The organism is Allgaiera indica (assembly GCF_900106675.1).
Classification (GTDB): Bacteria; Pseudomonadota; Alphaproteobacteria; order Rhodobacterales; family Rhodobacteraceae; genus Acidimangrovimonas; species Acidimangrovimonas indica.
On the sequence record NZ_FNOB01000023.1, the window covers coordinates 1 to 54,859 of the forward strand.

The 54,859-nt window shown below is 66.7% G+C and carries 53 protein-coding genes, 1 tRNA gene, 4 pseudogenes and 2 riboswitches (1 of these 60 cut by a window edge); of the genes and pseudogenes, 21 read left to right on the forward strand and 37 right to left on the reverse strand.

What is annotated here, in order from left to right; genetic code table 11:
* The coding region (locus tag BLV97_RS16675; RefSeq protein WP_280138208.1) for a glycerol-3-phosphate dehydrogenase C-terminal domain-containing protein at positions 1-165 on the forward strand (165 nt) is incomplete at its 5' end.
* On the forward strand, positions 162-1,646 hold the full coding sequence (glpK, locus tag BLV97_RS16680; protein ID WP_035840440.1) for a glycerol kinase GlpK: 1,485 nt from the start codon (positions 162-164) through the stop codon (positions 1,644-1,646). The genes BLV97_RS16675 and glpK, both read left to right, overlap by 4 nt.
* A 187-nt stretch (positions 1,647-1,833) precedes the next feature.
* Here glpK and dapB read toward each other — a convergent pair whose 3' ends face one another.
* Positions 1,834-2,643, reverse strand: a complete 810-nt coding sequence (gene dapB, locus BLV97_RS16685; RefSeq protein WP_035840443.1) for a 4-hydroxy-tetrahydrodipicolinate reductase — start codon at positions 2,641-2,643, stop codon at positions 1,834-1,836.
* Positions 2,644-2,770: 127 nt separating this feature from the next.
* On the opposite strand from dapB, the gene rbfA reads away from it, so the two are divergent.
* The 4 genes from rbfA (at position 2,771) to BLV97_RS16705 (ending at position 5,594) form a co-directional block, all read left to right on the forward strand.
* Positions 2,771-3,199, forward strand: coding sequence for a 30S ribosome-binding factor RbfA (rbfA, locus tag BLV97_RS16690; protein ID WP_176992665.1), 429 nt, complete (start codon positions 2,771-2,773; stop codon positions 3,197-3,199).
* A 3-nt stretch (positions 3,200-3,202) separates the two neighbouring features.
* Positions 3,203-3,955 (forward strand): phosphodiester glycosidase family protein, encoded by a 753-nt coding sequence (locus BLV97_RS16695; RefSeq protein WP_035840468.1) that lies wholly within the window; start codon positions 3,203-3,205, stop codon positions 3,953-3,955.
* Positions 3,956-4,090: 135 nt separating this feature from the next.
* A complete protein-coding gene (gene truB / locus BLV97_RS16700; RefSeq protein ID WP_035840446.1) occupies positions 4,091-4,996 on the forward strand; it encodes a tRNA pseudouridine(55) synthase TruB in 906 nt (301 codons plus the stop codon).
* 91 nt (positions 4,997-5,087) lie between these two features.
* Complete coding sequence (locus BLV97_RS16705) at positions 5,088-5,594, forward strand: DUF1643 domain-containing protein (RefSeq protein ID WP_035840449.1); 507 nt, start codon at positions 5,088-5,090, stop codon at positions 5,592-5,594.
* 111 nt (positions 5,595-5,705) lie between these two features.
* On the opposite strand, the gene BLV97_RS16710 is transcribed toward BLV97_RS16705, so the two are convergent.
* Positions 5,706-6,623, reverse strand: coding sequence for a calcium-binding protein (locus BLV97_RS16710; protein ID WP_160169164.1), 918 nt, complete (start codon positions 6,621-6,623; stop codon positions 5,706-5,708).
* Between the two features lie 453 nt (positions 6,624-7,076).
* Here BLV97_RS16710 and rpsO point away from each other — a divergent pair, with 453 nt between their 5' ends.
* A complete protein-coding gene (gene rpsO / locus BLV97_RS16715) occupies positions 7,077-7,346 on the forward strand; it encodes a 30S ribosomal protein S15 (RefSeq protein WP_035840478.1) in 270 nt (89 codons plus the stop codon).
* A gap of 234 nt (positions 7,347-7,580) precedes the next feature.
* Here rpsO and BLV97_RS16720 read toward each other — a convergent pair whose 3' ends face one another.
* Positions 7,581-7,808 carry a hypothetical protein gene (locus BLV97_RS16720; protein ID WP_035840453.1) on the reverse strand — a complete coding sequence of 76 codons (228 nt, stop codon included), beginning with the start codon at positions 7,806-7,808 and terminating at the stop codon, positions 7,581-7,583.
* Between the two features lie 218 nt (positions 7,809-8,026).
* On the opposite strand from BLV97_RS16720, the gene pnp reads away from it, so the two are divergent.
* Together pnp and BLV97_RS16730 are read left to right on the forward strand one after the other, a co-directional pair.
* Positions 8,027-10,171 carry a polyribonucleotide nucleotidyltransferase gene (gene pnp, locus BLV97_RS16725; protein ID WP_035840455.1) on the forward strand — a complete coding sequence of 715 codons (2,145 nt, stop codon included), beginning with the start codon at positions 8,027-8,029 and terminating at the stop codon, positions 10,169-10,171.
* A 92-nt stretch (positions 10,172-10,263) separates the two neighbouring features.
* Positions 10,264-11,424, forward strand: coding sequence for a TIGR03862 family flavoprotein (locus tag BLV97_RS16730; RefSeq protein ID WP_035840480.1), 1,161 nt, complete (start codon positions 10,264-10,266; stop codon positions 11,422-11,424).
* A 4-nt stretch (positions 11,425-11,428) separates the two neighbouring features.
* Here BLV97_RS16730 and BLV97_RS16735 read toward each other — a convergent pair whose 3' ends face one another.
* Together BLV97_RS16735 and BLV97_RS16740 are read right to left on the reverse strand one after the other, a co-directional pair.
* Positions 11,429-11,809 carry an HIT domain-containing protein gene (locus BLV97_RS16735; RefSeq protein ID WP_035840456.1) on the reverse strand — a complete coding sequence of 127 codons (381 nt, stop codon included), beginning with the start codon at positions 11,807-11,809 and terminating at the stop codon, positions 11,429-11,431.
* Between the two features lie 7 nt (positions 11,810-11,816).
* Positions 11,817-13,394, reverse strand: coding sequence for a DUF5928 domain-containing protein (locus BLV97_RS16740; RefSeq protein WP_035840458.1), 1,578 nt, complete (start codon positions 13,392-13,394; stop codon positions 11,817-11,819).
* Positions 13,395-13,611: 217 nt separating this feature from the next.
* On the opposite strand from BLV97_RS16740, the gene BLV97_RS16745 reads away from it, so the two are divergent.
* Positions 13,612-14,430, forward strand: a complete 819-nt coding sequence (locus BLV97_RS16745) for a sulfotransferase family protein (protein WP_035840460.1) — start codon at positions 13,612-13,614, stop codon at positions 14,428-14,430.
* A gap of 23 nt (positions 14,431-14,453) precedes the next feature.
* Here the strand turns inward: BLV97_RS16745 and BLV97_RS16750 are convergent, their stop codons facing one another.
* Positions 14,454-15,698 carry an ATP-grasp domain-containing protein gene (locus BLV97_RS16750; protein WP_210184803.1) on the reverse strand — a complete coding sequence of 415 codons (1,245 nt, stop codon included), beginning with the start codon at positions 15,696-15,698 and terminating at the stop codon, positions 14,454-14,456.
* Positions 15,699-16,325: 627 nt separating this feature from the next.
* Between BLV97_RS16750 and BLV97_RS16755 the strand changes: the two genes are divergently transcribed.
* Together BLV97_RS16755 and BLV97_RS16760 are read left to right on the forward strand one after the other, a co-directional pair.
* On the forward strand, positions 16,326-17,186 hold the full coding sequence (locus BLV97_RS16755; protein ID WP_051645947.1) for an FkbM family methyltransferase: 861 nt from the start codon (positions 16,326-16,328) through the stop codon (positions 17,184-17,186).
* Positions 17,171-18,019, forward strand: coding sequence for a glycosyltransferase family 25 protein (locus tag BLV97_RS16760; RefSeq protein WP_081824969.1), 849 nt, complete (start codon positions 17,171-17,173; stop codon positions 18,017-18,019). Before BLV97_RS16755 ends, BLV97_RS16760 begins: the two co-directional genes overlap by 16 nt.
* A 105-nt stretch (positions 18,020-18,124) precedes the next feature.
* Here the strand turns inward: BLV97_RS16760 and BLV97_RS20895 are convergent.
* Together BLV97_RS20895 and BLV97_RS16765 are read right to left on the reverse strand one after the other, a co-directional pair.
* Positions 18,125-18,226 (reverse strand): annotated as a pseudogene (locus BLV97_RS20895) (IS5/IS1182 family transposase); the annotation flags it as partial.
* A 19-nt stretch (positions 18,227-18,245) separates the two neighbouring features.
* Positions 18,246-19,556: pseudogene (locus tag BLV97_RS16765) on the reverse strand (IS3 family transposase).
* Positions 19,557-19,689: 133 nt separating this feature from the next.
* On the opposite strand from BLV97_RS16765, the pseudogene BLV97_RS16770 reads away from it, so the two are divergent.
* A pseudogene (locus tag BLV97_RS16770) lies at positions 19,690-19,824 on the forward strand (IS256 family transposase); the annotation flags it as partial.
* Positions 19,825-19,857: 33 nt separating this feature from the next.
* Here the strand turns inward: BLV97_RS16770 and BLV97_RS16775 are convergent.
* The 3 genes and pseudogenes from BLV97_RS16775 to BLV97_RS16785 form a co-directional block, all read right to left on the reverse strand.
* Positions 19,858-20,019: pseudogene (locus BLV97_RS16775) on the reverse strand (transposase); the annotation flags it as partial.
* A gap of 414 nt (positions 20,020-20,433) precedes the next feature.
* Positions 20,434-20,509 (reverse strand) — tRNA-Ala (locus BLV97_RS16780).
* A 91-nt stretch (positions 20,510-20,600) separates the two neighbouring features.
* Positions 20,601-21,251: a hypothetical protein gene (locus BLV97_RS16785; protein WP_143037568.1), complete on the reverse strand. Its 651-nt coding sequence runs from the start codon at positions 21,249-21,251 to the stop codon at positions 20,601-20,603.
* Between the two features lie 275 nt (positions 21,252-21,526).
* Here BLV97_RS16785 and BLV97_RS16790 point away from each other — a divergent pair, with 275 nt between their 5' ends.
* On the forward strand, positions 21,527-22,963 hold the full coding sequence (locus BLV97_RS16790; RefSeq protein ID WP_035839391.1) for an MFS transporter: 1,437 nt from the start codon (positions 21,527-21,529) through the stop codon (positions 22,961-22,963).
* 42 nt (positions 22,964-23,005) lie between these two features.
* Here BLV97_RS16790 and trxC read toward each other — a convergent pair whose 3' ends face one another.
* Positions 23,006-23,452, reverse strand: coding sequence for a thioredoxin TrxC (gene trxC / locus BLV97_RS16795; RefSeq protein ID WP_035839394.1), 447 nt, complete (start codon positions 23,450-23,452; stop codon positions 23,006-23,008).
* Between the two features lie 143 nt (positions 23,453-23,595).
* Between trxC and BLV97_RS16800 the strand changes: the two genes are divergently transcribed.
* The gene (locus BLV97_RS16800; protein ID WP_081824929.1) at positions 23,596-24,870 is read left to right on the forward strand and encodes a DUF2254 domain-containing protein; all 1,275 of its coding nucleotides are present in this window, start codon (positions 23,596-23,598) and stop codon (positions 24,868-24,870) included.
* Positions 24,871-24,883: 13 nt separating this feature from the next.
* Here the strand turns inward: BLV97_RS16800 and gcvP are convergent, their stop codons facing one another.
* The 4 genes from gcvP to gcvT are packed head-to-tail and all read right to left on the reverse strand — an operon-like array spanning position 24,884 to position 29,588.
* A complete protein-coding gene (gcvP, locus tag BLV97_RS16805) occupies positions 24,884-27,730 on the reverse strand; it encodes an aminomethyl-transferring glycine dehydrogenase (protein WP_035839396.1) in 2,847 nt (948 codons plus the stop codon).
* Between the two features lie 8 nt (positions 27,731-27,738).
* A complete protein-coding gene (locus BLV97_RS16810) occupies positions 27,739-28,089 on the reverse strand; it encodes a VOC family protein (RefSeq protein ID WP_035839398.1) in 351 nt (116 codons plus the stop codon).
* On the reverse strand, positions 28,089-28,448 hold the full coding sequence (gene gcvH, locus BLV97_RS16815; RefSeq protein ID WP_035839400.1) for a glycine cleavage system protein GcvH: 360 nt from the start codon (positions 28,446-28,448) through the stop codon (positions 28,089-28,091). Before gcvH ends, BLV97_RS16810 begins: the two co-directional genes overlap by 1 nt.
* Before the next feature lie 9 nt (positions 28,449-28,457).
* Entirely contained in the window at positions 28,458-29,588 is a 1,131-nt protein-coding gene (gene gcvT / locus BLV97_RS16820; RefSeq protein WP_035839403.1) for a glycine cleavage system aminomethyltransferase GcvT, read from the reverse strand.
* A gap of 135 nt (positions 29,589-29,723) precedes the next feature.
* A riboswitch (glycine riboswitch) is annotated at positions 29,724-29,816 on the reverse strand.
* Positions 29,817-30,004: 188 nt separating this feature from the next.
* Here gcvT and BLV97_RS16825 point away from each other — a divergent pair.
* Complete coding sequence (locus tag BLV97_RS16825; protein ID WP_092164158.1) at positions 30,005-30,574, forward strand: gamma-glutamylcyclotransferase family protein; 570 nt, start codon at positions 30,005-30,007, stop codon at positions 30,572-30,574.
* An 8-nt stretch (positions 30,575-30,582) separates the two neighbouring features.
* Here BLV97_RS16825 and BLV97_RS16830 read toward each other — a convergent pair whose 3' ends face one another.
* The 10 genes from BLV97_RS16830 to BLV97_RS21260 form a co-directional block, all read right to left on the reverse strand.
* Positions 30,583-31,923, reverse strand: a complete 1,341-nt coding sequence (locus tag BLV97_RS16830; RefSeq protein ID WP_035839409.1) for an MATE family efflux transporter — start codon at positions 31,921-31,923, stop codon at positions 30,583-30,585.
* An 85-nt stretch (positions 31,924-32,008) separates the two neighbouring features.
* A complete protein-coding gene (gltX, locus tag BLV97_RS16835) occupies positions 32,009-33,331 on the reverse strand; it encodes a glutamate--tRNA ligase (RefSeq protein WP_035839412.1) in 1,323 nt (440 codons plus the stop codon).
* 70 nt (positions 33,332-33,401) lie between these two features.
* The gene (locus BLV97_RS16840) at positions 33,402-34,961 is read right to left on the reverse strand and encodes a DHA2 family efflux MFS transporter permease subunit (protein WP_035839415.1); all 1,560 of its coding nucleotides are present in this window, start codon (positions 34,959-34,961) and stop codon (positions 33,402-33,404) included.
* A complete protein-coding gene (locus BLV97_RS21660) occupies positions 34,958-35,401 on the reverse strand; it encodes an HlyD family secretion protein (RefSeq protein ID WP_244521054.1) in 444 nt (147 codons plus the stop codon). The genes BLV97_RS16840 and BLV97_RS21660 overlap by 4 nt, the downstream gene beginning before the upstream one ends.
* A 97-nt stretch (positions 35,402-35,498) precedes the next feature.
* A complete protein-coding gene (locus tag BLV97_RS21665) occupies positions 35,499-35,948 on the reverse strand; it encodes an HlyD family secretion protein (RefSeq protein WP_035839418.1) in 450 nt (149 codons plus the stop codon).
* A gap of 255 nt (positions 35,949-36,203) precedes the next feature.
* Complete coding sequence (locus BLV97_RS16850; protein ID WP_035839421.1) at positions 36,204-36,986, reverse strand: 3-hydroxybutyrate dehydrogenase; 783 nt, start codon at positions 36,984-36,986, stop codon at positions 36,204-36,206.
* A 31-nt stretch (positions 36,987-37,017) separates the two neighbouring features.
* A complete protein-coding gene (locus tag BLV97_RS16855; protein ID WP_035839424.1) occupies positions 37,018-37,764 on the reverse strand; it encodes an acetoacetate decarboxylase in 747 nt (248 codons plus the stop codon).
* Entirely contained in the window at positions 37,761-38,987 is a 1,227-nt protein-coding gene (locus BLV97_RS16860; protein WP_092164159.1) for a DUF3734 domain-containing protein, read from the reverse strand. The genes BLV97_RS16855 and BLV97_RS16860 overlap by 4 nt, the downstream gene beginning before the upstream one ends.
* 199 nt (positions 38,988-39,186) lie before the next feature.
* Positions 39,187-40,116: a sugar kinase gene (locus BLV97_RS16865; RefSeq protein WP_035839427.1), complete on the reverse strand. Its 930-nt coding sequence runs from the start codon at positions 40,114-40,116 to the stop codon at positions 39,187-39,189.
* Positions 40,113-40,433, reverse strand: coding sequence for a hypothetical protein (locus BLV97_RS21260; RefSeq protein WP_160169150.1), 321 nt, complete (start codon positions 40,431-40,433; stop codon positions 40,113-40,115). The genes BLV97_RS16865 and BLV97_RS21260 overlap by 4 nt, the downstream gene beginning before the upstream one ends.
* Positions 40,434-40,854: 421 nt before the next feature.
* Between BLV97_RS21260 and BLV97_RS16875 the strand changes: the two genes are divergently transcribed.
* From BLV97_RS16875 to denD, 5 genes are all read left to right on the forward strand, one after another.
* A complete protein-coding gene (locus BLV97_RS16875) occupies positions 40,855-42,636 on the forward strand; it encodes an IlvD/Edd family dehydratase (RefSeq protein WP_035839433.1) in 1,782 nt (593 codons plus the stop codon).
* Positions 42,637-42,708: 72 nt separating this feature from the next.
* Positions 42,709-43,446 carry an SDR family oxidoreductase gene (locus tag BLV97_RS16880; protein ID WP_035839436.1) on the forward strand — a complete coding sequence of 246 codons (738 nt, stop codon included), beginning with the start codon at positions 42,709-42,711 and terminating at the stop codon, positions 43,444-43,446.
* A gap of 182 nt (positions 43,447-43,628) precedes the next feature.
* On the forward strand, positions 43,629-44,312 hold the full coding sequence (locus BLV97_RS16885) for a GntR family transcriptional regulator (protein WP_035839439.1): 684 nt from the start codon (positions 43,629-43,631) through the stop codon (positions 44,310-44,312).
* Between the two features lie 170 nt (positions 44,313-44,482).
* The gene (locus BLV97_RS16890) at positions 44,483-45,256 is read left to right on the forward strand and encodes a FadR/GntR family transcriptional regulator (RefSeq protein WP_035839441.1); all 774 of its coding nucleotides are present in this window, start codon (positions 44,483-44,485) and stop codon (positions 45,254-45,256) included.
* A gap of 25 nt (positions 45,257-45,281) precedes the next feature.
* Positions 45,282-46,253, forward strand: a complete 972-nt coding sequence (denD, locus tag BLV97_RS16895) for a D-erythronate dehydrogenase (protein ID WP_035839444.1) — start codon at positions 45,282-45,284, stop codon at positions 46,251-46,253.
* Positions 46,254-46,581: 328 nt separating this feature from the next.
* Here denD and thiD read toward each other — a convergent pair whose 3' ends face one another.
* The 11 genes from thiD to infA all read right to left on the reverse strand — a co-directional run.
* On the reverse strand, positions 46,582-47,349 hold the full coding sequence (thiD, locus tag BLV97_RS16900) for a bifunctional hydroxymethylpyrimidine kinase/phosphomethylpyrimidine kinase (RefSeq protein ID WP_035839447.1): 768 nt from the start codon (positions 47,347-47,349) through the stop codon (positions 46,582-46,584).
* On the reverse strand, positions 47,346-48,329 hold the full coding sequence (locus BLV97_RS16905; protein ID WP_035839450.1) for a HesA/MoeB/ThiF family protein: 984 nt from the start codon (positions 48,327-48,329) through the stop codon (positions 47,346-47,348). The genes thiD and BLV97_RS16905 overlap by 4 nt, the downstream gene beginning before the upstream one ends.
* A complete protein-coding gene (locus BLV97_RS16910) occupies positions 48,329-48,934 on the reverse strand; it encodes a thiamine phosphate synthase (RefSeq protein WP_035839453.1) in 606 nt (201 codons plus the stop codon). Before BLV97_RS16910 ends, BLV97_RS16905 begins: the two co-directional genes overlap by 1 nt.
* The gene (locus BLV97_RS16915; protein WP_035839456.1) at positions 48,934-49,692 is read right to left on the reverse strand and encodes a thiazole synthase; all 759 of its coding nucleotides are present in this window, start codon (positions 49,690-49,692) and stop codon (positions 48,934-48,936) included. The genes BLV97_RS16910 and BLV97_RS16915 overlap by 1 nt, the downstream gene beginning before the upstream one ends.
* Positions 49,693-49,695: 3 nt before the next feature.
* Complete coding sequence (thiS, locus tag BLV97_RS16920) at positions 49,696-49,893, reverse strand: sulfur carrier protein ThiS (RefSeq protein WP_035839459.1); 198 nt, start codon at positions 49,891-49,893, stop codon at positions 49,696-49,698.
* Entirely contained in the window at positions 49,883-50,818 is a 936-nt protein-coding gene (locus BLV97_RS16925; RefSeq protein ID WP_035839462.1) for an FAD-dependent oxidoreductase, read from the reverse strand. Before BLV97_RS16925 ends, thiS begins: the two co-directional genes overlap by 11 nt.
* Positions 50,815-52,611 carry a phosphomethylpyrimidine synthase ThiC gene (gene thiC / locus BLV97_RS16930; RefSeq protein WP_035839464.1) on the reverse strand — a complete coding sequence of 599 codons (1,797 nt, stop codon included), beginning with the start codon at positions 52,609-52,611 and terminating at the stop codon, positions 50,815-50,817. Before thiC ends, BLV97_RS16925 begins: the two co-directional genes overlap by 4 nt.
* Positions 52,612-52,726: 115 nt before the next feature.
* Positions 52,727-52,847: riboswitch (TPP riboswitch) on the reverse strand.
* 81 nt (positions 52,848-52,928) lie between these two features.
* A complete protein-coding gene (locus BLV97_RS16935; RefSeq protein WP_035839467.1) occupies positions 52,929-53,126 on the reverse strand; it encodes a DNA gyrase inhibitor YacG in 198 nt (65 codons plus the stop codon).
* Positions 53,123-54,181, reverse strand: coding sequence for a ribonuclease E/G (locus BLV97_RS16940; protein ID WP_035839470.1), 1,059 nt, complete (start codon positions 54,179-54,181; stop codon positions 53,123-53,125). The genes BLV97_RS16935 and BLV97_RS16940 overlap by 4 nt, the downstream gene beginning before the upstream one ends.
* The gene (locus BLV97_RS16945) at positions 54,178-54,756 is read right to left on the reverse strand and encodes a Maf family protein (RefSeq protein ID WP_035839473.1); all 579 of its coding nucleotides are present in this window, start codon (positions 54,754-54,756) and stop codon (positions 54,178-54,180) included. The genes BLV97_RS16940 and BLV97_RS16945 overlap by 4 nt, the downstream gene beginning before the upstream one ends.
* Positions 54,757-54,760: 4 nt before the next feature.
* On the reverse strand, positions 54,761-54,859 hold the end of the coding sequence (gene infA / locus BLV97_RS16950; RefSeq protein ID WP_035839476.1) for a translation initiation factor IF-1. 120 nt of this gene lie beyond the right edge of the window; only the last 99 of its 219 coding nucleotides appear in the window; the start codon falls outside the window, past its right edge — the gene reads right to left on this strand; it ends in the stop codon at positions 54,761-54,763.

Sequence of the window (54,859 nt, forward strand, 5' to 3'; positions counted from 1 at the left end):
GGCGCCTCCCTGACCGAGGCCGAGGTCCGCTGGCTCATCGACCACGAATTCGCCCGCGCCGCAGACGATATCCTCTGGCGAAGAACAAAGCTGGGGCTCAGAATGAACCACGAGGAGGTTGCCGCACTCGACACCTGGATGCGGCTAAAAGCGGAGGCGGCATGAGTCATATTCTGGCGATCGACCAGGGCACCACGTCCAGCCGGGCGATCCTGTTCGACACGGCGCTGAACGTCATCGACACGGCGCAAGAGGAGTTTCCCCAGCATTTCCCCCATTCCGGCTGGGTCGAGCACGACCCTGCGGATATCTGGGACACCACGCTGCGCAGTTGCCGGGCGATGGCGCGCAAGGTGGGCGACGGGGGGATCGCCGCGATCGGGATAACCAATCAGCGCGAAACCACGCTGCTGTGGGACCGCGCCACCGGCAAGCCGCTGCACCGCGCGATCGTCTGGCAGGACCGGCGCACAGCGGACACCTGCGCCCGGCTGCGCGACGCGGGGCACGAGGATATCGTGCGCGCGCGCACCGGGCTTTTGCTCGATCCCTATTTCTCGGCCACCAAGCTTGCCTGGCTCCTGGACAACATCGAAGGCGCGCGGGCCCGGGCCGAGGCCGGCGAGCTGGCCTTCGGCACCGTCGACAGCTACCTGATCTGGCAGCTGACCGAAGGTCGCGTCCATGCCACCGACGCGACCAACGCGGCGCGCACCATGCTGTGCGACATCACCACCGGCGACTGGGACAGCGAGATCTGCGCGCTGCTTGAAATCCCGATGTCGGTGCTGCCCGAGATCCGCGACTGCGCGGCCGATTTCGGCACGACCACGCTGCTGGGCGGGAAGATCCCGATCCTCGGGGTGGCGGGTGACCAGCAGGCCGCGACCATGGGCCAGGCCTGCTTTCGCCCCGGCATGGTGAAATCGACCTATGGCACCGGCTGCTTCGCCCTGGTCAACACCGGTGACCGGATGGTGCATAGCGAAAACCGCCTGCTGTCCACGGTTGCCTACCGGCTGAACGGCCGCACGACCTATGCGCTGGAAGGATCGATCTTCATCGCGGGCGCCGTGGTGCAATGGCTGCGCGACGGGCTGGGACTGATCGAGACCGCCGCCCAGACCCAGCCGATGGCCGAGAAGGCCGACCCCGAACAGGCGGTGTATCTGGTGCCCGCCTTCACCGGTCTTGGCGCGCCCTATTGGGATCCGGACGCGCGCGGCGCGATCTTCGGCCTGACCCGCGGCACCGGCCCGAACGAGGTGGCGCGCGCGGCGCTGGAAAGCGTGGGCTACCAGACCCGCGACCTGATGGAGGCGATGGCCGCAGACATGGGGCGGGACGGCAACAGTGGCAGTGGCGAGGTGCTGCGCGTCGACGGCGGCATGACGGCAAGCGACTGGACCATGCAGTTCCTGGCCGACATCCTGGGCGCCGAGGTCGACCGCCCCCGCGTTCTGGAAACCACGGCGCTGGGCGCAGCCTGGCTGGCGGGAATGCAGGCGGGCCTGTGCCCCGGGCCGGACGGCTTCGCCGAAACCTGGGCGCTCGATCAGCGGTTCAAGCCGCAAATGGCGGAGGAACGGCGCGACGTGCTCTATGCCGGCTGGAAGGACGCGGTGCGCCGTACCCTCTCTGGCTGACCCCGCATCATTCCGGCCAGGCGGAGCGCCTGCTGTCGTGCGGATGTCAGCGGCGGGGGCGCTGCCCCCTGCACCCCCGGCGTTTTTGGGAACAATGAAAGAAGGGGCTCCTTGCCTTCACTATGGCACAGGTATCGCTTGGGGGGCCGGGGATGTGAAAGCCCCGGCGCCGAAACCCGCAAGCCCCCTATAGGCCCAGCACGTCCATCATGTCGTATTCGCCGGGCGCCTGGTCCTGCGCCCAAAGCGCCGCCTTCAGCGCGCCGCGGGCGAACAGCGCCCGGTCGGTCGCCATGTGGCGCAGCGCGATGCGTTCGCCGGCGCCGTAGAAGATCACCTCATGCTCGCCCACCACATCGCCGCCCCGCACCGCGGAGAAACCGATATGACCGCGCTCGCGCGCGCCGGTGATGCCGTCGCGGCCGCGGTCGGAAACCGTGTCCAGATCCACGCCGCGGCCTTCCGCCGCCGCCGCGCCCAGCATCAGTGCCGTGCCCGAGGGCGCATCGACCTTGTGGCGATGATGGGCCTCGACGATCTCGATGTCGAAATCGGCATCCAGCGCCGTCGCGACCTGGCGGGTCAGGCGCACCAGCAGGTTGACGCCCAGGCTCATGTTGCCGGCGCGCACGATCGGCGCATGATGGGCGGCCTTGCCGATCTTCTCGATATCCTCGGGCGCCAGGCCGGTGGTGCCGATCACATGCACCGCGCGGGCCTGCGCGGCCAGCTTGGCAAATTCCACCGTCGCCGCCGGAGCGGTGAAGTCGAGCACCGCTTGCGCCCTGGCGAAGGCCTCGAGCGCGTCGTCGGTCACCGTGACGCCGACCTCGGCACCGCCCATCGCCGTGCCCACGTCGCGGCCGATCCAATCATGGCCCGGGCGCTCCAGGCAGCCGACAAGCCGCGCCTTGTCGCTTTCCAGGACGGTGCGGATCAACATCTGCCCCATCCGTCCCGACGCCCCGGTCACAACGATCCCCGGCAATTCGCCCATGACATGCTCCCTCATCCGAACGGCCCAGCGCCGCGCGCACCCAGCCCTTGCGGCGAGGCTTAGCCGTTTCCGCGCGCCATGGCAAAGCCCGGTTGCCGCGGCGATCGAAACGGCCTAGATGGACGCCATGGCAAGCAACCGCTTCAATACCGGCCCGGGCCCCTCGCAACGCCAGCTTCGCGTGGGCGAGCTGATCCGGCGCACCCTGTCCGACGTGCTGTTGCGCGGCGACGTGCACGACCCCGAACTCAACCGCCTGTCGATCACCGTGGGCGAGGTCCGCTGCACCCCCGATCTGAAGGTCGCGACCGCCTATGTCATGCCGCTGGGCGGCGAGGGCGTGGACGAGGCGCTGGCCGCGCTGCGCCGCAACCGCAAGGAATTGCGCCATCTGGTATCGCGCGAGATGACGCTGAAATACGCGCCCGAACTGCGCTTTGAGATCGACAAGACCTTCGATCAGATGGACGAGACCCGCCGTCTTTTCGCCGACGAGACCGTCCGCCGCGACATCGCCGCACGAGACGACGAAGGCGGCGCGGAAGGGACGGACTGAATGCTGCGGGCCGCCGCGATCGCCCTGCTGCCGGCATTGCTGTCGCCGGCTGCGAAGGCGGCGTCACCGGCCGGGCCTTGCCGCGACACCTCGTTCCAGGGGCGGGCCTACACGATTTGCACCGTGCATGCGGGCGACGATCTTCGGATCTGGCAGAACACCCCCGACGGCACGCCCTATGGCTCATTCGAGCGGGTGGGCGCGAAGTTGGGCGCCGACGGCAAGCAACTGGCCTTCGCCATGAACGCGGGCATGTTCCATGCCGATCGCCAGCCGGTGGGCCTGACGGTGATCGACGGCCAACAGGTCCACGGCATCGTCACCTCGGCCGGGCCGGGCAATTTCGGGATGCTGCCGAACGGGGTGTTCTGCATCAAGGGTCGTGGCCAGGGCTTTGCGGTGATCGAAAGCCGCGCATTCGCCAAATCGCCACCGTCCTGCCGCTACGCCACCCAATCGGGGCCGATGCTGGTTATCAATGGGGCGCTGCACGCCCGCTTCATGCAGGATTCGCCCTCGCTTCACCTCCGCAATGGCGTGGGCGTCAGCGCCGACGGCAAGACCGCCTATTTCGCGATCTCGAACCAGCCGGTCAGCTTCCACGATTTCGCGTCCCTCTTTCGCGACGATCTGCACACGCCCGACGCGCTCTATCTCGACGGATCCATCTCGCGTCTCTATGCGCCGGGGCTGGGGCGCGAGGACGCGGGCCTGCCGATCGGTCCGATCGTGGGCATGGTGATCGGGCGGGGCTGAGGGCGGCGAAGGCCACGGCGCCCCGGGCGCCCCCGCGGCGCCCCCGCGCCCGAGCCTTCGCGTGCCCCCACCTGGCTGCGGTTGACCCACGCCGCCTGCCGCGCTAGCAGGCACATCGCCGCGACGGAGGGTATCATGGGACGCAAACGCAAGGGGCGCGACATTTCGGGCTGGCTGGTGGTCGACAAGCCGGCAGGCGTGACCTCGACCGCTGTCGTGAACAAGGTCCGCTGGGCATTCGACGCCCGGAAGGCGGGCCATGCGGGCACGCTTGACCCGGCGGCGACGGGGGTGCTGGCAGTGGCCCTGGGCGAGGCGACGAAGACCGTGCCCTATATCACCGACGCGCTGAAATGCTACCGCTTCCAGGTGCGTTTCGGCGCGGCCACCACCACCGACGATGCCGAGGGCGAGGTGATCGAAGCCGCCGACAGCCGCCCCTCGGACGACGAGATCCGCGCCGCTCTGGCCGCCTTCCGGGGCGAGATCGAGCAGGTCCCGCCGCAATTCTCGGCCGTGAAGGTTGATGGTGCGCGGGCCTATGATCTTGCCCGCGACGGCGAAGAAATGGAACTGGCCGCGCGCGCGCTATGGGTTGAAAGCCTGGAACTGATCGCCCGCCCCGACGCCGATCACGCAGAGCTGGAGATGGTCTGCGGCAAGGGCGGCTATGTGCGCGCGATCGCCCGCGACCTGGGCCGGGCGCTGGGCTGCCTGGGCCATGTCGCCTGGCTGCGGCGCACCTGGTCGGGCCCGTTCGACGCGGACGACGGGCTAGGCCTGGACGAGATCGACGCAAAGGCGCGCAGCGAGGCGCTGGACGCCCGCCTTCTGCCACTGGAAACCGGCCTGGCCGACCTGCCGGAGCTGAAGGCCACGCCCGAGGGCGCGGCGCGGCTGCGCAACGGCAACCCCGGCATGGTATTTGCCTCGGACCTGGAATACGGCGACGAGGCCTGGGCCAGCTTCAAGGGCCGCGCGATCGCCGTGGGCAGCTACCGGGCCGGCGAGTTGCACCCAAGCCGGGTGTTCAACCGCTAATCTCCTTTCCGGCCCGAATTTACCGGGGGTCCGGTGGCAAGGCCCCGGCCAGCCCCTTGCACCCTGCCCGGCGCCGCGCGAAACATCACGCATGATCACCCGCACCCATACCAAGGGCGACGCGCCCTCGACCGCCGTCTATTCCGATTGCGAAAGCTACCGCTACCTGCTGACCCGTACCTGGGATCCGGCGGGGCGGAAGGCGCTGTTCATCATGCTCAACCCGTCGACCGCGACCGAAATGCAGAACGACCCCACGGTCGAGCGCTGCGAACGCCGCGCCCGGACATTGGGGTTCGGCGCCTTCCGCGTGTGCAACATCTTCGCGTGGCGCGACACCGACCCTCGCAAGATGCGCGCGGCCCCCGATCCGGTCGGGCCGGGAAACGATACCGCGATCCTCGAAAGTACCGGCTGGGCCGACCGGATCGTCTGCGCCTGGGGCAGCCATGGCGCGCATCTCGACCGCGGCGCCCGGGTCGAGGCGCTGCTGCGCGCCACCAGGCTGCCGCTTTATCATCTGGGTCTGACGAAGGCGGGGCAGCCGAAGCATCCGCTTTACATCGGCTACGACAGGCAGCCCGAACTTTGGACCTGACCGGCGCCCTGGGGCCGGGGCCCGCACGTCGGAAGGAAACGCTGGGCCGGCGTCGCGCCCGCCCGGTGGAACCGCACCGCCCCGACCGTTACCCCGGGCGGCTGCGGCGCGTCAGGCGGCCTGGGGATTGTTCAGCGCCCGCAGCGTGACGTCGTGTGGGCTAAGCCCTTCTCCGTTGGCCACCTCGGCCACCCGCATCCCGTCGAGCGAAAGAAAGACCGAGCCATCCTCATGGGCGGCGTCTATGCTCAGACGCGGGTCAGGATGCGCTGCGGGATCATAGACCAGCACGAGTTGGTCCTCGGCGGGATCGTAATCATGGATCATCGCGGGGCCCGCCGTTCCCCATTCGCCAAACGCGAAGATGTCGGCGCCTTCTCCGCCTGTCGCGTGGTCAAGCGCGCCCAGAACCAGCAGGTCATCGCCCGTACCGCCGTTGAGGTAATCCACCCCGTCGTGTTCGCCCGCGACCGCGAAGGGATCGGCGCTGCCGCCGCTCAGGATCAGGTCGTTCCCATCGCCCCCGTCGATGGTGTCGGCACCGAAGCCGCCGATCAGGTGATCGTCGCCGCCGTTGCCCTGAAGCGCATCGTCGCCGGCCCCGGCCAGCAGGCTGTCGGCCCCCGCGCCACCGATCAGCGCGTCGTGCCCGGCGCCGCCGATCAGCAGATCATCCCCGTTCTGGCCCGCCAGCATGTCGTTTTCTGCGCCGCCCCGCAATTGATCGTCGCCGTCGCCGCCAACCAGCGTGTCACGGCCGGATTCGCCGGCCAAGCTGTCAGCCCCATCTTCGCCCACCAGCCAATCATTTCCCGCGCCGCCCGACAGGCTGTCGTCGCCCGCGCGCCCGTTTATCTGATCGTCCGCACCCAGCCCCTCGATCGTGTCGTTGCCTTCCTGGCCCGACAGGATATCCTGGCCCTCGGTGCCTTCCAGCGCGATGCCAGCCGCTGCCGTTACCTCCATGTCCTGCGTCGAAGCCGTTTCATTGGCTGGAAGATCCGCTTCGCCAAGCACGTAGTCGAGCATGCTGCTAGCCGCGGACTCCTCGCCTTGCCCGAGGTCGCCGCCCCCGTCGCCGGATTCGTCCGACTCGGGCGATGGTTCTTCCTGCTCCGCCCCTGCAAGATCGGCGAAGATCCCCATCGCCAACATTCCCAGCAAACCTGCCAGCCCCAACATACCCACACCTCCGCTTCCGCCACCCCGGCGGGTTTCGTTAACCAAGAATTTTGTTAACTATTTGACATCATACATATTTTGTCGCATTCGAAGGTGGCCCAAACATGGCAGGCGAAGCATGAAATAGCTAAAATTCTATCGATCCGCCGTTCCGAGGCCGGGGCATGCGCGCCGGGGGCTTTTCTTTTCCGGCCAGAGCGCTTATACGCCCCCGATCCGCCATTCGGGCGGCTTACTCCAAGGGCCCTGCTGGACGACATCCCGGCTTGTGCCATGACCCTTTCGAAGAAGGAGACCCCGATGTCGATCACGGCAGAAGAGAAGACCCGCCTCATCAAGGAATTCGGCACCAAGGAAGGCGACACCGGCTCACCCGAAGTGCAGGTGGCGATCCTGACCTCGCGCATCTCCACGCTGACCGAGCATTTTAAGAGCCACAAGAAGGACAACCATTCGCGCCGTGGCCTTTTGATGATGGTCGCGCAGCGCCGCAAGCTGCTGGACTATCTGCGTGGCAAGGACGAGGCGCGCTACAAGGACCTGATCAGCAAGCTCGGCATTCGCCGTTAAGCTGTTCGACAGTCAATAGAGAACGCCCGTTCCCGCAGGAGCGGGCGTTGTGCTTTGTATTGGCCCGTCACCGTTCGCCGCATTCGGGCGCGCGACTACGGTGCCCTTCTGGGCAAAGATGCGCATCCGGTTCTGCCCCTCTCGGCACGGGATGGAGTGTGGTGGCGCCCCTGTCATGTACAATGAATCTCATGCCATGAATTTTCGCCGAAAATTCAATGCCCTCTCGGCAAATCATACCAGCCTTCGGATCGCGCCACGCTGGCAGATGACCACGAACTGCCCACCACATTCGAGCAGGCAAAATCCCCGGGCGCGCACTTCCGCGATTAGCCGCTCGCGCCCGATCTCATGCTCCACCCAGGCGACCGATCTGCGGATCACGCCGCCCCGGGTAACCGCCTTCGCGGCGAACATGTGCTCGATCCAGCACTCGGACTGGTGATGTACACCGATTTCCATAGCCGCAAGAGCATCGCAAAAGGGCTAACGCGCGGTTAACGACCGCCGAGACGGCTTTCCAAAGGCCGGGATTTCCTGTATGGCCCGCCCATCTGAGACGTGACGCCTTTGGGCCCCCGGGCGCGTGCAAGAAGGATTGGGGGCGGCGGCAATGGGGCCGCCAGCAAGAACGGGAGACCCGGCAGGGGCCGGGAGCGCTCCCTTACAGGATACGCTAGATGTTCAACGAAGTGAAAAAATCCATCCAGTGGGGCGAAGAGACGCTTACGCTGGAGACCGGCAAGGTTGCCCGCCAGGCCGACGGCTCGGTCATCGCCACGCTGGGCGAGACCTCCGTCATGGCCAACGTGACCTTTGCCAAGGAACCGAAGCCGGGGCAGGACTTCTTCCCGCTGACGGTTCACTACCAGGAAAAATACTACGCGGCCGGCAAGGTGCCCGGCGGCTTCTTCAAGCGCGAAGCCCGGCCCTCGGAAAAGGAAACCCTGACCGCGCGGCTGATCGACCGTCCCTGCCGCCCTCTGTTCGTCCCCGGCTTCAAGAACGAAGTGCTGGTGATGTGCACGGTGCTGTCGCATGACCTGGTGAACGAGCCCGATATCGTGGCGATGATCGCGGCCTCGGCCGCGCTGACGATCTCGGGCGTTCCCTTCATGGGCCCGATCGCCGGCGCCCGCGTGGGCTACGCCAACGGCGAATATGTCCTGAACCCCGAAGTCGACGACATGCAGAAGCTGCGCGACAATCCCGAGCAGCGCCTGGACCTGGTCGTCGCGGGGACCAAGGATGCCGTGATGATGGTGGAATCCGAGGCCTACGAGCTGTCGGAAGCCGAAATGCTGGGCGCGGTGAAATTCGGCCACGAGCAGATGCAGCCGGTCATCGACCTGATCGTCGACCTCGCGGAAGCCGCGGCGAAAGAGCCGTTCGACTTCCAGCCGCCCGACTACAGCGCGCTCTACGCCAAGGTGAAGGCCGCGGGCGAAACCCAGATGCGCGCCGCCTTCGCGATCCGCGACAAGCAGGAACGGACCGAGGCGATCTCGGCTGCGCGGGCCGCGATCAAGGAAGCGCTGAACGAGGAAGAGCAGGCGGATCCGAACCTCGGTTCGGCCTTCAAGAAGCTCGAATCCTCGATCCTGCGCGGCGACATCATCTCGGGCGGCGCACGGATCGACGGTCGCGACCGCACCACGGTGCGGCCGATCGTGTCGGAAGTGGGCCTGCTGCCGCGCACCCATGGCTCGGCGCTGTTCACCCGCGGCGAAACCCAGGCGCTGGTGGTCACCACGCTGGGCACCGGCGAGGACGAGCAGATCATCGACGCCCTGCACGGCAACTCCCGCTCGAACTTCCTGCTGCACTACAACTTCCCGCCCTACTCGGTCGGCGAAGCCGGTCGCGTGGGCCCTCCGGGCCGTCGTGAAATCGGGCATGGCAAGCTGGCGTGGCGCGCGCTGCAGGCGGTTCTTCCGGCGGCGACCGACTTCCCCTACACCATTCGCCTGGTGTCGGAGATCACGGAATCGAACGGCTCTTCGTCGATGGCCACGGTCTGTGGCGCAAGCCTTGCGATGATGGATGCGGCGGTGCCGCTGAAGGCACCAGTCGCCGGTGTGGCCATGGGCCTGATCCTTGAGGACGACGGCCAGTACGCCGTGCTGACCGACATCCTTGGCGACGAGGATCACCTCGGCGACATGGACTTCAAGGTCGCGGGAACCGAGGACGGCATCACCAGCCTGCAGATGGACATCAAGGTCGCGGGTATCACGCCCCAGATCATGGAACAGGCGCTTGCGCAGGCGAAAGACGGCCGGATGCACATCCTGGGCGAGATGTCGAAGGCGCTGAGCGAAGGCCGGAGCGAATTCTCGGCCCACGCGCCGCGCATCGAGACCATGCAGATCCCGACCGACAAGATCCGCGAAGTGATCGGTTCGGGCGGCAAGGTGATCCGCGAGATCGTCGAGGTCTCGGGCGCCAAGGTCGACATCAACGACGACGGCGTGATCAAGATCGCCTCGGCCAATGGCGAAGCGATCCAGAAGGCCTATGACATGATCCATTCGATCGTGGCCGAGCCGGAAGAAGGCAAGATCTATACCGGCAAGGTCGTGAAGCTGGTCGATTTCGGTGCCTTCGTGAACTTCTTCGGAAAGCGCGACGGCCTGGTCCATGTCAGCCAGATCGCCAACAAGCGCCTCAACCACCCGTCCGACCTGCTCAAGGAAGGCCAGGAGGTGAAGGTCAAGCTGCTTGGCTTCGACGATCGGGGCAAGGTGCGCCTTGGCATGAAGATGGTCGATCAGGAAACCGGCGAGGAAATCGCGCCGGAGCGCAACAAGGAAGACGCCGAGTAATCGGCCAGAGCTTGGACTGAACCAGGCCCCGGCGGTTGCGCCGGGGCCTTTTTCGCTGGCAGATGGGCGGCATGGGCGAAACGGCGGAACAGATCGACGCGCTGGTGGTCGGCGCGGGACCGGCGGGGCTGATGGCGGCCGAACAGATGGCCCGCGCCGGGCGCCGCGTCGTGGTGGCCGAAGCGATGCCCAGCCCCGGACGCAAGCTGTTGATGGCCGGCAAGTCGGGGCTGAACCTGACAAAGGACGAAGATTTCGCCGCGTTCCTGTCGGCCTATGCCGACGCCGGGGATTGGCTGGCGCCGATGCTGAAGGGCTTCGGCCCCGACCAGGTGGCGCCCTGGGCCGAGGGGCTGGGGCAGACCCTGTTCGTGGGCTCGTCAGGCCGGGTGTTTCCCAAGGCGATGAAGGCCTCGCCGCTGCTGCGCGCCTGGCTTGCACGGCTGGGGGATGCCGGGGTCACGCTGCGCCGCCTCTGGCGCTGGACCGGATTTCGTGAAGAGCGCCTGGCCTTCACCACGCCCGAGGGGCCGCGCCTGATCGCCCCGCGCGTCACGGTGCTGGCGCTTGGGGGCGCCAGCTGGTCGCGGCTGGGGTCCGATGGGGCTTGGGCGCCCTGGCTGGCGGATCGGGGGGTGGAAATCGCCCCCTTCGCCCCTGCCAACATGGGCTTTCGCGTGGCCTGGTCCGACCATATGGCGCGCCATTTCGGCCAGCCGGTGAAGGGCGTGGCGCTGAACGCCGGGGGCCAGCACCTGCGCGCCGAATTCGTGATCTCGGCCCGGGGCATCGAGGGCGGCGGGATCTATGCCCTGTCGCGCGCGCTGCGCGAAGGCGCGACGCTGGTGCTGGATCTCGCCCCCGACCGCGACCACGACGCACTGGCGGCAAAGCTTGCCGGGCGGGGCAAGGAAAGCCTGTCGAACCGGCTGCGCAAGGCGGGGCTTTCGCCGCTGCAGATCGCGCTGGCGCAGGAGGTCGCGCGCCCCCTGCCCCGCGATCCCGCCGCCTTGGCCGGCCTGTTGAAGGCGCTGCCCCTGCCGCTGGCCGGCCCCCGCCCGCTGGACGAGGCAATATCGGTCGCCGGCGGGATCACCCGCGCCGCCCTGACCGATGGGCTGCAACTGCGCGTCCTGCCCGGCGTCTTCGCCGCCGGCGAGATGCTGGATTGGGAGGCCCCGACCGGCGGTTACCTGCTGACCGCCTGCCTGGCGACCGGCCGCTGGGCCGGGCGCGCGGCGGCGGAATACTGAGCGCCTATTCGGGTTGCGGAAGCATCCGCCCCAGCCGCCGCCCGCCCAGGATATGGACATGCAGATGCGGCACCTCCTGCACGCCATGCGCGCCCGCGTTCGATATCGCCCGGAAGCCCTGGCCCTGATCCAGCGTCACACCCGTCATCTCGCAGACGCGGCCGATGGTGCGGGTGAAGTCGACGATCTCGGCATCCGTCGCTTCGCGCGCGAAATGGTCATAGCTGACATAGGCGCCCTTGGGGATCACCAGGACGTGCACAGGCGCCTGCGGGCCGATATCGTGAAAGGCCAGGCTGTGTTCGGTTTCCAGCACGGTCTTGATGGGGATCTCGCCGCGCAGGATCTTGGCGAAAACATTCTGGTCGTCGTAGCTGTAGGGCATTCTGTCCTCAATCGGCAAAGAGGTTCGGGGTCGCCGCGATCTGATGCGCCTGATCCTCGGACACACCGAGGAAGGCGGCAAGCGACACGGAATTCTCGGCCACCGAAGCACGTTCGCGCAGCCGATGGAAGCCCGTGAAACCGGCATCGCGGATGCGGTCGCTTTCGAAGGACACGTCTTGCCGGATCGTCGGCAGCAGCCGCTCCAGCACGTCCGGAGGCGTATTGTCCCCCGCCAGCCCGATCCGCCGGGCGTGGCCGACAAGATAGGCTTCGGACAGCTCGCACTGGATCTCCAGCACGCGGGTGGTGGCTTGGTCCGCGTAGAAATCCTGCATCAGATCCAGGTTCGCCGTATCCATGCAGATGATCAGCTTGTCCGTCTGATAATAGTCGAACAGCATCCGCACCAATGCCCGCCGGTGGCGGGTGCGTTTTTCCAATGTGATCTCCAGCCCGCCCAGATCGGGCAGCGGCGTTTTCTCTTCGTTGAAGAGATAGTCGACCGCGGGCAGCCCGGTGACCTGGCGCATCCGTTCGACCACGCCCTTGGCGACATGCCATTTCTTGCTGGTCACGATCATCAGTTCGCGTTCGCGGCCCAGGCTGGTCTCGGTCTCCCAGAAACGCGGGGCGAAGCGGCGCCCGACACGGCCGCGCCCCGTCAGGAACTCGAACAGTTGCCGCCCCTCGTTCGAGATCGGGAAGGTCACGCCCTTGGCCGTGTATAACTGTCCCAGCCGCGCCTTCAGCTCTGTCGCGTCGGGAGATATCTTGCGCGCGAACAGGTAATCCTGCCCCAGAAGCAGATCGAAATGGTCGTTGTAGAAGGTCACCGGCATTCCGTAATCGGTGAACAGCAGGAAGGTCAGGCTGCGGCTCTGGATCTGATCCGTGGGGATCAGATGGCGCACAAGGGTCTGAAAGAATGTCTCGTCCGGGATCCAGGTGGTACGAAAGAAGCGCAGCACATCGGGGCGCTCGCGCAGGAATTGCAGGATCTCCTCGATGGTGCGGCGGCGCAGGCACCACCATTGGCTGCCGATCTGCACCTGCAGGTCTTCCGGGATCTTGCGTTTCAGCCGTAGCCAGCGCTGCATCTTCAATGCCCAGTAGAACAGTCGCTTGTGCTTGCGCTCGTTTAGATAGTGGCGATAGTTCAGCCGGTCTTCCTTCAGCCCGGTCTTGATCCAGCCAGAGGTGAAGAAATCGCAGCTTTCGATATAGTCGGCGTCCACGCGGCCCAGGAAATCATGCGCGTATTCGGCCGTCTTGATGACCATGCAATCGCCCGACAGCAGGTAGAAATGGGTCGCGTCGGGGAAGCTTTCCAGCGCCGCCTCGATCGCGTTCAGCGTCGCCTGCACCAGGCTCCATTCGCCCCAGCCGCAGCGCACCCGCTGGCGCGCGAAAGTGACGGCGGGTTTGTCCTTCAGCGCGGCGCGGATCTTGGCGTACTCCTGATCCGAGGCGCGGGCGTCGAAATGGATCGCCATGCAATCCCCGGCCGCGGTCAGGCGTTCGGCCTGGGCGATGATCCGGTCGGGATCCCTGTGACACAGCAATATGAAGGCGATCTTCGTCATCGCAGTGAACCTATCCCCGTCCTTGCCCCGTCCTAGGCCCGTCCCTGGCTGGTCGCGGACACGTCCTGGGCCGGTGCCTTGCCGGCCTCCTGCCCCATTCTTTCCCCAAAATAGCTGCATCAATTGTTGAAATGACAGGACTTGTTTGATTTTTTGTCGGGAATTGTGCGGGCGCTTGCCCGGGCGGCCCGGCCTGGGCCAGAGGAGGCACAAGAGCATGGGATTTCCGGGAACCTGGATGACCGAAAGCGAAAGCGTCGTCTACCGGGTGGTGCCGAAATGCGCCTGCTCGTCGATCGGGCAGATCCTGTATTATTCGGATCACGGGCGGTTCTTCGACGGTGACATCCACGATTCCACCGAAGGCCTGCACAAATGGGCGCAAGAGCACAGCCAGCCGCTGATCGAGGCCAATGCGCGCGCCCACAAATCCTATGCCTTCACCTGCGTGCGCAATCCCTACACCCGTATCCTGTCGTCCTTCTTCGACAAGATCTGCGGCATCCAGCGCAACGGCAAGCGCTACCGCGGCAAGCTGGTGCCGATGCTGGTGCAGAAATACGGCATCGAGGTCGGAGACCCCGAGACCGGTTTCGAATTCGACCAGATCGCCAGCTTCCGCCGTTTCCTGCTGTTCGCGCGCGACACGATCCGCTGGCGCAAGCCGATGGAGCCCGACATCCACTGGTCCGCGATGTCTGGCCATATCTCGACCTTCATCGCCAATGGCGGACATTACGACCACATCTTCTTCACCGAGAAATTCGACGAAGGGATGCAGGTCGTGCTCGACCATATCGAGACGCCCGTGAAGGTGGATCTGAAACAGGTGCCGCGGTTCAATGAAAGCGAAGGCCACGGGCCGAAACGTGCCCAACCGGTCGAGGCCTATTTCGACGATCTCTCGATGCATCTGGTACGCGAGATCTACAAGCGCGACTTCGAGCTGTTCAAATACGATTTCGACAACCCGGGCAACAAGATGCCGCTGGCCGAGGTCGACCTGGACGAGGTTCACGCCAAGCTGGGCAACTAGCGCCCGGGTCCCGGCCTCGGCGGTCAGGCCCCGAAAGCCAGATCGCGGAACGCCCGGAACAACCGGTGCACTGCGGGGCGCTTGTAGGGAAAGGTTTCCGCGTCGTCCATGTCATGGACGATCAGGGCGGTGTCGATCTCGAACACCAGCAGCCGGCCATCGGCGGTTTCGGCGCAGTCGAGGCCCCAGTAATCCAGGCCCACCCGCGCCTGCATCGCCGCGAAGGCGGCGGCGTGGCGATGGGCAAAACCACCCTCGTCGTCGAAGGTTTCGAACCATTCTCGCTCGGCGTCGCGACGGTCGGTGTTGCCGGACATTGCGGCCGACAGGTAATGCACGATCCAGTGGTCCGACAGTGCCAGATGCACCGGATAGGGCCGTCCGCCGATCAGCACGACGCGGGCCTTGGCGTAAAGGCCCTGCTTGCCGATGTATTCGACGAACGGGGCCAGATAGAAGGTGTGGGCCTCATTCACCATGAGGATCGCGCCCAGATGGTGATGATCGAGAACCCGTTCCATCCCCTCGCCGGCATGGGTGCCCACAGGGCGCAGCACCAACGGCCAGCACAACCCCGGATGCAGCCCTTCAAGCGGCGCGCCCGCCGCCACCGCCGCCAGCGCGGCACGTTCGGCGCGCAGGGTCGCTGGGCAGAGAACGCCGGGGATATCGGCCAGAAGCCGCGAGACGCCGTCGCGGGTAAGCCCGGCGATCCGCGCGGGATTTCCGTTCAGCATCCGTCCGCGATAGCTTTCCCTGATCGCGTCCAGCCGCGCCAGCGTGGCACGGTGGGCCGGCGCCTCGGCCACCCCCATCAGCAGCGCGTCATGGGGCGGAAGATCGGTCAGGCTTTCGATGGTCTCATCCACATGGTGCGTCAGCAGCGTCACGTCCGACCCCGACAGCAGGAAATCGACCGGCGTGTTGGACATGAAATCCCCCGGCGTGACCAGCGCCAATAGGCGCGGGCCGGAGCCGTCACCATGCGGGGTGGCAAAGGTCGGGGACAGCGCCACCGCCTCGGCCCGCAGGGCGGCGGCCTCATCGGTGCGGCCGTGGCTTTGCAAGATGGTTGCCAGATCCATCAGCGCGGCGGCATCGGTCGGATCGGCATCGAGCCGGGCGATCATCGCATCGAACAGCGGCTGCAGATCCCGGCCCTCGAAGACCCGGCGCGCAACCGCGGCCATTCCCAGGGTGACCGGCTCGGTCCCGCGCGCCCCTGCACCCGCCCCGGTGACCGCCAAATCGTCCCTGTCGCCCCGCATCACGCCACATCCCCCTGTCCCGATGTCATTCGGGGGCAGTTTAGAAGCCCGCGCGCGGAACGTCTTGCCCAAAAGCACGATCGGCCCGCGAAGGGCAACCGGAGACCAAGATGATGTTCCAAGAAGCGCACGGACGGGCATTGAGTTCGCCATGCGCGACCTCCGGGCACCACATCGCTTTCGCGTTCCCTATCGTGCCGATCTGCTGCTATCTGGTAGAGGCGATGTCCGCCCGTCTGAACCGCGCCGGGTTTGCCGGAGGCTCCAACTCCTGCGCAGGATGGAGCATCATGAGCAAGGCGAGCGCGTATTTTGCGCGTCCGGTCACACCTTGTGATCCGCGTTCTGTATCTTCCTCCAGTTTTGGGCAGAGACCGCTCCAACAAGGAGACGGACAATGAAGCGGTCGAGGGTCAGCGAGGAGCAGACCATCAGATGAACAGCGCTTACGCTTTTACCGGGAGGTCCCTTGATGTTCCCGCTCTGAATGTGCTTCTTCACTCCTTGGAGTATGAAGTGAACAGCACTGGATCATCCCACGGAAGGGTCGAGCTCGCTCCGCGCAAGGAACTCTACTTCGGATGGGCGTCAACATCATGTGCGCCGGACAACAACGGGAGACCGACAATGCGTGCTGTACTTGCGCGCCTCAACAAGAAGAGGCTGTATCGACGCCATGCGCGCAAGGCGAATGCCGAGGCTTGGCAGAAGTACGCTGCGCTTTCTGCACAGGAGCGCGCGCTGATAGCCGCGACGCTTTCACATTTCCGTCCAGTTGAGACCGGGCACCCGCTTGTCAGGTGCGGTCCCAACCAGGACGGCGGGTACTTATTGCCCGACGATCTCGCAGGACTGACCGCGCTCTATTCCCCCGGAGTATCTGACACGACCGGTTTCGATTTGGAGATGGCAGAGAGCGGACTGGCATGCTTCCTGGCAGACGGTTCCGTCGACAGGCCTTCGCACCTCCATCCCAACATGCGGTTCGAGAAGATGATGATCGGGCCGGCAATGGCCGATGGCTACATGACCCTCGACTCCTGGGTGTCACGCACCGCGCCCTCGTCTGGCGACTTGCTGATGCAGATGGATATCGAAGGTTCAGAATATGACGTGCTACTCTGCGCGTCGGAGAAATTGCTGTCGCGATTCCGCATTATCGTTCTCGAGATGCATTTCATCGATCGCATGTTGTTCGGCCCCGATCGAGACAGGCTGGATAGGTTATTCCGGCATTTGGCCCGTACCCATGTCCTTTGCCACACGCACGTCAACAACGTTGCAGCGCCTGTCCGGATCGGCAAGGCACTCGTTCCGCCTTTCGTCGAGCTGACCTTTTTGCGTCTCGACCGAGTTTCGTTGGATGCCTGCCGGGAGGCGGAATATCCACATCCTCTGGACGTGGACAACATGCCGGATCTTCCCCCGGCATCGGCCATTCCATTTTGGCGATCTGAAGTGGATGATGACCGATGCAAGCATTCCTGATCAATCTCGACCGAGCGACAGAGCGCCGTGCATACATGCTGGGGGAACTGAAGCGTCTCTGGCCGGAATTGGTGGTGAACCGTGCGCTGGCTGTCGATATCAAGGCACCAGATTGGCAACCTCCAGCGCGATACCGACCGGGGAAGTGGCGCAGCGATCGCTGGGCCCTTGGCCCAAGCGACATTGAGATCTTTCGAAGTCACCTTGATTGCTGGGAGAAGATTGCGCGCTCAGATCAGCCAGGTCTTGTGTTAGAGGACGATCTTTTGTTCTCGGAACAGTTTCGTACATCGGTCGAGAAGATGGTGCAGCATCCCCACCCTGGCGTGATCCGGCTTGATGGATTGTCGCGTTCGTTGCTTCTGGAAGCCCCGATCGCTATCTGCCAAGATGTTGGGATCAGTAGATTGCGGAGTCTGGCACCAAGTAGCGCGGCCTATCTGCTATGGCCCCAGGCGGCTCAGGCACTGGTATCTACGGCATGGATCGCGCGTACGGTCGACGACTTTCTGTTCGACCCTTACCCTGCTGACCGCGGCACCCGAGGACATGGTCTGCCTGTGTGGCAGTTTGAGCCAGCACCATGCACTCAGGCGCAATTTGGCGGTTATGAGGGTGCGGAAAGGTCGATTCCCGAGTGCCTCAGGATTACCGAACGCAAGGATACCGTGATACGGAAGAACCGAAGGCTCAAGGGACCGCTTCTCTATCGGCTCCGAAAGGAGTTCCTGCGTATTCGCCAACGTAGACTTGAGGCTGCGCGGGTGCGACGCATTGTTGCAGACGGAGGCCGACATTGCCCAGCCCAACCGGCGCCCGGCTTATCTTGGTAATTGCGCTTCGCTTCCAAAGCTGTGGGGACTCTGATCGATTTTCCAAGACGAGGCATGTTTATTTCGGCTCACCCTAATCTGTGTGAATAGCCCTAGGGTCAGGCCTCATAGCCAATAGATGACGGTTGCAGCGAGTGCGATTGCTGAGAAGAAGACCTTCGGACAGCGGTCATATCTTGTTGCCACACGCCGCCAATCCTTGAGCCTGTGACCTGCCACGGGTCTTTCATCCAGCCGTGACCGGAACCCGGTTGGTGTTTACGCCGATCGGCGCAGGTTGAGCAATCGCCCGACGCGCGGAGCTATCATCTCGCGCAGCGGGGCGGGCGATTGCGGTGGTCAGGCTCCGCGCGTAGTCAGCCGGTGTCTGATAGTCCAAGGCCGAGTGCGGGCGTTCGGTGTTATAGTCGGCGGCCCAAGTGGCGATCACGATCCGCGCGTGGGCCAGGTTGCGGAACATGGTCTCGTTGAGCAACTCATCGCGCATCCGCCCGTTGAAGCTCTCCACGAAGCCGTGTCTCGCATCGGCCTGCCCGGCGCGATGTAGTGCCACTCGATCCGGTGGGTGGCTGCGAAGGTTAAGATCGCGTTACTGGTCAGTTCGGTGCCCCTCGCCATTGTCTCTCGGACCAATGGCGTTCCAATGGCTCGATCGCTGACGATCATTCCGGGTTTGCCGCGGCGTTCGATCAGGGCCGTCAGTTCACGCGCCACACGGCGCCCCGAGATCGAGGGTGAGCCATCGAGCCGCCATCGGTTCGAGGCCGATGGCGAACGGGATCGCAGCGAGGCACTCCCGGGTGACGTCGTCGACCACATTGAGCACCCGGAAGCGCTGGCCGTTGGCGAACTGGTCATGGACGAAATCCAGCCACCAGCGCGCATTGGGCCGCGCCTCGACCAGGATCGGGGCTCGCGTTCCGACAGCCTTGCGCCGCGCCTTCCGTTTGCGCACCGCCAGTGTCGTCGGGAAAACAGTCCCCCGGACTGTTTTCTGATCCTCCTCCATCCTCGCGGTAGAGCCGATAGATCCGGTTGATACCGGAAGGCTCGCCCTCGCGGCGCAACAGCACGTAGAGGCGCCGATAGCCGAACCGCCGACGCTCGTTGGCCAGCTCCCGCAACCGCCCGCGCAGCGCCGTGTCCGGCGCACGCTGCGTCTGGTAGCGGACCATCTTGCGATCCGCCCCGGCAATCCGGCACGCCCGCCGTTCCGAGAGCCTGAACTGGGCCCTCAGATGCGCGACCGCCTCGCGCTTCACGGCAGGCGTCACCGCTTTTTTGAAACCAGCTCCTTCATCGCCGCCAGATCCAACATCTGCTCGGCCAACAGCTTCTTCAGCTTCGCGTTCTCATCCTCGAGCGCCTTCAGCCGCTTCGCCTCCGACACCGTCGTGCCGCCGAACTTGGCCTTCCAGTTGTAGAAGGTGCCTTCCGACATGCCGTGCTTGCGGCACAGGTCCGCGCACTTCGCACCTGCCTCGTGCTCGGTCAGGATGCCGATGATCCGCTCGTCCGTAAATCGCGTTCGCTTCATTGTCCGTCCTCAAGTTGGCGCGGACTCTAATCGACGGTGGAGGAAAAATCCCGTGGCAGGTCACCTGCCGAACATGATCCCGATCCGGTTGCGTCGTTTGTTTGTATCGGCGCTTGTCATACTTCACAGTTTTCTTGCGCTGTTTCCGAGGCTGATGATGGCGACGCAGAAAAAATGGCGCAAACTCGATGGCCAAAACCGACTGTCGGAGATCATCCAGGGGGTCGAGTTCCGCGACGGTCTCTGCCACCTTCAAACCGCCGCCTGATCAAGCGTCACCAACTTTCGCGCATATCTCGTCGTAAGCGCTTGGAGCGTCACGCCATCGTAAGCCATTGAGATTGAAGAAGATAATTCCGATCAACACAGGTCGGCCATCGACCCCTGGTTTACCGTGTGACTTTGGGAAGAAAGGCTCAAGACGCGCCATCTGCGCGTCGCTCAGCCAGAAGAGATCAGACATGTTCACCGCTCGGTCTTCTAACCGTGAATCACGCCCCTACGCGGAAATCAATGGGTCCAGAGCCTAGAAAAATAGCAGACGCACGCGGAGATCAACGAAAAGAAGGAAACGAGGCGCCGGTCCTATGAGATTCGGCTCGCTAAGACACTAAAGGAAATGGCCGATCTTCAAGCGCTCCTGGGAGCTGAGCTTCGTGAGATAGATACCGACCGCCAATCTCTCGAAACAGACAGGGCGCACGGGGGCGTCGGAGAAGTTCGGGAAAAGCCTTGATGGAGTGACGGGATGACACAAGCGATCCAAGCTATCGCGGGCAGAACCGAAGCTGCCTACGCACAAAACAGGGTTTGAGTGGTGGACGCAAATTCCCGACCATTCCACCTCGTTGATTTTTCTGATCTTCTAAGGAGAACTTGGTGGAGTCGAGGGGGATCGAACCCCTGACCTCGTCATTGCGAACGACGCGCTCTCCCAACTGAGCTACGACCCCAACGGCGCGCTGTTTGGCGCATGAGACCGGCCTTGTCAAGCGCGTCGAATCCCTGATCCGCGCGCCATGCCCGTGACACCCGGGCATGGCCCTAGAAGGTGTTGATCGAAAAGCCGATGTAGGTCTCGCGCGCCTGCAGCTTGCGCCCCAGACGCAGGCTGTAGGGGGTATTTGGGAAACGGTAATCCAGCGTCACCGTCCTGTCGGCATAATGGGCGTTGTTGCCCACCGCCGCCAGTTCCAGGCTGACGCCGGATTTGTGGTTGAACTGGGCCAGGAAGAAATAGCCCGCGTCGATCGTGCTCAGATCGCTCAGCAGATAGAGGCTGCCCCAGGAGGTGGGATTGTAGCTTTCCGCCGCAACGGAAAGCCCGCCGCGCCAGGCGGAGGGGTGGCTATATTGCACCGCCGGCCCGAGGCTGAGCGTCACCGGAACCGACCCGAACTGGATCGGAAAACGCCACGATACGCGCCCGACCCAGTGAAATCCGCCGTTCCAATCCGAACGGCTCAGCGCGAATTGCACCCGCCCCCGCTGTACGGCCAGCACCCCACCGGTTGCGGTTCTTGAGCGGTCGAGCTGAAAGAACGTGCCGTCCGCCCGCGCAGGCATCGCGACCGCGACCGCCCCGGCAATGCTCAGCGCGGCCAGCGGCGCCCCCCAGGTTCCCATGCCACGGGTCAAGCGGCGTTCCTGCGCGCCGGCGCCGTTCCCCATGCCGCAATCCGTCCTCCTGGTCATCGCCGCGTTCCGCCCCTTGAAATTCACCCTGTCGCGGTCTTGGCCGCCGTTGGGGGCAATCTGCCCCACTCGCGGCGCCGAAAACCAGAGAAATCCTGCCTTGCGCGCGAAGTTCCGCCCGCGACGTGACATTCCGCGCCTTCACCAAGCCGGGCCGAGGGCCACGGGCCAAGAGACCATCGCCCCCGGACAGCAGCCCCGGCACGAAGCCGCCTTACCCGGTTGACAGGATCTATGCCCCTCCTACCTTTCCCGGCACTCAACAGGACCGATTGATGACTGAACTCAGCTCTGCCGACGCCCCCGCGACGGTCAACAAGTGGGCGGCGGTGGCCGTGCTTCTGTTGGCCAACTTCATGAACCTGATCGACATCACCATCGTCAACGTCGCGATGCCGTCGATGCAATCCGAACTCTCCGCCGCCCCCAACCTGATCGAATGGATCGTGGCCGGTTACACGTTTTCCTTCGCGCTGCTTCTTCTGCCGGCGGGGCGGATGGGGGACCTGTTCGGCCGCAGACGGTTGTTCATGGCGGGGATCGTGATCTTCACCCTGGCCTCGCTGGTCTGCGGACTGTCGCCGGGGATCGGCACGTTGGTCGGCGCGCGCGTCGTCCAGGGCATGGGGGCCGCGATCATGACGCCGCAGACCCTGGCGCTGGTACCGGCGCTGTTTGCACCCGCGCAGCGGGGCGCGGCCTTCGGGTTGTTCGCGCTGACCGCCGGGCTGGCCTCGGTAACCGGCCCGATCCTGGGGGGCCTGCTGATCAATGCCGACATCCTGGGCCTGACCTGGCGGCCGATCTTCCTGGTCAACATCCCGGTGGGCATCCTGGCATTCATCGGCGCCCTGGCGCTGGTGCCGCGCGGCGAGGGCAACCGCAAGCTGGGGATCGACACGGTCGGGATCGTTCTGGCGGGGCTGGCGATGCTGGCGGTCCTGGTGCCGCTGGTCGAGGCGCCGTCGATCGGCTGGCGGTCGTGGATGTGGCCGATGGTGGTGGCGGCGCCCTTCCTGGGGTGGGGCTTCGTGCGTTGGCAGGCGTTCCAGGAGAAGCGCAAATTGCCGCAGCTTCTGCCGCTTCGGCTGGCCCGGTCGGACCGGTTCCTGAAAGGCGGGGCGCTGAACGCGGCGCTGTTCTCGGCCGTGCCCAGCTATTTCTTCACCATCGCGCTTTACCTGCAATCGGGCTTTGGGCTGTCGCCGCTGCAATCCGGGCTGACGACGACGCCCTTCCCCGTGGGGGTGCTGGTCGCCTCTTTCGTGACCGGCTGGTTCGGGTCGCGCTGGGTACGCTGGCGCGTCCTGGGCGGCGGGCTGCTGCTGGGTGCGGGCTTTGCCGGGCAGGCCTGGGCGGTCTGGCATATGGGGGCGCAGATCTCATGGTTGCAGATGGCGCCGTGGTTCCTGATCGGCGGCTTTGGCATGGGCAATACCGTGTCGCCGCTATACCAGCTGGCGCTGTCGGCGGCAGAAGCCGACGATACCGGATCGGCAGCCGGCGCGGTCCAGGCGATCCGCCAGATCGGCATCGCCTTCGGGGTGGCGATCATGGGTGGGATCTTCTTCGCGGCACTCGGCGGCGCCCAGCACGGCGACCACGCCGCCTATCGCATCGCCATGCTGTCGGCGATCGGCTACGCCTGCGCGGTGGCGGCGGTACTGGTCATCACCGCGCTTCTGACACGCATGACGCTGCCCGACGACTGATCCGGTGCGCCGGATCGGACCAGACGGATCAGGCCAGACGGATCAGGCCGAAACGCCGGCGGACTTACGCACGAAGGCCTCGATCTCGGCCGCGGGGCGGGCGCCGGCCAGATGGCCCAGGGTGCGGCCGCGCTGAAACAGGATCAGCGCCGGGATGCCGCGAATATCGTGGCGCTGCGCCACCTGCGGGTGATCTTGCGTGTCGATCTTGGCCAGCCGTGCCTTGGGCGCCAGCGCCTGCGCGGCCTTCTGAAATTCCGGCGCCATCATCCGGCACGGGCCGCACCAGGGCGCCCAGAAATCCACCAGCAGCGGAATATCGTCCGTCTTGGTGGCCTTCTGCAAGATCGCAGGGTCCAACGCACGCACCTTGCCGTCGTTCAGCCGCGCCCCACAGGTGCCGCATTTCGGACCCGCGCCCAGCTTCGCCTCGGGGACGCGGTTCACGGTGCCGCACTCCAGGCAGGTCAGTTTCAATCCCTCGGCCATGGAACGCCTCCTTCATTATCGGGTTAGGGTGGATATGAGGGCCAAGCCGCGCAGCCGCAAGAGGTGCTCGATTTCGTCGCGGCCTGCCCTATGCTGGCCCCGACGCCGGCTGCACGGTCGGCCTGCCTGCGACCGGGAGAGGCATGATGAACTCGAAGCGGCTTTGGAAATTGCTGCGCCTCACGCGCGAGCTTTGGGTACGCACGGCGATCCTGGCCGTCCTGGCGCTGGTTGCGGCCCTGCTGGCCGAATTTCTGGGCCCCATCATCCCCGCCAGCATCGCCAAGAATTTCGGCCGTGGCGCGGCGCTGCCGTTGCTAAACATCATCGCCAACTCAATGCTGACAGTCACAACCTTCTCTCTGACCATCATGGTCACCGCCTATCAGCAGGCCTCTTTGCAAAGCACGCCGCGCGCGCAGCGCGTGCTGCTGGAGGACACCACCACCCATACCGTGCTGGCCACCTTCCTGGGCGCCTTCATCTTCTCGCTGCTGTCGATCATCCTGATGCGCGCCCATGTCTATGACGATCGCGCGGCGGTGGTGGTCTTCGGCTTCACCGTGGCGGTGGTGGCGATGGTCGTGGTGGCGATCCTGCGCTGGATCGAACATCTGTCGCGGCTGGGCTTCATGGACGACACGCTGGACCAGATCGAGGGCCAGGCCCGCATGGCGTTGGAGATCCGGCGCGAACGGCCAAGCCTTGGCGCGCGGCCGCTGAGCGCGGCGGCCGTGATACCCGGCGGCTGCCGGAAGATACGCGCCGGACGCGGAGGCTATGTCCAGTTCATCGACACCGGTGCGATCTCTAGCTGTGTCGAGGCGGCGGGGACGGAATTCTACCTCGCCGTCCTGCCTGGCGATCACGTCACCCATGACACACCGCTGGGCCACGCGATCGGCGGCGATGCCGAGCACCACGCGAAAATCGCGGACGCGATCCATATCGGTCGCGTTCGAACCGCCGACCAGGACCCGCGCTTCGGCCTGCTGGTGCTGTCCGAGATCGCCTCGCGGGCGCTGTCGCCCGGGGTCAACGACCCCGGCACCGCGATCGACGTGGCCTTTCGGCTGGAACGCCTGCTGCTTGACCATGCCCGCCCCAGCAAGGCCGCGCAGGAGGTGACGTATCCGCGCGTCCACGCCCCCGTGCTGACAGACGCGCATTTGGTCAGCGACGCCTTCAGCGCACTGTCGCGCGACGGCGCGCCGCTGATCGAGGTCGCGATGCGCCTTCAGCACGCCCTCAGGATGCTGCGCGAACGCGGCGCGCCCGAGATGGCCGCCGCCGCCGAGGATGTCGCGCGCACGGCGCTGGCCTATGCCGAAGCCGCCCTGCCGCTAAGTTCGGAATGCGATCGGCTATGGCGTGCCTCGGGGCTGACGCGCCCCGAGGAAGGCCCGAAGAAGGCCTGAGCGCCCCGCCGCCCTATTCAGCCGCGTCGGCGTAGCTTTCAACCGGCGGGCAGATGCACACCAGATTGCGGTCGCCGTAGACATTGTCCACCCTGCCCACCGGCGGCCAGTACTTGTCCACCCGGAAGGCGCCGGGGGGGAAGCAGCCCTGTTCGCGCGGATAGGGGCGATCCCATTCGGCCACCAGGTCCTCGACCGTATGGGGGGCGTGCTTCAACGGGTTCGAGGCTGGGTCGATCTCGCCCGCCTCGATCGCCCGGATCTCGTCGCGGATCGACAGCATCGCGGTGATGAAGCGGTCGAGTTCGGCCTTGGTTTCGCTCTCGGTCGGTTCCACCATCAGGGTTCCGGCCACCGGCCAGGACATTGTGGGCGCGTGAAAGCCGTTGTCTATCAGCCGCTTGGCGATATCGTCCACGGTCACGCCGACATCGGCGAAGGGCCGTGTATCAAGGATGCATTCATGCGCCACGCGGCCCCGGTTGCCCATGAACAGCACCTCATACCCGCCCGACAGCCGCGCGGCGACATAGTTCGCATTCAGGATCGCCACGCGCGTCGCCTGGGTCAGCCCCGGCCCGCCCATCATCAGACAATAGGCCCAGCTGATCAGCAGGATCGAGGCCGACCCCAGCGGCGCCGCGCTGACCGGGCCGGCGTCGGTCGCCGGGCCACCTTCCGGGTGCCCCGGTAGATGCGGCGCCAGATGGGCGCGCACCCCGATCGGGCCCATGCCCGGGCCGCCGCCGCCATGGGGGATGGCAAAGGTCTTGTGCAGGTTCAGGTGGCTCACGTCGCCGCCGATGTCGCCCGGCTTCACCAGCCCCACCAGGGCGTTCATGTTGGCCCCGTCGATATAGACCTGGCCGCCATGGTCGTGGGTGATCTTGCAAACCTCGCGCACGGTTTCCTCGAACACCCCATGGGTCGAGGGATAGGTGATCATGCAGGCCGCCAGATTTTCGCCCGCGGCCTCGGCCTTGGCGCGGAAATCGTCAAGGTCGATATCGCCGTTCGGGGCCGAGTTCACCACCTTCACCTCCATCCCCGCCATATGGGCCGAGGCGGGGTTGGTGCCATGCGCGGACATCGGGATCAGGCAGATCTTGCGATGCCCTTCGCCACGGGCGCGGTGATAGGCCAGGATCGTCAGAAGACCCGCATATTCCCCCTGCGCGCCGGAATTGGGCTGCATCGAGAAGGCGTCATATCCGGTGATTTCGCATAGCTTTTCCGAAAGGTCGCCAATCGCCTCGGCATAGCCGGCGGCCTGATCGGCGGGGGCAAAGGGGTGCAGCGCGCCGAATTCGGGCCAGGTCAGCGGCATCATCTCGGCCGCGGCGTTCAGCTTCATCGTGCAGGAGCCCAGCGGGATCATCGCCCGGTCCAGCGCCAGATCGCGATCCGACAGCCGGCGCATGTAGCGCATCATCTCGCTTTCGGCGCGGTTCATGTGAAACACCGGGTGGGTCAGGTAATCACTGCTGCGCAGCATCGCTTCGGGGAAGCCCAGGGTGGCGCGGTGCGGCGGGACGCCGTCTATCCCGAAGGCGCGCAGCACCCGCAGCAACACCTTTTCGTCGGTGGTCTCGTCAAGGCTGATGCCCACCCGGTCGGTGCCGATCTTGCGAAAGTTCAGCCCCTCGTGCCGCGCGGCGGCCAGGATGCCGGCCTGGCCCACGCCGACCTCGACCGTGATCGTGTCGAAGAACGCCTTGGGGCTGACCCTGGCGCCCGCGGCCTTCAGCGCGCGGGCCAGGCGCTGGGTCAGGAAATGCACCCGCTCGGCAATGGCACGCAGGCCGGCGGGGCCGTGGAAGACGGCATAGAATCCCGCCATCACCGCCAATAGCGCCTGCGCCGTGCAGACGTTCGAGGTGGCCTTTTCGCGGCGAATGTGCTGCTCGCGCGTCTGCAGCGACAGGCGATAGGCCCGGCCGCCGCGCGCGTCGACCGAAACCCCGACAATACGGCCCGGCATGGCGCGCTTGAAATCATCGCGGCAGGACATGAAGGCCGCGTGCGGCCCGCCATAGCCCATCGGCACGCCGAAGCGCTGGGTCGAGCCGACGGCGATATCGGCGCCCATCGCGCCCGGCTCCTTCAGCAGGCACAGCGCCAGCAGGTCGGTCGCCACCACCGCCACGGCCTTGGCGGCATGCAGTGCCGCGATCTCGTCGGTGAAATCGGTGACATGGCCATAGGTGCCGGGATATTGGAACAGCGCCCCGAACACGGCTTCGGCGTCAAGCTTGGCGGGATCGCCCTCGATCACCTCGATGCCCAGCGGCTCGGCCCGGGTGCGCACCACGGCGATGGTCTGGGGGTGGCAATTGCGGTCTATGAAGAAGGCCTTCGCCTTCGATTTCGCCACCCGCTGCGCCATCGCCATCGCCTCGGCCGCCGCGGTGGCCTCGTCCAGCAGCGAGGCATTGGCGACCGGCAGGCCGGTCAGGTCCGACACCATGGTCTGGAAGTTCAGCAGCGCCTCCAGCCGGCCCTGCGCGATTTCGGGCTGATAGGGGGTATAGGCGGTGTACCAGGCGGGGTTTTCCAGGATGTTGCGCTGGATCGCGGGCGGCGTGACGGTGCCGTAATAGCCCTGCCCGATCAGGCTGGTCATCACCTTGTTCCTGGCCGCAACCTCGCGCATCCGCTCCAACAGGCCGTATTCCGACAGCGGCGCCCAGGACAGCGGCTTGTCCTGGCGGATGGATTTCGGCACCGTTTCGTCGATCAGCGCCTCCAGGCTGGGCGCACCCACGGCCTTCAGCATCTCCTCCATCTCGGCGGGCGAGGGGCCGATGTGGCGGCGGTTGGCGAAATCATAGGGGTCATAGGCGGTGGGCGTGTAGGACATTTGAGGCCTCAGTTGTGCATCACGACATTGACGAGGTTTCCGGCGGGATCGCGCAGGTGGAAACGGCGCACCCCCCAGAGTTCTTCGACCGGGCCATATTCGGGCTCGATCCCCGCGGCGCGGGCGCGGGCGAGCGCCTCGTCGAGGTCGTCCACGCCGATCGAGATGGCCGGAAGCGGCGTGCCGGAACCACCCTCGGAAGCAAGTTGAAGGCGCTGGGGCCGATCCGGCGGCGCCGTCAGGAAGACGATCCAACCCAGGTCGTGTTCGGTCTCAAGGCCAAAGACGTTCCGGTAGAATGCGGCCAGCGCCGCCGGATCCGGCGCGGGCAGGTTCGGAACGATCCGCGTGACTTGCATCAGTCGATCATCGCCTTGTAGGCGGCCTCGTCCATGAACCCGTCGATCACCGAGGGATCCGCGACCTTCATCTTGAAGAACCAGGCCGCGCCGGTCGGATCCTCATTCACCAGGCCCGGGTTGTCGGCCAGCGCCGCGTTCACCTCGACGATCTCGCCCGCGACCGGGGCCAGGATGTCCGACGCCGCCTTGACGCTTTCGATCACCACCGCCTCGTCGCCGGCCGCGACCTCGGTGCCGGTGTCGGGCAGTTCGACGAAGACCACGTCGCCCAGTTGCGTCGCGGCGTGTTCGGTGATGCCGACGACGACAAGGTCGCCCTCGGTGCGCAGCCATTCATGTTCTTCGGTATATTTCATCTCGGGACCTCAGCGTTTGTAGGTGGCGGGACGGAACGGCATGTCGGTGACGCGGACGGGCAGACGCCGGCCCCGCACATCGCCGTAGACGATCGTATCCTTGCGGCACAGTTCGGCGGGCAGGTAGCCCATCGCGACAGGCGCGCCCAGCGACGGGCCGAACCCGCCCGAGGTGACCCGGCCGATCGCCGCGCCGCCCTCGGGGGCCGCGAACAGCTCGACCCCTTCGCGCATCGGCGCGCGGCCCTCGGGCAGCAGGCCCACCCGCAGACGGGCGGGGCCCTCGGCAAGTTCGGTCAGGATCCGCGCGGCGCCCGGAAAGCCGCCCTCGCGCGCGCCGCCCGCACGGCGGGCCTTCTGGATCGCCCAGCCCAGCGCCCCCTCGACGGGCGAAGTGCCGCGGTCGATGTCATGGCCGTAAAGGCAAAGCCCGGCCTCGAGGCGCAGCGAATCGCGCGCGCCCAAACCGACGGGGACGACGGGTTCTTGCGCCAGCAGCGCCCGCGCGAAGGCCTCCGCGCGGTCTTGGGGGACCGAGATCTCGAACCCGTCCTCGCCGGTATAGCCCGAGCGCGAAACCCAGATCTCCGTGCCCTCCCATGTCAGCGTCGCGACGTCCATGAACCGCATCGCCGCCGCACCGGGGGCCAGTGCCTCCAGCACCGCCTCGGCCGTGGGGCCCTGCAGCGCGATCAGCGCCCGGTCGGTGATTTCCTCGACCGCGCAGGCGCCGGTAAGATGGGCGCGCAAATGGGCGATGTCATCATCCTTGCAGGCGGCATTGACGACAACGAAAAGATGATCGCCGCGATTGGCGAACATCAGGTCGTCGAGGATCCCGCCGTCGGGCGCGGTCAACAGCCCGTAGCGCTGGCGCCCGGGCTTCACGCCCAGCACGTCGACGGGCATCAGCGTCTCGAAGGCGGCGGCGGCATCTTGCAGCCGCCCCGACAGGGGGCGCAGGATCACCTGGCCCATATGGCTGACATCGAACAGACCCGCCGCCGCGCGGGTGTGCAGATGTTCCTTGAGCACGCCCATGGGGTATTGCACGGGCATCTCGTAGCCCGCGAAAGGCACCATCCTGGCCCCCAGTTCCAGATGCAGGTCGTGAAGAACCGTGCGCTTCAGGTCGGCCATGCCACCCCCCTATTCCGCCGGTTCATGCCGGCACCGCAAAACCGGGCCCTGGCCCGCTACGATGCCCCCTCTGTCCTTCCGCCTGAGATCGCTATCCCTTCGGCGCCCCGTATGCGGGGTCTCTCCAGAGTCTGTGCGTCGGACGGGTCCCTTGCGCCTGAGAGTTTACCGGGGCGGTTGCTCCTTCGGCACCGGGCGCGCTGGCCCGGCTTCTCCCCTATCCGACACCCTCGCCATATCGCGAACCGGGGGCGGCTGGCAAGGGGGGGCGAAGAGGCGGAACCGGGGTTTCACCTCCTGCCTTCGCATGGGAAATCTTGCCCGCAAGATCGCGCCTGGTCTCAGCCGCCAAGATGCCTGCCTATGACCGTCGCGACGCTTGCGGTCACAGCGGCTTTCAGGCAAGCCTGCGGGCCATGACCCAGGATTTCTTCTTCGGCTACGGCTCGCTCGTGAACCGCGCGACTCATGCCTACCCCGAGGCCCATCCCGCCACACTTTCCGGCTGGCGGCGGGTCTGGCGTCACACCGCGCTGCGCCCCGTCGCCTATCTTTCGGCCGAGCCCTGCAAGGGTAGCAAGATCGAGGGGCTGGTCGCCTCGATCCCCAACGCCGACTGGGCCGCGCTCGACGAACGCGAGGCCGCCTATGACCGCCACCTTCTGCCCGGCGCGGGCGTGCGCCACCCGGTCGGACGCACGATCACGGTGCAGATCTATGCGGTGCCGCGGCCGGTGGCAGCGGCGCCCTCGGTCCGCCATCCGGTATTGCTTAGCTATCTCGACGTGGTGGTGCAGGGTTTCCTGAACGAATTCGGCGAGGCGGGCGCCGCGCGGTTCTTCGACACCACGGCGGGTTGGGACGCGCCGATACTGAACGACCGCGCCGCGCCGCGCTATGCGCGGGCACAGCGGCTTTCGGCCGCCGAGACGCAACTGGTCGATGACCATCTGGCCACGCTGGCCGCCACGGTGATCCGGGGCTGAGGCCCGACCTAGGCCGGAAACCCCGCCGTTTGGCGGCGGATCACCGCGCGGGCGATGAAGATGGCGGCGACGCCGAAAAGGATGCCGCCTATCGCCTGCCCGACCAGCACCCCGATCGCACCATAGGCTGGCGCCAAAAGCATCACCGGCAGGACCGTCCCCACGGTATTGCGCCCCCAGTTCACCAGCGTCGACAGAAGCGGCCTTCCCAGGTTGTTGCAGGCCGCGTTCGACACGAAAATCGCCCCGTTGAACCAGAACAACAGCGCCAGCGGCCCGCAGAACAGATAGACCAGCCGCCGCGTCAGCCCTTCGGCCCGGAAGAGATCCGCGATCGCGCCGCCCAGCAGATACAGCAGCGCAGACACCGCGGCTGTATACAACGCGGCAAAGATCAGCCCGTCGCGATAGGCCCGCCCCACCCGCGCGCCCTGCCGCGCCCCGAAATTCTGCCCGATGATCGGCCCGATGGCGCCCGACAGCGCGAAGATCACCGCAAAGGCGATCGGCGCGGTGCGGGTGATGATGGCCATGCCCGCCACCGCCTCGGCCCCGAAATCCGCCATTGCGCGGGTCACATAGGCCTGCCCGATGGGCGACGCCATCTGCGTCATCAGCGCCGGACCTCCGATCGCCATCACCGGCCGCAGATCGGCCAGCACCCGCGACGCGACCGGCCGCGCCAACCCCCGGTGATAGCGCTGGATCGTCCACAGCGCGACCGCCGCCATCACCGCCCGCGCAATGGCCGAGGCCATCGCCGCGCCGACGATGTCGAGCTTGAGCCCGAAGATGAAGATCGGGTCCAGAACCGCATTCACCAGCGCCGCGACCATCTGCACCAGCATCGCCCGGCGCGCGTCGCCATGGGCACGCAGCACCGCCCCCCCGGCCATCGCCACCAGCAGGAAGGGCAGCGACGGCACCAGTATCGAAAGATAGGCCATCGCATGGTCGCGCACCGCGCCCGCCGCGCCCAGCCCGGTCAGGATGACACCCAGGTTGGCCCAGACCAGCACCGCAAAGACCACGCCGACCCCGGCGCCGATGAGCAGCGCGCTGGTGGCGCTCTGCCGCGCCTCCCAGCCGTCGCCCGCGCCCAGCGACCGGGCCACCAACGCCGAGGTGGCGATCGCCATGCCGATCCCGATCGAGGTGGTGAAGAACAGCACCGCCGCCGAATAGCCCAGCGCCGCCGTCAACTCGTCACGCCCCAGCATCGAGATGAACAGGATGTCGACGAAATCGACCAGGAACACCGCGATCAGCCCGGCCGAGGCCGACAGCGCCATCACCGTGATATGGCGAAACAGATTGCCCTGAAGAAAACGCGCGCGCCTCTCCTGCATGCCGGTGCCCTTTCACCTTGGCAAAACCACTCTCGGGGGAGCGTAAGGCCCAAAGGGCCGAGGGGGGGCAGACAGCCCCCCGGGGCTAGTCCTTGGCGCGCACTTTCTGCAAGAGCGGCATCACCTCGCTCATGTCCGGGCCGAAGGCCTGTCCGGTCAGGGCCTTGCGCAAGGGCATGAACAGCGCCTTGCCCTTGCGCCCGGTCTTTTCCTTCACCGCCGCGGTCCAATTCCCCCAGGTCTCGGGCGCAAAGGGCGGATCGGGCAGCAGCGCCAGCGCCTCGGCGATGAATTCGCGGTCCTCCTCGGCCACGTCGGGCTCTGCCCCGTCGCGGAAAAGCGTCCACCAATCGCCCAGATCGTCGAGCACGGTGATGTTCTGGCTTGCGACCTTCCAGAAGGTTTGGGCCAGATCGTCGGGCACGCCCAGCCCCGCGATCCGCTCCGCTACCGCCGCGAACGGCAGCGCCTGCACATGGGCGCGGGTCAGCGGAAACAGATCCTCGGCGTCGAACTTGGTCGGCGCCGCGCCGAAGGCCGAGATGTCGAAGCCCGCGATCAGTTCGTCGAGTGAACCGAACAGCTCCACCGGCTGCGAGGACCCCAGGCGCGCCATCAGCGACAAAAGCGCCATCGGCTCTACCCCACGGGCGCGCAGGTCGCGCAGCGACAGCGTACCCAGGCGTTTCGACAGCGCCTCGCCCTGCGGGCCGGTCAGCAGCGAATGGTGGGCAAAGCTCGGCGGCGTGCCGCCCAGCGCCTCGATGATCTGGATCTGCGTCGCGGTATTGGTCACATGGTCAGCGCCGCGCACGATATGGGTCACGCCCATGTCAGTATCGTCGACCGACGAGGCGAAGGTGTAAAGCACCTGCCCGTCCGCCCGGATCAGCACCGGGTCCGACACGCTGGCCGCGTCGATCGAGATATCGCCGAGGATGCCGTCGGTCCACTCGATCCGCTCATGCTCCAGCCGGAAACGCCAGTAGCCGGGGCGCTCGGTGCGCAGCCTGTCCTTGTCGGCCTCCGACAGCCCCAGCCCGGCGCGGTCATAGACCGGCGGCTTGCCCATGTTGAGCTGCTTCTTGCGCTTCAGGTCCAGCTCGGTCGGCGTTTCGAACACCTCGTAAAGCCGGCCCGCGGCCTGCAGCTGCGCCTTGGCCTCGGCATAGCGGTCGAGGCGGGCGGATTGGCGTTCCACCCGGTCCCAGGTCAGGCCCAGCCATTCGAGATCGGCCATGATCGCGTCGGCATATTCCTGTTTCGAGCGCTCCTGGTCGGTGTCGTCGAGACGCAGGATGAAGGTGCCGCCGGCCTTGCGCGCGATGAGAAAGTTCATCAGCGCGGTGCGCAGGTTGCCGACATGGATGTAACCGGTGGGCGACGGGGCGAAGCGGGTGGTGGTCATCTCGAACTCCTGTTGGCCGCTGCTGTTTCACAAAGACGGCCAAATGTCCACTGGAAGGACGGTCCGCGGGTCAGTGGGCCATCGGCGCACCGCCGTGGCCCTGCGATCGGGTCATGATCAGCAGGATCGGCAGCAAGGCGAAGGCCAGCCAGCCGGTCGCGGTGAAGACCTGCGTGAAGGACAGCAACGCCGCCTGGCGCGCGACCTCTGCCGACAGCACCGCGGCGCCCTGGGCGGTGTCGGGGCTTAGCCCTAGCGGATGCAGATAGCTTTGCACCGCCGCCGCATAGGGCGTGACATGTTCGGTCAGCCGCGCCGAATTCACCGAGACGGCGTGGGTCAGAAGCGCGCCCACCGCCGCGATCCCCACCGAAGACCCAAGCTGCCGCGTCACATTGTAAAGCCCCGAGGCCTCGTCCTGATGTTCGGAAGAGATCCGCTCGAACGCCAGCGTCGACAGCGGCACGAAGACCAGCCCCACGCCCAGCCCCGATACCGCACCCGGCCAGGTCACCTGCCAGAAGCCCGCGTTCAGGTTCACCGCCCCGAGCATCAGGTTCCCCGCACCGGTCAGCACCAGCCCCACCGCGGCCAGCAACCGACCGTCGATCTTGTTCGACAGCACCGCCCCGGTGATCACCATGGAAAAGCCCTCCGCCAGGCCGCGCGGGATGAACATGTAGCCCGCGTCCAGCACCGAATAGCCCAGCAGGTTCTGCACGAACAAAGGTTGCAGCGCGATCGTGCCGAACATCGTCACCACGAAGCCCGCGATCACCAGGCAGGCGGCGCTGAAGTTGCGGTCGGCGAAAAGCTTGAGGTTGACGATATTGCGCTCGCCCCGCTCCAGCCCGTGGACCATGAAGAACAGCGCCGCGACGGCCGACGCGATCAGCGCGACCTGGATCACCCGCGACGAAAGCCAATCCAGCGTGCCCCCCTGATCCATCACGAATTGCAAGGTCCCGATCGCCAGCGCCATCAGCGCCAGACCCGTCCAGTCGGTACGGATCTTCTCGGGCTTGTCGGGGGGCAGTTCCCCGGCGATCAGCAACAGCGCCAGAATCGCCATCGGCAGATTGACGAAGAACACCATGCGCCAGGAAAAGGTCTCGGTCAGCAGGGCGCCCAGCGTCGGGCCGGTGACCGGGACGACCACGATGCCCAGGCCGAACATTGCCATCGCCTGGCCGCGCTTTTCGCGCGGGAAGCTGTCGAACAGGATCGATTGCGACAACGGGATCAGGAAGGCGCCGAACAGGCCCTGGCCCAGCCTAAACAGCACCATCGTCCCCAGGCTCCACGACAGGCCGCACAGCATCGAGAACAGCGCAAACCCGGTGATCGCCGTCAGGATCAGCCGCCGCCGACCGATCCTCTTCGACAGGAACCCGGTCAGCGGCATCACCACGACCGAGGCGACGATGTAAGAGGTCAGCACCCAGGTGATCTGGTCGTTGGTCGCGCCGAAGGCCGCCTGGATATCGGGCAGCGCGACGTTGACGATGGTCGAATCCAGCACCTCGAGAATCGCCGACAGCACCACCGCGATGACGATGGTCACCCGAAACCCGCCGCCGCCCGCCGCCGGCGCGGTCGTCGCGTCGGAAGGGCCGGCGGCGCTGGTCATCGCGCGCTGTCCCCATGGCCGGCGACGGTATCGACGGTGGCCGAGATACTGGCCCCGGTACGCAGCGTGACGTCGGTCTTGTCCAGCGCGATCCGGACGGGAAAGCGCTGGGTCACTTTCACCCAGTTGCCGCTGGCGTTCTCGGACGGCAGCAGGGAGAAGGTCGAGCCCGAGCCGTAGCCTACGGACTCGACATGCCCCTTCAGCGTGACGCCGGGCAGCATGTCGACATGGATGGTCACCGGCTGGCCCGGTCGAATGCGGCCAAGCGCGGTTTCCTTGAAGTTCGCCTGCACCCACCAGTGCCCGCTTTCGACCAGCGCGAAAAGCGGCGCATAGGCCGTCACGGTCGAGCCCGCGCGCAGATCGAGATTGGCGATCCAGCCGCTGGCCGGCGCCTTGATCACCGTGTGGTCGAGGTTCAGCTTTGCCGTCGCCAACTGCGCCTGCACCGCCGCCAGGTTGTCGCGCTTGCTTTCCGCCTCCGACCGCGCCTGTGTCAGGTTCGAGCGTGCGGAATCCAGATCCGCCTTGGCCTTAGGCCTCGGCCGATTGCTGCTGTTCCAGCACCGATTGCGAGATATTACCCTTTGCAAACAGCGCCTTGGAGCGCGCCAGCTGTTGCGTCGCGGTGTTCAGCGCCGATTTGGCGCTGGCCACCACCTGTTCCGCCGCGCTGATCGCCGCCGAAGAGGATTGCACCGCCTCCTGGGCCATCTTTTCCTGCGCCTTGGCCGCGTCATAGGCATTGCGGTATTGCGCGGGATCGAGACGGAACAGCACCTCTCCCTTCTCGACCTTCTGGTTCTCGTGCACATCGACCTGGGCAACCTGTCCGGCCACCTGGGCCGATATCTGAACGATATGGGCACGTAGATAGGCGTCCTGGGTCGAGGGGTGAAGATCTTCGTATTGCCACCAGAACCACAGGCCGGCCGCGATGGCCAGAACCAGGCCGGCCGCGGCAATCAGCTTCAGCTTTTTCACGCTCAACTCCGTCCTCTTCGCCCGCCGGAAGGCCAGTCATCGCGCCCGATCGGCGTGCCCCCACATGAATTCGCGGTTTCCGGACCGATATAGCCCACCGTTCCAGGCGGGCCAGACGCTGATGACGTGAATGTCAACTGACTTAGCGTAACCCGCTGCAAACCGGCGGCAGGGGGCGACACGGAAATGCCCTGCCGGACACTGATCCGGCAGGGCTGATGCCGTCTTGGGGAGCGGCACCGGAGGGTGGCTGGTTCAGTTCATGTACCAGCCATGGCTGACCACCATCGACTGGCCGGTCAGCGCATTCGTGGGGAAGGCGGCGAAGAGCCAGGCCAGCTCGGCCACGTCCTCGACAGTGGTGAATTCCTGGTCGACGGTGTCGCCCAGCATGATCTTGTTCACCACCTCTTCTTCCGAAATCCCCAGTTCCTTTGCCTGTTCGGGGATCTGCTTCTCGACCAGCGGCGTCTTGACGAAGCCCGGGCAGATCACGTTGGCGCGCACCCCGTATTCCGCCCCTTCCTTCGACACCACCCGCGCCAGGCCCAGAAGCCCGTGCTTGGCGGTCACATAGGCCGATTTCAGGGGCGAGGCCTCTTTCGAATGCACCGAGCCCATGTAGATCACCGAACCGCCGCCGCGCGTCTTCATATGCGGGATGCAAGCCTTGGTCGTCAGGAAGGCACCGTCGAGATGGATCGACAGAAGCTTCTTCCAATCCTCGAAGGGAAAATCCTCTAACTTGTGGACGATCTGGATGCCCGCGTTCGACACCAGCACATCGATGCCGCCCCAGGCCTTCGCGACCTCTTCGACGCCGGCGTTCACCACGACCTCGTCGGTGACGTTCATCGCGATGCCCATCGCCTCGCCCGGGCCCATCTTCGTCAACTCGGCCGCGGTCTTCTTCGCTTCGTCAAGGTTCAGGTCGGCGATCGCCACCTTCGCCCCGTCCTGCACATAGCGCTTGGCGATCGCCATGCCGATGCCGCGCGCGGCGCCGGTGACGATGCAGATCTTGCCCTTCATGTTCATCTTCGATCTCCTGTCGTTGCGGGCGGCGGGGTCACTTCCCGTCCTCCATGTAATCGTGGACGACCTTGCCAAGCCCGAGGGTCAGGTCGGTCAGAATGTGGGTGGCGCCGATCACCTCGCGCACCGGCAATTGCGCGACCGGGGCCAACGCATGGGAATAGAGTTCTATCCCCGCGGGCCCCTCCCAGGCGCCCTTCACGGTGATATCCTCGAGATGGTATTCGACCAGCTCGCAGATCCGCGGGCTGCAGTCGACATGCGGGATGATCTTCAGAAGGAAGTTCGGCGCCTTCAACTGCGCCTCGACCTTCTTCAGATCCAGTGCTTTGTGCTTGTAGCCCATCGTCGCCATCGCCACCCGGATCGGCCCCATGTCGAGGGTGCCGACCAGCGTGTCCTTCTCGACCGTCAGGCTGGGTTGCGCGAACTTCTTGGGGAAACCCCAGATCTCGCGCCCGCCGGCGATCGGGCTTTCGTCGTTGAGGTACATCGCATGGGTATAGCCACCGTCACGCCCCTGAAAGCGCACCGGGATGACCTGCCCGGATTCGGTGTAATCCCCGAAGCCGGTGGAATCGGGCATGCGGATGAATTCGTATTTCACCAGCGGCTCGGCCACCTCCAGGGGTTCGGGCACCACGGCGCGCAGGGCCTCCATGTCGGTGCGATAGGTGATGGTCAGGAATTCCCGATCCACGAAGCGGTAGGGGCCGCGCGGATAGGAGGGGTTGGCCAGAGGCATCGAGAAGGCGCGGGCTTTCACATCGGCGATCTTCATTTCGCGGTACTCCTGCTGCGGCGGGCCGGGGCAAGGGCGGCGCGCGCTGCATGCGCCTCGCGCGCCCGGCGGCGGGATTCGGATTCCGCCCGGCCGGATTTCGTCAGATCGAAGGTATGCACCGCGCCGCTCTTTTGCAGCCGCCCGCGCCAGTCCGGATGGTCCATCGTCTCCGCCACATCCGCCACCCCCGAGGCCCAGTGATCCAGCATCGAGCGGCGCGAGAACTCGTAGTCCTTCGACTCGCTTTCATTCTTCGATTGGCGGTAGATCAGATGCACGATGCTCAACCGCGTCTGGAAGCGGCAATCTATCAGCGCCTTGACGCGCGGATCTTCCTGCATCTCCCTGGGCAGGGCCTGGAACGCGTCATAGGTCTTGCCGGCCTCTTCATAGAGTTGCCGCAACAGATCGGTGTTCAGCCGCGTCCGGCTGGAATAGCGGATGTCCTGTATCCGGCCCTCGATATCCCAGACCGTGGCCGGCACCTGTCCCTGCGCCTTGAACAGATCGACCTGCCAGACGCATTTGTCGGCCACGGTCGCGGCCTCGAACAGCACATATTGCAGCGGCGTGTTCGACAGCAATCCGCCATCCCAGTAGAGGTCTCCGTCGATCTCGACCGGCGGAAAGCCCGGCGGCAACGCGCCCGAGGCCATGATATGTTCGGGCCCGATCTCGCGCCGGTCGCTGTCGAACCAGGTCATCGAGCCGGTTTCGACATTCACCGCGCCGACGGACAGGCGCGGCCCCTCGCCGTTGAGATAGTCGAAATCGACCAGCTCAAGCAGCGTGTCGCGCAGCGGCGAGGTGTCGTAGTAGCCCAGCGCCTCGACCGTGCCGGGAAGGCGCAGCGCCGCGGGCGGGATCTGTGGCCGGAAGAAGCCGGGGATGCCGGTCAGCATCGCCTGGCCGGCGTAGGTTTCGTTGATCGCCTTGCGGCCGAAGGGCCAAAGCATCGGTGCGGCCCATCCGGTGCCCGAGGTCACCAGCTGCCAGAAGGCCCGCAGCCGTTCCAGGCGATGCTCGGGGCGGTTGCCGGCGATCAGCGCCGCGTTGACCGCGCCGATCGATATGCCCGCGATCCAATCCGGTATCACGCCGCGCGCTGAAAGGCCCTCGAAGACGCCGGCCTGAAAGGCGCCCAGCGCGCCGCCGCCCTGCAGAACCAGGATCTGCTCTTCGCCGCGGCGCGGAATTTCTGTCTCATCCTTGCCAGCCATGGTCATTTCCTTGCGTTTTCCCCGGTCCCGTCTCTCACACGATGGGGTCGCGCCTCCCCGCTTGTAAGCCTTCGAAACGCAATCGTGAGAAACGTTGCTGCGTTGCGGCATCGCGGGTTTCGCAAGGCCCGCGGGGCCGCGTTCGGTTGGCCGCGCGTAAAATCCGCAAGGCCGCGGCCAAGGACCGAGGGCCGAAGACTCAGGCGCCGCGCCCTTCGGCGGCCCCAGGAACGGACGAACGAACCAATGCGCCCGGCGCGCCGATCACCTTGGCCGCCAGCTCTGCGGCGGCCCTGACCGATCGCAGCATATCCTTGCCCGTCGCCAGCCCGGCCAGCAACGCGGCCGCGAAACTGTCCCCCGCCGCGGTACTGTCGACCACCCGCGCCACCGGTACCGGAGCAAAGCTGAAATCACCGCAATCGGGCGCGAAGCCCGTGATCGGCCTTCCCCGGTTCTTCACGATCACGCTTCGCGCGCCCGCCGCGCGGTAGCGCGCCACCGTCTGGCCCGGGGTCGCATCCTCGAACAGCGCGGCTTCCTCGTCGAAGCTGGGCAGCACCAGATCGGCGACCTCTGCCGCCCGCATCAGCCCGGCGCGCATCGCCGCCCCGCTTTCCCAAAGGCTGGGGCGCAGATTGGTGTCGAAGGCGACCAACGCGCCCTGCGTGCGCGCCACCCGCATAGCGTCGCACAACCGCGTCCGCCCGTCGGGCGGCAGGATCGCCAGGGTGATTGCCGACAGGTAGATCACGGCGTGCCCGGCAAGCACCCGCGCCAGCCAATCGCCGTCCTCGGCCAGCAGCCGCGCCGCCGATTGCCCACGCCAATAGGAAAAGCTGCGTTCGCCTTCGTCGAGTGAAATCATGTAAAGGCCGACCGTCCGGTCCGGCACACGGCGCAACGCGGCGGTATCGATCCCCTGTGCCGCGATGAACCTTGCCATTTCATCCGAAGCCGCGTCGTTGCCGATGCAACTTGCGTAGGAAACCTGCCAATCGGCAGGCAGCAGCCGGCGCGCGTACCAGGCGGTGTTGAACGTGTCGCCGGCAAAGCCCCTGCGGTAGAGGTTCCCTTGCATCTGCGCGAGTTCGACCATGCATTCGCCGACTGCCAGGAAAGAATTCATGCCGCGCGGCCCTTCACGACAGGCCCCGCGCCGCGAGGTCGCGCATCAGCGCCCAAGGTCCATTCCGGAGCCTCCGTCGAATGCCGCACCAGGTTGCGCTGCCTCCCCAGGTCGGGCCCCGAGATGGTGACCACGTCGCCCGGAGGATGGATAAAGCCCAGCCCCGGCGCGTCGCGATCCTTCCCCGGGGCCAACACGGCGCCCAGGAACAGGAAGAAGCCGTCGAGATACTGATGATGCCGCCCGATCGCCTGCGCGACGATCGCCGCCGGGTCGAAAATTCCATCTGGATCAAAGGCGCGCCTCCCCGCGCGCATCAGGCCGGAGCGGGCCTGGCCGATATACGCCCCGGAATCGGCTAAGCCGGGGCCTGTCGCGCCCGACGCCTTGCTCGATGCAAGGCGCCCCAGACCCGGCGGGACCACGCCGTTCTGGCGCCCGGCCTGGACCGCCGCCCCCCGGGCTCTGCGCCGCATGCCCGGGCTGGCCGCCCCGGGACGGGCGGAAGGCTTCATGATGGCTCTGCCAGTTTGCATTCTCTCCCCTGACCCGGGTACCCGCCACGCGCGGTCATCTGGTATACCATTCAGATCAAGCCGGATTGACGCGCGATGTCAACCGGCTTGCCGACCGGGCACGGCGTCCCGCCGGCCCCGCAAAATGTACTTGAATTTGGTATACCAAATGGGGAATGATATGGGCGTGGCGAGGGCCGCCCGCCCGGAAGGAAGAAAGAGCATGTCAGACACCCGCGCGAACCGCCGATTCCGCTCGCAGGAGTGGTTCGACAACCCCAACAACCCGGGCATGACCGCGCTCTATCTGGAGCGCTACCAGAACCAGGAATACACCCGCGGCGAATTGCAATCCGAACGCCCGATCATCGGCATCGCCAATTCGGGATCCGATCTGGCGCCCTGCAACAAGATCCATATGTTCCTGATGGACCGGATCAAGGCGGGTATCCGTGATGCCGGCGGCATCCCGATGGAATTTCCCACCCACCCGATCCAGGAAACCGGCAAGCGCCCGACCGCCGCGCTGGACCGCAACCTTGCCTATCTGTCGCTGGTCGAGGTGCTGCACGGCTATCCGATCGACGGTGTGGTGCTGACCACGGGTTGCGACAAGACCACGCCCGCCATGCTGATGGCCGCCGCCACGGTCGATCTGCCGGCCATCGCCCTGAACGGTGGGCCGATGCTGGACGGCTGGTGGAAGGGCAAGCGCGCAGGGTCGGGCACGGTGATCTGGGAATCCCGCCGCCTGCTGGCCGAAGGCAGGATCGACTACGACGAATTCGTCGGCCGGATCTGCGCCTCGGCGCCCTCGCTGGGCCATTGCAACACCATGGGCACCGCCAGCACCATGAACGCCATGGCCGAGGCCCTGGGCATGTCGCTGACCGGCAATTCCGCGATCCCCGCGCCGTTCCGCGAACGCATGGCGATGGCCTACGAGACCGGCCGCCGGATTGTCGGCATGGTGATCGAGGATCTCAAGCCCTCGGACATCCTGACGCGCAGTGCCTTCGAGAACGCGATCGTGGTCAATACCGCGATCGGCGGATCGACCAACGCGCCCCCGCATCTGGCCGCGATCGCGCGTCACGCCGGGGTGGATCTAAACGTGAAGGATTGGGAGACGCTGGGCTACGACGTGCCGCTCTTGGTGAACATGCAGCCGGCCGGGGAATACCTGGGCGAAAGCTTCTTTCGCGCCGGCGGCGTTCCTGCGGTGATGGCCGAACTGCGAAAGGCGGGCCGCATCCACGAAGGCGTGATGACCGCGACAGGGCAGACCATGGCGGTGAACCTTGCCGGGCTGGAAAGCCTCGATCACGCGGTGATCACGACCTGCGACAAGCCGCTGCGCACCCATGCGGGTTTCAAGGTGCTGTCGGGCAACCTGTTCGATTCCGCCCTGATGAAGACGAGCGTGATTTCCGAGGACTTCCGCCGCCGCTTTCTGTCGCATCCCGGGCAGGAAGGCATTCACGAGGCCCGCGCGATCGTCTTCGAGGGCCCCGAGGACTACCATGAGCGCATCAACGACCCGACGCTGGAGATCGACGAACACTGCATCCTTTTCATCCGCAACGTCGGCTGCGTCGGCTACCCCGGCTCGGCCGAGGTGGTGAACATGCAGCCGCCGGACGCGCTGCTGAAGGCCGGCATCGACCACCTGCCGACGGTGGGAGACGGGCGCCAGTCGGGCACCTCTGAAAGCCCCTCGATCCTGAATGCCTCACCCGAGGCGGTGGTCGGCGGCGGGCTTGCATACCTGCAGACCGGCGACCGCGTGCGGCTGGACCTCGACGCCTCGCGGATGGACGCGCTGGTCGACGACGAGGAATGGAACGCACGCCGCGCCGCTTGGACGCGGCCCGAGTTGCACCACCAGACGCCATGGCAGGAAATCTACCGCAAACATGTGGGGCAACTGGCCCAGGGCGGCTGCCTGGAACTCGCGACCGCCTATCAGAAGATCGCCCGGGACCTGCCGCGCGACAATCACTGAAGGACGGGCACGGACGGGCGGGCAAGAGGGCGGGCGCGGATCCGCAGGCATGACCGGGAAGGAGACGCCGCCATGAGGCGAAGCATCATCATCACCGGCGCGGGATCCGGGGTCGGCCGGGCGACGGCGGGCGCCTTCTTGCGCGCCGGCTGGCGTGTGGGGCTGGTGGGCCGTCGGGCCGGGCCGCTGGCGGAAACCGCCCAGGGCGCGACCGAGGCGTTGATCCTGCCCTGCGACGTGCGCGACGAAGCCGCGGTCGAGGCCGCTTTCCGCAAGGCACAGGGCGAATGGGGGCATCTGGACGTGCTGTTCAACAACGCCGGCATCAACGTCAAATCCGGCCCGATCGACGAGATCGCCGTCCAGGACTGGCGCCAGGTGATCGACATCAACCTGACCGGCGCCTTCATCGCCGCGCGCGCCGCCTTCGGCCTGATGCGGCGCCAGGATCCGCAGGGCGGCCGGATCATCAACAACGGCTCGATCTCGGCCCATGTGCCGCGCTGGGGTTCGGCGCCCTATACGGCGTCAAAACATGCGATCACCGGATTGACGCGGTCGATCTCGCTCGACGGGCGGCCCTACGACATCGCCTGCGGACAGATCGACATCGGCAATGCGCTGACCGAGATGGCCGCGAAGATGACCCGGGGCGTACCCCAGGCCGACGGCTCGATCGCGGTGGAGCCGGTGATCGACGTGGCCCATGTCGCGCGCGCGGTGCTGCACATGGCGGATCTGCCGCTGGAGGCGAATATTCAGTTCATGACCGTGATGGCGACCAAGATGCCCTTCATCGGGCGGGGGTAGGCGCAGCCTTCGGATCCCCGCGCTCGCCCCCCGATCCCCGCCCCCGATCCGCGCCGCGCCATGCTCGACAAGGTGATGGCGATGGCATACCAACGGGCAATATCTTGGCATCTCCGGCATGACTTCCCGGCACGGCGCCTTCCTTGCGCGGGGGAATCGCGCCGCTATCGAAAGGTCCCGCGATGACGGCGCAAACCCTGCCCGAGAAGATCGCCTACCGGCTGCGGCGCGACATCCTGCGCGGCAAGCTGCCGCCCGGGGCGCCGATCAAGGAGCGCGATTTCGCAGCCGAGGAAGATGTCAGCCGGATGCCGGTACGCGAGGCCATCCGCATCCTCGCCCAGGAGGGCCTGGTGATGTTGCGTCCCTCGCGCAGCCCGATCGTGGCGCAGCTCAGCTTCAAGGAGGTGGCGGACCAGACCGAGGTGCTGATCGCGCTGGAAAAGCTGTCGGCCGAACTGGCCTGCCGCAATGCCTCGGATGCCGATGTCGACCGCCTGGCCGAGATCACCGACCGGATCGCGGCGCAGTTCGACCAGATGGACCCGCTCGACATGTTCGAACTGGACATGTCCTTCCACCGCGCCATCGCCGCGGCCTCGGGCAATCGGGCGCTGGCCGAGACGCATTCCTCCTACCTCGCGCGTCTGTGGCGCATCCGCTATCTGGCGGCCAGCCAGCGGCGCAACCGCGAACGGGTGGTGACAGAACATCGCCGCATCATCGCCGCCGTGCGAAACCGTGACCCCAGCGCCGCCCGCGACGCCATCGACAACCATCTGTGGCATCTGGCCGAGGACATTCGCGAACTGATCGAGGCCGAGGGTCCGAACGCCAACCCCAAGGACCCGGCCCGGTCGACCTGAAGCCCGACCGCCGCCGGCCTCGCGCCTGCGCTCGATCCCGACCGCCCCACCGGCCAGAACGCGCGCCATGCCGCGCCGCGCCGCGCCGACCGGTTGACAACTTCGCGCGACGCAGCGCACAACTGGTCTATTGTCCAGACCAATGGACCAATCGTGGCAAGAGGGACAGCTTGGACCACGGCCAACCACGCCAAAGCGAAAGCGGGCTGATCGAACAGTTGCCGGTCTTCGGCCCCGCCGTCGCGCGCCAATCGATGCGTGAAATGGTCTTCGCCAAGCTGGCGACGCAGATCGCCTCGGGGATCTTGCAGGTCGGCGATGCCCTGCCGGGTGAACGCAACCTGGCCACGGCCTTTGGCGTCAGCCGCGAAACCGTGCGAGGCGCCGTGCAGATGCTGGCGGCGCGCGGTATCGTGGGTATCGTTCAGGGCAGCCGCACCCGGGTGATCAGCGCCGAGGTAGGGCCGCTTACGGTCGGCGTGATGCGCCCGCAAGAGATCGACCGCTACCCGGTGGAAGAGGTCCACGCCGCGCGCAAGCTGATCGAATTGCAGGTGGCGGGCGATGCCGCCGAGCGGATTGACGACGCGACGCTGGCCCGGCTTTCCGACATTCTGCACGATCAGGCGCGGATGGGCGACGACGCGGTGCGCTTCATGCTGTCGGACCGCGAATTCCACGGCACCCTCTACCACGCCTGCGGCAACCTGCTGATGGCCGAGTTGATGATCGACCTCTATAGCTACATGATCGCCCACCGGCGCCGCGCCATGCGCCGGCCCGGCGCGATCGCCCGCAGCTTGGCCGATCACCGGCGCATCTTCGCGGGGCTCGCCGCCCATGACCGGGCCGCGACCGAGGCCGCGCTGTCGGCCCATCTAGACACCATCCTGGAAACCACCAAGGCGGCGATCACCGAACCGGTGACACCCCCCGCCGGCTAAAGCCGGCTTCAGCAAGGAGACCCCTATGCATGTGATGATCATCGGTGCCGCCGGCATGATCGGGCGCAAGCTGGCCGAGCAGCTGGCGCGCGACGGGCGCCTGGGCACTGCGTCCTTGGCGCGGCTGACGCTGGTCGACGTCGTGCTGCCCGCCCGGCCCGGCGGCGCCCCCGAAACGACGATCCGCACCGCCGACCTGTCGGTCGAGGGCACCGCCGAGACGCTGGTCGCGTTGCGCCCCGACGTGATCTTTCACCTCGCCGCGATCGTATCGGGCGAGGCCGAGGCCGATTTCGAGAAGGGCTATCGCATCAATCTAGACGGCACGCGCTGGCTTTTCGAGGCGATCCGCCGGGCCGAGGGCTATACCCCGCGGGTGATCTTCGCATCCTCGATCGCGGTTTTCGGCGCGCCCTTCCCGGCGAAGATCGAGGACAGCTTCTTCCACACGCCCCTTACCAGCTACGGCACCCAGAAGGCGATCGGCGAGCTGCTGCTTTCCGATTACAGCCGCCGCGGCTTCCTCGATGGGGTGGGGCTGCGCTTTCCCACCATCTGCATCCGCCCCGGCGCGCCAAACAAGGCGGCCTCGGGCTTCTTCTCGAACATCCTGCGCGAACCGCTGCAGGGCCGCGAGGCGGTGCTGCCCGTGTCGGAAGAGGTGCGCCACTGGTTCGCCAGCCCGCGTGCGGCGGTGGATTTCTGCCTGCGCGCCGCGACCATGGACACGACCGCCCTGGGCGCGCGCCGCGGACTGACGCTGCCAGGCCTGTCGGCCACCGTGGGCGAACAGATCGCCGCGCTGCGCGAAATGGCGGGCGACAAGGCCGTGCGGCTGATCCGCCACGTCCCCGATCCCGTGATCAATTCCATCGTCGCCGGCTGGCCACGCGACTTCGACGCCCGCCGTGCCGAGGCGCTGGGCTTTCGCGCCGAGACCGACTTTGCCCAGATCATCCGCGCCCATATCGAGGATGAATTGGGCGGGACATTGTGACATCGGGCCGATACCGGCCCTTGCCCGCGAAGACGGCGCCCGCAGGGGCGGTGTCGATAGCGCGGATAGCCCGCCGCGCCCTGATCGCATCGCCAGGCATCAACGCGAGGCGGCGAAGCGACCGCACGCAAGAAGGCGTCAGTATCGGAAGCCGCCAACATCCGCCTCCCCCCGGCAAGGCCCGCCCCCGTCGCACCGGGCGCGCACCGGACGCGCGCCGGGTCGGGCGGTGGGCCGGGTTGGCTCGCTGAGGGGAAATGGGGCCTGACCCGCGAACACCTGCCATTCGGCCGAAATGCCGCGCTCTGGCCGGCGCGTCCCGCGCCTGTCAGGCGCCCCCGCCCCCGCCGACCCGCGCCGGCAAGGCGAAACGGGCGGCGACGCTTTCCTTCGCCCGCCCGACCGCAACCTGCAGCGGCTGGCCCAGCGCAAGACCCGCAGCGACGGCGCAGGCCAGATGGCAGCCGGTGCCGCGCAGCGTCAGCGCCTGGCGCGGCGCGGTGTACTCTTGGATGCGCCCCCCCGGAAGATAGAGCCGGTCGCGGGCTTCCTTCGCCGTTTCGGCATGGCCACCCTTGACCAGAACCGCGCCCGCCCCCCGCGCCTGCAATGCGGCGACGATCGCCTCTTCCCCTGTTCCGAACGGCAGGTCCAGCCAATCCCCCAGCGCGCGCAGTTCGGGCAGGTTCGGCGTCAGCAACGCGGCGCGCGGCAGCAGGGTTTCGATCAGCGCCGACAGCCCCGCGCGGTCCAGAAGATCGCGGCCCGAACTGGAACGCAGCACCGGATCCAGCACCAGCGGCACACCCGCTGACGTCTCGGCCAGCGCGGCGGCGACGGCACGGACGATGGCGCCGTTGCCCAGCATCCCGATCTTCACCGCGCCCGCCCCCGGAGCACCGGCGAAAATCTGGGCCGCGACGACATCGGGCGGCACCGGATGCACCGCGCTTACCGCCCGGTCGGTCTGGGCCGTCACCGCGGTCACGGCGACACGGCAGATCAGGCCGAACTCGGCCGCCGTGACGGTATCGCGCAACAGGCCCGCGCCGGCGCTCGAATCCATGCCGCCGATGCACAAAAGCGCCGGTTTCATTGCGGCAGGGCCAGCACGGCGGCATCGGCGCCATGGGTGGCCATCACCGTGCTGGCGGCGTGCCAGGCGCGAAAACCCGTCGCGCAGACGAAAACCGTGCGCCGCCCCGGGTCGGGCACGAAGTGCGCGACCGCCTCGGGGGCAAGGCGGCGCGCGTGGGGGAAGGGCAAGGAAGGGGCCTCGGCCGCGTCGCGCAATTCTATCACCGTGTCCTCCTCCGTCACCTCCTGCGCGGCAAGGATCCGCGGACCATTCGGCAGCGAGGCCCGCGCCGCATCGAACCGAAAGCCCGAGATCCGCCAGGTCTTCAGATCAAAGCGCAGAAGCTGGCCCAAAGGCGACGGGTCGAGCCCCAGCACCACCGCCAGCACCATCTGGGCCTGCAGCGCCCCCAGCGTAGCGACGGCGGGGCCGATGACCCCCGCCGAGGCGCAGCTTTGCGCGATCGCCGGCAGCGCGGGAAACAACGCCCGATACCCGGGCGCGCCGCCGCAAAATCCGCCGACATAGCCCGAAAACCCCTGCACCGAGGCCGAAATCAGCGGCGTATTTGCCGCCTCGCACAGATCCGACAGCGCATAGGTCACCGCGAAGACATCGGCCGCATCGACCACCACGCCGGTGCCGGGGCCCGCCTGCAGCCAATCCAGCTGCGCGCGCGCCAGCACCGGATCTAGCCGCTCAATCAGCGCCTCCGTCCGGCAGTCGGGGTTCAGCGCCGCGAGTGTCGCGGCGGCCACCGCCGCCTTCGGCTGACCCAGATCCGACATGCGGTAAAGCGTTTGGCGGTGCAGGTTGCTTTCCTCCACCCTGTCCGGATCGACAATCCGCAGATCGCCGACACCCGCCCCCGCCAGCAAGGGCAGGAGTGTCGCGCCAAGGCCCCCCGCTCCGACCACCAGCACGCGTGCGGCCGCCAGCCGGGCCTGGCCCCCGGCGCCGACCTCGGGCAGGCAGGTCTGGCGGACATAGCGGTTCATCAGGCGTGCTCCCGCGTGGCGGCGATCCAGTCGCGGCAGCGCGCGGCAGGATCCGGGGCCTGCTGGATATCGGTCACAACAGCCGCGCTGTCGGCCCCTGCGGCGAACAGCGCGGGCAGGCGTTCCGGTGTCAGCCCGCCGATGCCGACCAGCGGCAGATCACCGACCCGCGCCTTCCAGTCCCGCACCCGATCCAGCCCCTGGGGGCCCCATTTCATCTTCTTCAACAAGGTCGGATAGACCGGCCCCAGCGCGACATAGGCGGGGTTCCGCGACAATGCGCGCTCCAGCTCTGCCTCGTCATGGGTGGACAGGCCGTAGCGGACGCCGTGGCGGTTCAGCGCGGCGAAATCGGCGGTGTCCATGTCCTCTTGCCCCAGATGGACCGCGTCGCAGCCCAGGTCGATCGCCGCCCGCCAGTGATCGTTGACCACAAGCTGCGCCCCATGGGCGGCGCATATGTCGCGCGCCAGGGCGATCTGCCGGCGTGTCTCGGCCTCCGGCCGGTCCTTGAGCCGCAATTGCACCAGCCGCACGCCCAACGGCACCAGGGCCGACAGGCGCGCGACGTCACCCACGATCAGATAGAAGCGATCGAGCCGCATCAGGCCAGCTCCGCCATCCCGAAGACCGGGGTGGACGGCGTGGCCATGTCGCGCCTTGGCATCAGCCCCGCGACATGCGCCTGGCGTCCCGCCTCGACCGCCCGGGCGAAGGCCGCCGCCATCGCCACGGGATCCAGGGCGTTGGCGACCGCGGTGTTCAGAAGCACCGCGTCAAAGCCCATCTCCATTGCCATGGCAGCCTGGCTGGGGGCGCCGATGCCGGCGTCGATCACCAGCGGCACATCGGAGAAATGGGCCCGCATGCTGCGCAGCCCCTCTATGTTGCGCAGCCCCTGCCCGGTTCCGATCGGCGCACCCCAGGGCATCAGAACCTTGCAGCCCGCCTCGATCAGACGCTCGCCGACGACAATATCCTCGGTCGTATAGGGAAACACCTCGAACCCCTCGGCGCACAGAATGCGCGCGGCCTCGACCAGCCCGAAGGGATCGGGCTGCAACGTGTCGGGATCCCCGATCACCTCTAGCTTGATCCAGGAGGTGCCAAGCAGTTCGCGCGCCATCTGCGCGGTGGTCACCGCCTCGCGCGCAGAGTAGCAGCCCGCCGTGTTCGGCAACAGGCGGCACCCGCTTTCGGCCAGAAGTTCGCGAAACGCGGTGCCTTGCGCGCCCTCGCGGCGCAGGCTGACGGTGATCACCTCGGCGCCCGAGGCCACAATCGCCTGCTTCAGCACCGCAGGAGAGGGGTACCTTGCCGTCCCCAGCATCAACCGGCTTGTCAGATCGGTGTTGTAAAACATCTCTTAGCCTCCTTGCATCGGTGCCAGAACCTCGACCTTGGCACCCTCATGCAGCAGGGCCGCGGCCCGCGCCGGCGCCGGCACGAAATTTCCGTTCAGCGCGGTCGCGACGCTGGCCGCGTCAAAGCCCTGTTCCTCGATCAGCGCGGCGAGGGTGCGCGCCCCGGTCGCGCGGGCTTCTCCGTTCAGGTCAATCTGCATGGGCGGGCTCCTGGATCAGCATCTGGGCCAGTTCCTCGGCCAGCACGGGGGCCATGAGGAAGCCGTGGCGATACATGCCGTTAAGGTGGATCCGGTCGCCATCTTGCCGGATCGCGGGCAGGTTGTCGGGGAAGGCCGGCCGCAGCCCGGCGCCGGTGGCGGTCACCTCGGCCTCGGCGAAGGCGGGATGAACGGTGTAGGCTGCCGACAGCAATTCCATCACCGCGCGGGCGGTGACCGGGCCAGAGCGCGCGCTTTCCACCATCGTCGCGCCGATCATGTAGCGCCCGTCCCCGCGCGGGACGATGTAGCACGGAAAGCGCGGATGCAGCAGCCGCACGGTTCGGGTCAGCGCCACATCGGGGGCGCTGACCTCCAGCATCTCGCCGCGCACGGCACGCAGATCGGGCAGCCGATCTTGGGCGCTGAGCCCCCGGCAATCGACAATCAGGCCAGAGGGCGCGCCGCAATGGAACGCCACACCCAGTTCGGCCAGCCCCGCGCGCAGATCCGCCATCGCGGCGCGGGGGTCCATATGGGCCTCATCCGCGAAGTACAGGCCGCGGGCAAAGCGCCCCTCCAGCTCCGGCTCCAGCTCGGCGGGGGTGGCCCAGACATGGCCCCGCGTCGCCCGGGCGAAACGGTCGAGTTCCGCCGCGTCGCGTGGCGGGGCGACGACCAACGTCCCCCGCCGCACCACGCCCCGGACGCGGGCCGCCCACCAGTCCGCCGCCGCCTGACCGCGCGCCACCACCACCTCGGGCGCGCTCTCGCCTTCGCAAAACGGCGCAAGCATCCCGCCGGCAAGGTTCGAGGCAGGGTCCGGCGCGCCTTCGGGTACGATCACCTCGACCGACAGGCCGCGTTCGGCCAGGGCGGTGGCGGCGCAAAGCCCCGCCACCCCCGCGCCCAGGACCGAAATCATTCCGCCGGTTCCTCTACCGTGTCGGCGGGCATGTAAAGATCGCCGCCGTCGCGATATTTTTCGGCCATCTTGGCCATGCCTTCGCGTTTCTCGGCCTCGGCCCGGATGTCGTGGCTGATCTTCATCGAGCAGAATTTCGGCCCGCACATCGAGCAGAAATGCGCCAGCTTGTGGGCCTCCTTCGGCATCGTCTCGTCATGCATCTCGCGCGCGGTGTCGGGATCGAGGCCAAGGTTGAACTGATCCTCCCAGCGGAAATCGAACCGCGCGCGGCTGATCGCGTCGTCGCGCGCCTGCGCGCCCGGATGGCCCTTTGCCAGATCCGCCGCATGAGAGGCCAGCTTGTAGGTGATCACCCCGGTTTTCACGTCGTCGCGGTCGGGCAGGCCAAGGTGTTCCTTGGGCGTGACGTAGCACAGCATCGCAGTGCCGAACCAGCCGATCATCGCCGCCCCGATGGCGCTGGTGATATGGTCGTAGCCCGGCGCGATGTCGGTGGTCAGCGGCCCGAGGGTGTAGAACGGCGCCTCGTGGCAGTGTTTCAGCTGCTCGTCCATGTTGGCCTTGATCTTGTGCATCGGCACATGGCCGGGGCCCTCGATCATCACCTGGCAATCCTTGGCCCAGGCGATCTTGGTCAACTCGCCCAGCGTCCGCAACTCGGCGAACTGCGCCTCGTCGTTGGCATCCGCGATCGAGCCGGGGCGCAGGCCGTCGCCAAGGCTGAACGACACGTCATAGCGGCGGCAGATGTCGCAGATCTCGTCGAAATGCTCATATAGGAAGCTTTCGCGGTGATGGTGCAGGCACCACTTGGCCATGATCGAGCCGCCGCGGCTGACGATCCCCGTGACGCGCTTCGCGGTCATCGGGATCATGTGCAGCCGTACGCCCGCGTGGATGGTGAAGTAATCCACCCCCTGCTCGGCCTGTTCGATCAGCGTGTCGCGGTAGATCTCCCAGGTCAGATCCTCGGCGATGCCGTTCACCTTTTCCAGCGCCTGATACAGCGGCACGGTGCCGATCGGCACGGGGGAATTGCGCAAGATCCAGTCGCGGATATTGTGGATGTTGCGGCCTGTGGACAGGTCCATCACCGTGTCGGCGCCCCAGCGGATGGCCCAGACCATCTTTTCCACCTCTTCCTCCATCGAGGAGGTGACGGCCGAGTTGCCGATATTGGCGTTGATCTTCACCAGAAAGTTGCGGCCGATGATCATCGGCTCCAGCTCTCGGTGGTTGATGTTGGCGGGAATGATGGCGCGGCCTGCGGCGATTTCGTCGCGCACGAATTCGGGGGTCACCAGATCGGGCAGGTTGGCGCCCATCGGATCGCCATCGCGGCTGTAGGCCTTCGCGCGGCCCTCGTTCTCGCGGATCGCGACGAATTCCATCTCGGGCGTGACGATGCCGGCGCGGGCATAGGCAAGCTGGGTGACGGCGCGGTCGCCAGTGGCGCGCAATGTGTCGCGTGCGGCCGGGAAGGGCGGGGTCAGCCGTGCGCCCTCTGCAAAGCCGTTGTCGGCCGAGGTGACGGCGCGGCCCTCATAGGCTTCGACCTCGCCGCGCGTCTGCAGCCAGCCGCCGCGCACCTCGGGCAGACCCTTGGCGATGTCGATCGTGGCGGCCGGGTCGGTATAGGGGCCGGAACTGTCGTAGACGGTCAGCGGCGCCTCATCGGTGACCGAGATTTCGCGCATCGGCACGCGCAGCTCATGCAGGGTGCCGGAGGCATAGACCTTGCGCGAGGCGGGCAGCGCACCGGTGGTGATCTTCGGGACAGGACGGTTCATCGGCGTCTCCTCTTGCGAAAAGACCCATATGAAAACAGGAAGCAGAAAGCGGCCCTCGGGCCCGGCGCGCGGATGCGTTTGGGCCCCTTGGCCCGAAGGTCTGTCGGAACCGATCCGGCGTGCCCCTCGGTCTTCCTACGCCAGCATCAACTGGGTCAGGTTCAAAGGGTCGCTTCACCGGGGCTTGCCCCTGTCAGCCTCTCAGTCCCCTTGGCGGGACTCCCCTGACGTGAGGCGAACGTCGCGCATCCCGGCGCCGACGTCAATTGCGATTCGGGAAAGTACGCGCAGATGTGAGCGCTGGGCAGGCCCCGGCGCTAATGCGGCCGTCCACGCGGCGCGGCCCCGTCAGGATCCTCGGCGCCGCCTTCGGGGGTTTCATCCGGCTCGTCGTCTTGGGCGGGGATGGCATAGTCGCCGCGCAGCCAATGCGCCAGATCCACATCCGCGCAGCGGCGCGAGCAGAACGGTCGATAGGCCGGATCGGTGGGTTTGCCGCAGATCGGACAGCTCATGCCAGCGCCTCGGACAGGGGGATGCGGTCGCGCTTGCGCTGCAGCTCGAAATTGCCCAAGGGCGTCCAGCCGGCCAGGCTGACCTCTGTCCCTGCGGCCTTGAAGGCGGCGCGCAGCACCTGATCCAGCGTGGCGCGGTCCTTCTTCGACATCGGCGCGAAATCCACCACCACCTGCCCCCCCAGACCGCGCAGCCGCAGCTGGCGCGGCAGGTCGCGGGCGGCGGCGATGTTGGCCTTCAGCCCCGCGGCGGGCGAGGTATCGTTGCCGGTGTTCACGTCCACGGCGACCAACGCCCGGGTCGGTTCGACCATCATGTGCCCGCCACCGGGCAACGCCACCCGCGGCGCCAGCACCGCGTCAATCAGATCATCCACGCCCAGTTCGGCGAGCGCGCCAGGACGGGCACGGAATTCATCGACGGGCGGGTCGGCCCAGTCGCGCCAGGCGGTTTCCTCGGCGCCGGCGCCATCGACCAGAAGTTCGGGCGCACCGTCAAGATCGGCCAGCACCGCCTCTGCCAGACCGCGCATCTGGGCGATGTCCTCGGTGACGTCCGCCTCTTGGGCCATGGCGGCGGCCGAACGCAGCACCAGGCCCAGCGCCGCCTCGGCGCCCGCCGTTTCCGCGCCCGCCATGGCGGTCTCGGCCAGCGCTGTCAGCCGGGCCCGCGTTGCCTCGTCACGGATGCGGCGCGAGATGTTCAGCCCCGGCGCCCCCGGCGTGACGATCGCGTAGCGGGACTTGAACAGCAGCCGCAGTGTCACGGGCACTGCCTTGCCCGGCTCTGCATGCCCCGCGACCTGCACGAGCACCCGCTGTCCCGGCGCAAGGCCCGAAACCTGACGTAGGTACCCGCTCTGCCCCCCCGGCAGCGACACGAAGACGCCGCCCTGCCCCTTCATCGGACGGTTCACCACTGCACGAAAGATCGCGCCAGGTAGCGGCGCCTCGCCCTCGGCATCGACGGCAAGTTCCAAAAGCTGGCCGTCCTCGACCAGCGCGGCGACGGTGCGCCCGCGGTAGCTGTCGATCGCGATCACGCGGCCCTTCATGACGCCTCTCCATAGACCGGATAGCCGGCGGCCTGCAAAAGCGCGGCGGTTTCGGCCACCGGCAGGCCGACCACCCCGGTAAAGGACCCCGAGATCCACGGAATGAAGGCGCCGCCCAGCCCCTGGATCGCATAGCCCCCCGCCTTGCCCCGCCATTCGTCCGAGGCGAGATAGGCGTTGAGTTCCGCGTCCGAAAGCCGCTTCATCTTCACCGCCGTCACCACCTCGCGGGTCCAGAGCCGGTCGCCCCGGCGCACCGCCACGGCGGTGATCACCTGATGCCGCCGCCCGCCAAGCGCCAGCAGGAATTCCGCCGCCTCGCCCGCGTCCGCGGGCTTGCCCAGGATGCGCCGCCCCAGCGCCACCGTCGTGTCGGCGCACAGCACCACATCGTCGGACGCGGCCGTCACCGCCGCGGCCTTCTCGCGGGCGATGCGCGCGCAATAGGGGCGCGGCAATTCCCCCCTGGCGGGGTCTTCGTCGATATCGGGCGGCAGAATGGCATCCGGCGTCAGCCCAAGCTGCGCCAAAAGCTCCAGCCGGCGCGGACTGCCCGAGCCGAGGATCAGCCCCATCGGCTTATCTGAAGCGGTAATTGATACGGCCCTTGGTCAGGTCGTAGGGGGTCATCTCGACCTGCACGCGGTCGCCTGCAAGCACGCGAATCCGGTTCTTGCG

What these genes read in the sequence shown, in the direction of transcription:
- BLV97_RS16735 (WP_035840456.1), bottom strand. Translation starts at nt 11,809, where the DNA reads ATGCCCTACAGCTACGACGACCAGAATGTTTTCGCCAAGATCCTGCGC.
- BLV97_RS16790 (WP_035839391.1), top strand. Translation starts at nt 21,527, where the DNA reads ATGACTGAACTCAGCTCTGCCGACGCCCCCGCGACGGTCAACAAGTGG.
- BLV97_RS16825 (WP_092164158.1), top strand. Translation starts at nt 30,005, where the DNA reads ATGACCCAGGATTTCTTCTTCGGCTACGGCTCGCTCGTGAACCGCGCG.
- BLV97_RS16705 (WP_035840449.1), top strand. Translation starts at nt 5,088, where the DNA reads ATGATCACCCGCACCCATACCAAGGGCGACGCGCCCTCGACCGCCGTC.
- thiS (WP_035839459.1), bottom strand. Translation starts at nt 49,893, where the DNA reads ATGCAGATTGACCTGAACGGAGAAGCCCGCGCGACCGGGGCGCGCACC.
- gcvP (WP_035839396.1), bottom strand. Translation starts at nt 27,730, where the DNA reads ATGTCCTACACGCCCACCGCCTATGACCCCTATGATTTCGCCAACCGC.
- BLV97_RS16925 (WP_035839462.1), bottom strand. Translation starts at nt 50,818, where the DNA reads ATGATTTCGGTCCTGGGCGCGGGGGTGGCGGGGCTTTGCGCCGCCACC.
- pnp (WP_035840455.1), top strand. Translation starts at nt 8,027, where the DNA reads ATGTTCAACGAAGTGAAAAAATCCATCCAGTGGGGCGAAGAGACGCTT.
- BLV97_RS16880 (WP_035839436.1), top strand. Translation starts at nt 42,709, where the DNA reads ATGAGGCGAAGCATCATCATCACCGGCGCGGGATCCGGGGTCGGCCGG.
- BLV97_RS16745 (WP_035840460.1), top strand. Translation starts at nt 13,612, where the DNA reads ATGGGATTTCCGGGAACCTGGATGACCGAAAGCGAAAGCGTCGTCTAC.
- BLV97_RS16875 (WP_035839433.1), top strand. Translation starts at nt 40,855, where the DNA reads ATGTCAGACACCCGCGCGAACCGCCGATTCCGCTCGCAGGAGTGGTTC.
- BLV97_RS16910 (WP_035839453.1), bottom strand. Translation starts at nt 48,934, where the DNA reads ATGCGGCTCGATCGCTTCTATCTGATCGTGGGTGACGTCGCGCGCCTG.
- thiC (WP_035839464.1), bottom strand. Translation starts at nt 52,611, where the DNA reads ATGAACCGTCCTGTCCCGAAGATCACCACCGGTGCGCTGCCCGCCTCG.
- gcvH (WP_035839400.1), bottom strand. Translation starts at nt 28,448, where the DNA reads ATGAAATATACCGAAGAACATGAATGGCTGCGCACCGAGGGCGACCTT.
- BLV97_RS16750 (WP_210184803.1), bottom strand. Translation starts at nt 15,698, where the DNA reads ATGCGGGGCGACAGGGACGATTTGGCGGTCACCGGGGCGGGTGCAGGG.
- glpK (WP_035840440.1), top strand. Translation starts at nt 162, where the DNA reads ATGAGTCATATTCTGGCGATCGACCAGGGCACCACGTCCAGCCGGGCG.
- trxC (WP_035839394.1), bottom strand. Translation starts at nt 23,452, where the DNA reads ATGGCCGAGGGATTGAAACTGACCTGCCTGGAGTGCGGCACCGTGAAC.
- denD (WP_035839444.1), top strand. Translation starts at nt 45,282, where the DNA reads ATGCATGTGATGATCATCGGTGCCGCCGGCATGATCGGGCGCAAGCTG.
- BLV97_RS16760 (WP_081824969.1), top strand. Translation starts at nt 17,171, where the DNA reads ATGCAAGCATTCCTGATCAATCTCGACCGAGCGACAGAGCGCCGTGCA.
- dapB (WP_035840443.1), bottom strand. Translation starts at nt 2,643, where the DNA reads ATGGGCGAATTGCCGGGGATCGTTGTGACCGGGGCGTCGGGACGGATG.
- BLV97_RS16860 (WP_092164159.1), bottom strand. Translation starts at nt 38,987, where the DNA reads ATGGCTGGCAAGGATGAGACAGAAATTCCGCGCCGCGGCGAAGAGCAG.
- BLV97_RS16945 (WP_035839473.1), bottom strand. Translation starts at nt 54,756, where the DNA reads ATGGGGCTGATCCTCGGCTCGGGCAGTCCGCGCCGGCTGGAGCTTTTG.
- BLV97_RS16940 (WP_035839470.1), bottom strand. Translation starts at nt 54,181, where the DNA reads ATGAAGGGCCGCGTGATCGCGATCGACAGCTACCGCGGGCGCACCGTC.
- BLV97_RS16905 (WP_035839450.1), bottom strand. Translation starts at nt 48,329, where the DNA reads ATGAACCGCTATGTCCGCCAGACCTGCCTGCCCGAGGTCGGCGCCGGG.
- BLV97_RS16840 (WP_035839415.1), bottom strand. Translation starts at nt 34,961, where the DNA reads ATGACCAGCGCCGCCGGCCCTTCCGACGCGACGACCGCGCCGGCGGCG.
- gcvT (WP_035839403.1), bottom strand. Translation starts at nt 29,588, where the DNA reads ATGGCCGACCTGAAGCGCACGGTTCTTCACGACCTGCATCTGGAACTG.
- BLV97_RS16935 (WP_035839467.1), bottom strand. Translation starts at nt 53,126, where the DNA reads ATGAGCTGTCCGATCTGCGGCAAACCCACCGATCCGGCCTATCGACCG.
- BLV97_RS16720 (WP_035840453.1), bottom strand. Translation starts at nt 7,808, where the DNA reads ATGGAAATCGGTGTACATCACCAGTCCGAGTGCTGGATCGAGCACATG.
- BLV97_RS16740 (WP_035840458.1), bottom strand. Translation starts at nt 13,394, where the DNA reads ATGACGAAGATCGCCTTCATATTGCTGTGTCACAGGGATCCCGACCGG.
- rbfA (WP_176992665.1), top strand. Translation starts at nt 2,771, where the DNA reads ATGGCAAGCAACCGCTTCAATACCGGCCCGGGCCCCTCGCAACGCCAG.
- BLV97_RS16885 (WP_035839439.1), top strand. Translation starts at nt 43,629, where the DNA reads ATGACGGCGCAAACCCTGCCCGAGAAGATCGCCTACCGGCTGCGGCGC.
- BLV97_RS16755 (WP_051645947.1), top strand. Translation starts at nt 16,326, where the DNA reads ATGCGTGCTGTACTTGCGCGCCTCAACAAGAAGAGGCTGTATCGACGC.
- gltX (WP_035839412.1), bottom strand. Translation starts at nt 33,331, where the DNA reads ATGACCACCACCCGCTTCGCCCCGTCGCCCACCGGTTACATCCATGTC.
- thiD (WP_035839447.1), bottom strand. Translation starts at nt 47,349, where the DNA reads ATGAAACCGGCGCTTTTGTGCATCGGCGGCATGGATTCGAGCGCCGGC.
- BLV97_RS16915 (WP_035839456.1), bottom strand. Translation starts at nt 49,692, where the DNA reads ATGTTTTACAACACCGATCTGACAAGCCGGTTGATGCTGGGGACGGCA.
- BLV97_RS16710 (WP_160169164.1), bottom strand. Translation starts at nt 6,623, where the DNA reads ATGCTCGACTACGTGCTTGGCGAAGCGGATCTTCCAGCCAATGAAACG.
- BLV97_RS16800 (WP_081824929.1), top strand. Translation starts at nt 23,596, where the DNA reads ATGATGAACTCGAAGCGGCTTTGGAAATTGCTGCGCCTCACGCGCGAG.
- BLV97_RS16830 (WP_035839409.1), bottom strand. Translation starts at nt 31,923, where the DNA reads ATGCAGGAGAGGCGCGCGCGTTTTCTTCAGGGCAATCTGTTTCGCCAT.
- BLV97_RS16785 (WP_143037568.1), bottom strand. Translation starts at nt 21,251, where the DNA reads ATGACCAGGAGGACGGATTGCGGCATGGGGAACGGCGCCGGCGCGCAG.
- BLV97_RS21260 (WP_160169150.1), bottom strand. Translation starts at nt 40,433, where the DNA reads ATGCGCGCGGGGAGGCGCGCCTTTGATCCAGATGGAATTTTCGACCCG.
- rpsO (WP_035840478.1), top strand. Translation starts at nt 7,077, where the DNA reads ATGTCGATCACGGCAGAAGAGAAGACCCGCCTCATCAAGGAATTCGGC.
- BLV97_RS16850 (WP_035839421.1), bottom strand. Translation starts at nt 36,986, where the DNA reads ATGAACATGAAGGGCAAGATCTGCATCGTCACCGGCGCCGCGCGCGGC.
- truB (WP_035840446.1), top strand. Translation starts at nt 4,091, where the DNA reads ATGGGACGCAAACGCAAGGGGCGCGACATTTCGGGCTGGCTGGTGGTC.
- BLV97_RS16865 (WP_035839427.1), bottom strand. Translation starts at nt 40,116, where the DNA reads ATGAATTCTTTCCTGGCAGTCGGCGAATGCATGGTCGAACTCGCGCAG.
- BLV97_RS16810 (WP_035839398.1), bottom strand. Translation starts at nt 28,089, where the DNA reads ATGCAAGTCACGCGGATCGTTCCGAACCTGCCCGCGCCGGATCCGGCG.
- BLV97_RS16855 (WP_035839424.1), bottom strand. Translation starts at nt 37,764, where the DNA reads ATGAAGATCGCCGATGTGAAAGCCCGCGCCTTCTCGATGCCTCTGGCC.